This window comes from Halomonas sp. AOP27-A1-41, assembly GCF_052378605.1.
GTDB classification, from domain to species: Bacteria; Pseudomonadota; Gammaproteobacteria; order Pseudomonadales; family Halomonadaceae; genus Vreelandella; species Vreelandella citrativorans.
The window spans coordinates 56,650-114,320 of sequence record NZ_JBQSXT010000008.1 but is presented as its reverse complement, the minus strand read 5'-3'; the positions used below and the strand labels follow the sequence as shown (position 1 = coordinate 114,320).

Annotated in this window: 46 protein-coding genes (2 of these 46 only partly in view); 20 read left to right on the top strand and 26 right to left on the bottom strand. The window is 55.3% G+C overall.

The features are described 5' to 3' along the window. The 4 genes from ACT3TC_RS07620 to ACT3TC_RS07605 all read right to left on the bottom strand — a co-directional run. A protein-coding gene (locus tag ACT3TC_RS07620; protein ID WP_444639644.1) for an NAD-glutamate dehydrogenase crosses the window boundary here: on the bottom strand, positions 1–4,295 show its 5' portion. The gene continues 529 nt to the left of window position 1, outside the view; 4,295 of the gene's 4,824 nt are visible here — the first part of the coding sequence; it begins with the start codon at positions 4,293–4,295; its stop codon lies beyond the left edge, outside the window. A 139-nt stretch (positions 4,296–4,434) separates the two neighbouring features. Next, the gene (gene trmA, locus ACT3TC_RS07615; protein ID WP_444639643.1) at positions 4,435–5,550 is read right to left on the bottom strand and encodes a tRNA (uridine(54)-C5)-methyltransferase TrmA; all 1,116 of its coding nucleotides are present in this window, start codon (positions 5,548–5,550) and stop codon (positions 4,435–4,437) included. Positions 5,551–5,630: 80 nt separating this feature from the next. Beyond that, positions 5,631–6,419, bottom strand: a complete 789-nt coding sequence (murI, locus tag ACT3TC_RS07610) for a glutamate racemase (protein WP_444639654.1) — start codon at positions 6,417–6,419, stop codon at positions 5,631–5,633. Between the two features lie 113 nt (positions 6,420–6,532). Then, positions 6,533–7,078 (bottom strand): hemerythrin domain-containing protein, encoded by a 546-nt coding sequence (locus ACT3TC_RS07605; RefSeq protein ID WP_444621838.1) that lies wholly within the window; start codon positions 7,076–7,078, stop codon positions 6,533–6,535. A gap of 304 nt (positions 7,079–7,382) precedes the next feature. Between ACT3TC_RS07605 and ACT3TC_RS07600 the strand changes: the two genes are divergently transcribed. After that, positions 7,383–8,717 (top strand): replication-associated recombination protein A, encoded by a 1,335-nt coding sequence (locus tag ACT3TC_RS07600; protein WP_444639642.1) that lies wholly within the window; start codon positions 7,383–7,385, stop codon positions 8,715–8,717. Between the two features lie 35 nt (positions 8,718–8,752). On the opposite strand, the gene lolA is transcribed toward ACT3TC_RS07600, so the two are convergent. Next, positions 8,753–9,406 carry an outer membrane lipoprotein chaperone LolA gene (gene lolA, locus ACT3TC_RS07595; protein WP_172117176.1) on the bottom strand — a complete coding sequence of 218 codons (654 nt, stop codon included), beginning with the start codon at positions 9,404–9,406 and terminating at the stop codon, positions 8,753–8,755. Positions 9,407–9,645: 239 nt separating this feature from the next. After that, positions 9,646–12,843: a DNA translocase FtsK 4TM domain-containing protein gene (locus ACT3TC_RS07590; RefSeq protein WP_444639641.1), complete on the bottom strand. Its 3,198-nt coding sequence runs from the start codon at positions 12,841–12,843 to the stop codon at positions 9,646–9,648. Between the two features lie 118 nt (positions 12,844–12,961). On the opposite strand from ACT3TC_RS07590, the gene aat reads away from it, so the two are divergent. From aat to infA, 3 genes are all read left to right on the top strand, one after another. After that, entirely contained in the window at positions 12,962–13,702 is a 741-nt protein-coding gene (gene aat, locus ACT3TC_RS07585; RefSeq protein ID WP_193056734.1) for a leucyl/phenylalanyl-tRNA--protein transferase, read from the top strand. 39 nt (positions 13,703–13,741) lie between these two features. Continuing rightward, on the top strand, positions 13,742–14,476 hold the full coding sequence (locus ACT3TC_RS07580) for an arginyltransferase (RefSeq protein ID WP_444639640.1): 735 nt from the start codon (positions 13,742–13,744) through the stop codon (positions 14,474–14,476). A gap of 147 nt (positions 14,477–14,623) precedes the next feature. Next, the gene (infA, locus tag ACT3TC_RS07575; RefSeq protein ID WP_007111068.1) at positions 14,624–14,842 is read left to right on the top strand and encodes a translation initiation factor IF-1; all 219 of its coding nucleotides are present in this window, start codon (positions 14,624–14,626) and stop codon (positions 14,840–14,842) included. A 135-nt stretch (positions 14,843–14,977) separates the two neighbouring features. On the opposite strand, the gene clpA is transcribed toward infA, so the two are convergent. From clpA to ACT3TC_RS07560, 3 genes are all read right to left on the bottom strand, one after another. Then, positions 14,978–17,251 (bottom strand): ATP-dependent Clp protease ATP-binding subunit ClpA, encoded by a 2,274-nt coding sequence (gene clpA / locus ACT3TC_RS07570; protein WP_172117180.1) that lies wholly within the window; start codon positions 17,249–17,251, stop codon positions 14,978–14,980. A 139-nt stretch (positions 17,252–17,390) separates the two neighbouring features. Beyond that, positions 17,391–17,696, bottom strand: coding sequence for an ATP-dependent Clp protease adapter ClpS (gene clpS, locus ACT3TC_RS07565; RefSeq protein ID WP_087106453.1), 306 nt, complete (start codon positions 17,694–17,696; stop codon positions 17,391–17,393). 315 nt (positions 17,697–18,011) lie between these two features. Continuing rightward, the gene (locus ACT3TC_RS07560) at positions 18,012–20,246 is read right to left on the bottom strand and encodes an NADP-dependent isocitrate dehydrogenase (protein WP_172117181.1); all 2,235 of its coding nucleotides are present in this window, start codon (positions 20,244–20,246) and stop codon (positions 18,012–18,014) included. Positions 20,247–20,477: 231 nt separating this feature from the next. On the opposite strand from ACT3TC_RS07560, the gene ACT3TC_RS07555 reads away from it, so the two are divergent. The 8 genes from ACT3TC_RS07555 (at position 20,478) to ACT3TC_RS07520 (ending at position 28,721) form a co-directional block, all read left to right on the top strand. After that, positions 20,478–21,089, top strand: coding sequence for a pseudouridine synthase (locus ACT3TC_RS07555; protein ID WP_444628534.1), 612 nt, complete (start codon positions 20,478–20,480; stop codon positions 21,087–21,089). Next, positions 21,086–21,541: an NUDIX domain-containing protein gene (locus tag ACT3TC_RS07550; protein WP_193054836.1), complete on the top strand. Its 456-nt coding sequence runs from the start codon at positions 21,086–21,088 to the stop codon at positions 21,539–21,541. Before ACT3TC_RS07555 ends, ACT3TC_RS07550 begins: the two co-directional genes overlap by 4 nt. Positions 21,542–21,614: 73 nt before the next feature. Continuing rightward, positions 21,615–22,772, top strand: a complete 1,158-nt coding sequence (gene mnmA, locus ACT3TC_RS07545) for a tRNA 2-thiouridine(34) synthase MnmA (protein ID WP_444639639.1) — start codon at positions 21,615–21,617, stop codon at positions 22,770–22,772. After that, entirely contained in the window at positions 22,769–23,410 is a 642-nt protein-coding gene (hflD, locus tag ACT3TC_RS07540) for a high frequency lysogenization protein HflD (RefSeq protein ID WP_087106212.1), read from the top strand. Before mnmA ends, hflD begins: the two co-directional genes overlap by 4 nt. Before the next feature lie 77 nt (positions 23,411–23,487). Continuing rightward, positions 23,488–24,876 (top strand): adenylosuccinate lyase, encoded by a 1,389-nt coding sequence (gene purB, locus ACT3TC_RS07535; RefSeq protein WP_444639638.1) that lies wholly within the window; start codon positions 23,488–23,490, stop codon positions 24,874–24,876. 30 nt (positions 24,877–24,906) lie between these two features. Next, a complete protein-coding gene (locus ACT3TC_RS07530; RefSeq protein WP_444639637.1) occupies positions 24,907–26,088 on the top strand; it encodes a JmjC domain-containing protein in 1,182 nt (393 codons plus the stop codon). Positions 26,089–26,419: 331 nt separating this feature from the next. Next, a complete protein-coding gene (locus ACT3TC_RS07525; protein WP_444639636.1) occupies positions 26,420–28,018 on the top strand; it encodes an isocitrate lyase in 1,599 nt (532 codons plus the stop codon). 235 nt (positions 28,019–28,253) lie between these two features. Further along, positions 28,254–28,721 (top strand): outer membrane lipoprotein, encoded by a 468-nt coding sequence (locus tag ACT3TC_RS07520; RefSeq protein WP_087106221.1) that lies wholly within the window; start codon positions 28,254–28,256, stop codon positions 28,719–28,721. A gap of 173 nt (positions 28,722–28,894) precedes the next feature. Here ACT3TC_RS07520 and ACT3TC_RS07515 read toward each other — a convergent pair whose 3' ends face one another. Next, positions 28,895–29,173: a hypothetical protein gene (locus ACT3TC_RS07515; RefSeq protein WP_444639635.1), complete on the bottom strand. Its 279-nt coding sequence runs from the start codon at positions 29,171–29,173 to the stop codon at positions 28,895–28,897. 178 nt (positions 29,174–29,351) lie between these two features. Here ACT3TC_RS07515 and ACT3TC_RS07510 point away from each other — a divergent pair, with 178 nt between their 5' ends. After that, a complete protein-coding gene (locus tag ACT3TC_RS07510; RefSeq protein ID WP_172117189.1) occupies positions 29,352–29,834 on the top strand; it encodes an FKBP-type peptidyl-prolyl cis-trans isomerase in 483 nt (160 codons plus the stop codon). A 53-nt stretch (positions 29,835–29,887) separates the two neighbouring features. Here the strand turns inward: ACT3TC_RS07510 and ACT3TC_RS07505 are convergent, their stop codons facing one another. From ACT3TC_RS07505 to ACT3TC_RS07490, 4 genes are all read right to left on the bottom strand, one after another. Next, entirely contained in the window at positions 29,888–31,075 is a 1,188-nt protein-coding gene (locus ACT3TC_RS07505) for an MFS transporter (protein ID WP_444639634.1), read from the bottom strand. A gap of 64 nt (positions 31,076–31,139) precedes the next feature. Continuing rightward, a complete protein-coding gene (locus ACT3TC_RS07500; protein WP_444639633.1) occupies positions 31,140–31,775 on the bottom strand; it encodes a C40 family peptidase in 636 nt (211 codons plus the stop codon). Between the two features lie 85 nt (positions 31,776–31,860). After that, complete coding sequence (locus ACT3TC_RS07495; RefSeq protein ID WP_444639632.1) at positions 31,861–34,326, bottom strand: DUF1266 domain-containing protein; 2,466 nt, start codon at positions 34,324–34,326, stop codon at positions 31,861–31,863. A gap of 188 nt (positions 34,327–34,514) precedes the next feature. Beyond that, entirely contained in the window at positions 34,515–34,757 is a 243-nt protein-coding gene (locus ACT3TC_RS07490) for a GlsB/YeaQ/YmgE family stress response membrane protein (protein WP_192527808.1), read from the bottom strand. A 150-nt stretch (positions 34,758–34,907) separates the two neighbouring features. Here ACT3TC_RS07490 and ACT3TC_RS07485 point away from each other — a divergent pair, with 150 nt between their 5' ends. From ACT3TC_RS07485 to ACT3TC_RS07475, 3 genes are all read left to right on the top strand, one after another. Beyond that, positions 34,908–35,777 (top strand): D-hexose-6-phosphate mutarotase, encoded by an 870-nt coding sequence (locus ACT3TC_RS07485; RefSeq protein ID WP_444639631.1) that lies wholly within the window; start codon positions 34,908–34,910, stop codon positions 35,775–35,777. A 164-nt stretch (positions 35,778–35,941) separates the two neighbouring features. Then, the gene (locus tag ACT3TC_RS07480; protein ID WP_444639630.1) at positions 35,942–37,330 is read left to right on the top strand and encodes a YcjX family protein; all 1,389 of its coding nucleotides are present in this window, start codon (positions 35,942–35,944) and stop codon (positions 37,328–37,330) included. Continuing rightward, positions 37,327–38,373: a YcjF family protein gene (locus ACT3TC_RS07475; RefSeq protein WP_441679558.1), complete on the top strand. Its 1,047-nt coding sequence runs from the start codon at positions 37,327–37,329 to the stop codon at positions 38,371–38,373. Before ACT3TC_RS07480 ends, ACT3TC_RS07475 begins: the two co-directional genes overlap by 4 nt. A 7-nt stretch (positions 38,374–38,380) precedes the next feature. Here the strand turns inward: ACT3TC_RS07475 and ACT3TC_RS07470 are convergent, their stop codons facing one another. The 7 genes from ACT3TC_RS07470 to ACT3TC_RS07440 form a co-directional block, all read right to left on the bottom strand. Beyond that, positions 38,381–39,502: an ABC transporter ATP-binding protein gene (locus ACT3TC_RS07470; RefSeq protein WP_444639629.1), complete on the bottom strand. Its 1,122-nt coding sequence runs from the start codon at positions 39,500–39,502 to the stop codon at positions 38,381–38,383. A 38-nt stretch (positions 39,503–39,540) separates the two neighbouring features. Beyond that, positions 39,541–40,419: a carbohydrate ABC transporter permease gene (locus ACT3TC_RS07465; protein ID WP_441679560.1), complete on the bottom strand. Its 879-nt coding sequence runs from the start codon at positions 40,417–40,419 to the stop codon at positions 39,541–39,543. After that, positions 40,412–41,338 carry a carbohydrate ABC transporter permease gene (locus tag ACT3TC_RS07460; protein ID WP_172117198.1) on the bottom strand — a complete coding sequence of 309 codons (927 nt, stop codon included), beginning with the start codon at positions 41,336–41,338 and terminating at the stop codon, positions 40,412–40,414. Before ACT3TC_RS07460 ends, ACT3TC_RS07465 begins: the two co-directional genes overlap by 8 nt. 139 nt (positions 41,339–41,477) lie before the next feature. Then, the gene (locus tag ACT3TC_RS07455) at positions 41,478–42,737 is read right to left on the bottom strand and encodes an ABC transporter substrate-binding protein (protein WP_193054827.1); all 1,260 of its coding nucleotides are present in this window, start codon (positions 42,735–42,737) and stop codon (positions 41,478–41,480) included. 111 nt (positions 42,738–42,848) lie between these two features. Beyond that, entirely contained in the window at positions 42,849–44,264 is a 1,416-nt protein-coding gene (locus ACT3TC_RS07450) for an ATP-binding protein (protein ID WP_444639653.1), read from the bottom strand. Between the two features lie 80 nt (positions 44,265–44,344). Next, positions 44,345–45,070, bottom strand: a complete 726-nt coding sequence (locus ACT3TC_RS07445) for a response regulator (protein WP_193054826.1) — start codon at positions 45,068–45,070, stop codon at positions 44,345–44,347. A 129-nt stretch (positions 45,071–45,199) separates the two neighbouring features. Continuing rightward, positions 45,200–45,997 (bottom strand): HAD family hydrolase, encoded by a 798-nt coding sequence (locus ACT3TC_RS07440; protein ID WP_444639628.1) that lies wholly within the window; start codon positions 45,995–45,997, stop codon positions 45,200–45,202. A 174-nt stretch (positions 45,998–46,171) separates the two neighbouring features. Between ACT3TC_RS07440 and ACT3TC_RS07435 the strand changes: the two genes are divergently transcribed. The 4 genes from ACT3TC_RS07435 (at position 46,172) to ACT3TC_RS07420 (ending at position 51,276) form a co-directional block, all read left to right on the top strand. Continuing rightward, entirely contained in the window at positions 46,172–48,109 is a 1,938-nt protein-coding gene (locus ACT3TC_RS07435) for an exoribonuclease II (RefSeq protein WP_444639652.1), read from the top strand. A gap of 183 nt (positions 48,110–48,292) precedes the next feature. Then, a complete protein-coding gene (locus ACT3TC_RS07430) occupies positions 48,293–49,435 on the top strand; it encodes a glycosyltransferase family 4 protein (protein ID WP_444639627.1) in 1,143 nt (380 codons plus the stop codon). Continuing rightward, positions 49,428–50,261: a DUF2334 domain-containing protein gene (locus ACT3TC_RS07425; protein WP_444639626.1), complete on the top strand. Its 834-nt coding sequence runs from the start codon at positions 49,428–49,430 to the stop codon at positions 50,259–50,261. Before ACT3TC_RS07430 ends, ACT3TC_RS07425 begins: the two co-directional genes overlap by 8 nt. Before the next feature lie 4 nt (positions 50,262–50,265). Continuing rightward, positions 50,266–51,276, top strand: a complete 1,011-nt coding sequence (locus ACT3TC_RS07420; protein WP_444639625.1) for a lysylphosphatidylglycerol synthase transmembrane domain-containing protein — start codon at positions 50,266–50,268, stop codon at positions 51,274–51,276. 77 nt (positions 51,277–51,353) lie between these two features. On the opposite strand, the gene sucD is transcribed toward ACT3TC_RS07420, so the two are convergent. From sucD to ACT3TC_RS07395, 5 genes are all read right to left on the bottom strand, one after another. Then, positions 51,354–52,226, bottom strand: a complete 873-nt coding sequence (sucD, locus tag ACT3TC_RS07415; RefSeq protein WP_172117205.1) for a succinate--CoA ligase subunit alpha — start codon at positions 52,224–52,226, stop codon at positions 51,354–51,356. Next, positions 52,226–53,392, bottom strand: coding sequence for an ADP-forming succinate--CoA ligase subunit beta (sucC, locus tag ACT3TC_RS07410; RefSeq protein ID WP_193054822.1), 1,167 nt, complete (start codon positions 53,390–53,392; stop codon positions 52,226–52,228). The genes sucD and sucC overlap by 1 nt, the downstream gene beginning before the upstream one ends. A gap of 142 nt (positions 53,393–53,534) precedes the next feature. Continuing rightward, positions 53,535–54,974 (bottom strand): dihydrolipoyl dehydrogenase, encoded by a 1,440-nt coding sequence (gene lpdA / locus ACT3TC_RS07405; protein ID WP_172117206.1) that lies wholly within the window; start codon positions 54,972–54,974, stop codon positions 53,535–53,537. 127 nt (positions 54,975–55,101) lie between these two features. Next, positions 55,102–56,682, bottom strand: a complete 1,581-nt coding sequence (gene odhB, locus ACT3TC_RS07400) for a 2-oxoglutarate dehydrogenase complex dihydrolipoyllysine-residue succinyltransferase (protein WP_444639624.1) — start codon at positions 56,680–56,682, stop codon at positions 55,102–55,104. A 40-nt stretch (positions 56,683–56,722) separates the two neighbouring features. After that, positions 56,723–57,671, bottom strand: partial view of a 2-oxoglutarate dehydrogenase E1 component gene (locus tag ACT3TC_RS07395; RefSeq protein WP_172117208.1) — the end only. Its footprint extends 1,886 nt past the window's final position; only the last 949 of its 2,835 coding nucleotides appear in the window; its start codon lies off the right edge, out of view — the gene reads right to left on this strand; its stop codon occupies positions 56,723–56,725.

Below are 57,671 nucleotides of genomic sequence, written 5' to 3'. Positions count from 1 at the left end.
TCTTGCAGTTGCGCCAACCGAGGCGCGAAGTACTCAATGGCATCCTGAGTCGAAAGCCCCATGTGCTGGCGCAGGAACCAGCGTGTCGAGCGGCGGATCAGGCGCATCAGGTCCAGCATCATGGAGTGCTGCACGTCGCTGGGGATCTGGTTATCCAGGTCTTCAATCTGTGCCCAAAGTGACAGCAGGTTGAAGCTATCCCGCGCAATGACATAGTTACGCGCAATATCTGCCCGACCAGCGCCAGTGGAGTCGCGTAGCCGACGGACAAACACGACCCCCATGTGATCAACCAGATCATTTGCAACTTGCGTTGCCACAATTTCACGCTTCAGGCGGTGTTCATACATCTCGGTCTGGTAGCGCTCTGTCAGCACAGACGGGAACAGCCGCTCAAGATGGCGGTGGATATATGTATCATCGGGCACATCGGAGGTGATCAGGTCGTCTTTTAGCGTGCTCTTGGCGTAGGAAATCAGTACCGAAAGCTCCGGCAAGCGCATGCCCTGCTGATTGGCGGCACGCTCTTTTAAGGTCTCATCGGTGGGCAGGAACTCAAGCTCACGATCAATCTGCCCGGCAGACTCCAGCTCGCTGATAAAGCGGCGATACGGCCCGATACCTTGGCATGACAGTATCTCGGAGAGGTCCAGCGCCTGAGCCTGACGGTAGTTATCAAGAATCACCAGGTCGGCAACTTCATCGGTCATTTCTGCCAGCAGGTCGTTGCGCTGCTTGTCGGTCATGTCGCCGCGCTTCACCACATCATCGATCAATATTTTGATATTGACCTCATGGTCAGAGCAGTTAACGCCACCTGCGTTATCAATAAAGTCAGTGTAAACGCGCACACCTTTGGCGGCGGCTTCCATTCGGCCACGTTGAGTCATCCCCAGGTTGCCGCCTTCGCCCACTACGCGGCAGTTAAGGTCTTCGCCATTAATGCGCAGCGCATCGTTAGCTTTATCGCCGACATCGGCATCGGTTTCATCCGAGCCTTTCACGTAGGTGCCGATACCGCCGTTCCAGACCAGGTCGACCTTTGACTGGAGCATGGCGCGAATCAATTCATTCGGCGACAGGTGCTCTTCCTGAATACCAAAGACCTGCTGCATTTCCGGGGTAATCGCGATGGACTTGGCGCTGCGGTTAAAGACACCTCCGCCCTGCGAAATCAGCTCAGCACTGTAATCCTCCCAACTGGAGCGCGGCAGGTTAAATAGCCTTGTACGCTCGGCAAAGGCCGCATCAGCCTCAGGGTTGGGGTCGACAAAGATATGCAGATGGTTGAACGCCCCCACCAACTGAATCTTGTCGGAAAGCAGCATGCCGTTACCAAATACGTCGCCCGCCATATCACCAATACCAACGACGCTAAACAGGTCCCGCTGGGTATCTACGCCGAGGTTTTTAAAGTGACGTTTAACCGACTGCCAGGCACCACGCGCGGTAATGCCCATTTTCTTATGGTCATATCCGTTCGCCCCGCCGGAGGCAAACGCATCCCCTAGCCAGTGGCCATACTCGATAGAGATTTCGTTGGCGATATCCGAGAATGTTGCCGTTCCTTTATCGGCGGCAACCACCATGTAGACATCGTCTTCGTCGTGGCGCACCACGTTTTTAGGCGGAACAACGTCGCTGCCATCCAGATTATCGGTCACATCTAACAGCGCACGGATAAAGGTTTTATAGCAAGCAATGCCTTCGTTCTGCTTCGTTTCGCGGTCAGCATTTTCAGGCATGCGCTTACATACAAAACCACCCTTGGCGCCTACCGGCACGATCACCGCGTTTTTGACCTGCTGCGCTTTTACCAGCCCCAGCACTTCGGTACGGAAATCTTCATGGCGGTCAGACCAGCGCAAACCACCGCGGGCTACTTTGCCACCGCGCAGGTGGACACCTTCCACGCGTGGCGAGCAGACAAAAATCTCGAACATCGGCCGTGGCTTGGGCATTCCGGTGACTTTGGAAGGCTCAAGCTTAAAGGCGATGTAGTCTTTAAAGCGGCCGTCTTCAGCACGCTGGTAGTAGTTGGTGCGCAGTGTTGCCTGAATAAGCTCCATAAAACGACGTAACAGTTGGTCATCGTTTAGGCTGGCAACGGCTTCCAACTGCTCATTAAGCCGCGTGATGCACTCGTCGGTATCGTGTGAGTCCAGCGCAGGATCAAAGCGCAGACGGAACATTTCTACCAGTAACTGAGTAATGGCCGGGTAGTTGGCCAAGGTCGCGGCAATGTAGTTTTGAGACATGCCAAAGCGGATTTGCTTGAGATAACGTGCGTATCCACGCAGCATGGCGACTTCGCGCCAGTCCAGCCCTGCCGCAATAATCAGCCGGTTAAAGGCGTCGTTATCCGCTTCGCCCGCCCAAATACGTTTAAACGCTTCACTGAAGGTTTCGCGCATTTCACCCAGGCTGACATCTTTATTACCGTGCTCAAGCTCAAAGTCGTGAATCCAGTAATGCTGCTGCGGCGCACTAATGTCGTAGGGGCGTTCACTAATAACCCGAAGCCCCAGGTTCTCCATCATGGGCAACACATCAGACAGCGGGATCGGCGAACCACGATGGAAAAGCTTCAGGTTTACGCCACTGCCCTGCTCTTCCAGCGGCCGATAAAGCGACAGCGACAGCGCCTCACCGTTATCCAGTGCCAGCAAGTGCTGTATATCGAATACTGCGGTGCGCGCATTGAAGTCTTCGCGATAGCTTGCCGAGAAGGCGCTTTGGAACTGCTCCATCTGATGATTGGCGCGCTCTTCTCCAAAACCCTCAATCATCGCGGCCATCAGCTCGTCGCGCCAGCTGCGAGCCAAGCGGGCAACCTTGCTTTCCAGGCGTTTAAGGTCGTACTGGCTGGGTGCATCGCCGTTAAAGCGCAGAATCAGTTGAATACGCGCCAGAACCGACTCTGACAAGTAGGTATTAAAATCGCCAAAGTGCGCGTCAAGCTCGTCACACAACAGGTTTTGAATGCGTTGACGCAAATCGGTTGAAAACACATCGCGAGGCACAAACACCAGGCACGAGTAGAACTTGCCGCTAACATCGGCACGGATAAACAGGCGTACCTGGCGGCGTTCCCGAATATCAAGAATGCCCAGCGCGGTATGCGCTAGTGAATCCGTACTGATCTGGAACAGGTCATCGCGGGGATAAACTTCAAGCACCTGTAGAAGCTGCTTACCGTTATGCCCTTGGGGGTTAAACCCGGCGATATCCGAGACAGCTTTTAGTTTACGGCGCAGCAGCGGAATATTGCGCGGCGACTCGTTGTACACCGTAGAGGTGAACAAACCAAAGAAGCGACGCTCGCCAATCACATTGCCGTCGTCGTCGTAGCGGTCAACGGTGATGTAGTCTGGGTAGGTCGGGCGGTGTACCCGCGAGTGGTGGGCACTTTTGGCAAACGAGAGTAATTGGGGCACCAATTCATAGTTGCCGTGCTCGTCAATGCCCTCTTCGGCACGAATGCGCTCATCGTAGCGTGGATCATCCAGGCGGAAGACCCCGAGCACGCTATTCGGGTCGCGCTGCAGCTCATCGCCTTCCAACAGGTATTCGTCATACCCCAGGAAAGTGAAATTATCCTTAACCAGCCACTCTAAAAAGGCGATGGCCTCTTCATGGTCGTCCGGGTCGATTTGCGGGGGGCAGTTCTTTTCAAGCTCTTGGATTGCGGCGGTGATCTGACGGGTAATCGCGTCGTAGTCATCAACCGCAGTACGTACATCACGCAGTACTTGATAGAGCTTTTTCTCGATATTCGACAGCGCGTCAGGGTCCGTATGACGATCAACCTCGATAACGATGAGCGACTCACGCGCCTCTGGGGCATTGGCATCACGAGGTGAGGTCAGCGTTTGCAGCTGATTCTGCTCATTGCGGGCCACGGCAAATACGGAATTTTGAATCGCATGGACGGTAAGCCCTTGGCGATTCAGTTCAATGCGTATCGAGTCGACCAAAAAAGGCATGTCTTCATGCAGTACCGCCACAAAGGTATGCGTCGACTGCCAACCATGCTCTTCAAAGTCAGGGTTGAAAACGCGCACTTTAGGGCGCTTCGCATCGTGGTGCTGTAGAAACTGCCAAATGGATAATGTGGCGCCGTAAAGATCGTCCAAGCGGCGATCAACAAGATCCTCTAACGGCACGCTCGCGTAAAAACGTCGTGCAAACGCCTCTATCGCCGTTGCTCGCTCCGGTTCCAGCCGCGCTTCCAAGCGCTCAAATAGCTGCTTCAAAAGGTCTTGCCGACTCTCTTCACTCGCAACGTATTGCATCCATCACCTCGACTGCCGGAAAAAACGTGGGACGATAGGCCTTTAGGCCAATATAACGACTAGCTTACGCCACCCTGGATCATCACTCTATCCATCTGGCATGTTCTTCATGGTATATACCTCTTTCGCATTATGCGCCCTATTGACCATCCTCGCGCCGCGTGAGCCATACGCCACATTCACAATGGTCGGTGAATGGAAACTGGTCAAATAGTGCAAAGCGTTCTATCTGGTGCGTTTTAGTGAGCAGCGCCAGGTTTTCGGCAAGTGTTGCTGGGTTACATGAAATATAGACGATCTGGTCGTATTCACTGATTTGCTGGCAGCTCTGCGCGTCCAGCCCAGCGCGGGGCGGGTCAACCAGCACCGTGGAGAAGCGATATTCGTCCAATGCCATTTCAGCCACGCGCCGCCCGCCTTTTTCGCCTTTAAGCGCCAGCGCAAACTCTTCGGCTGACATACGGGCTACATGAGCATTGGTGATCTTGTTGGCTTCAAGGTTGACGTTAGCGCTGGCGACCGACGTGCGCGAAATTTCAGTGGCCAGGACGCGCCGAAAATTATCGGCCAGGGCGATGGTGAAATTGCCGTTGCCACAGTAAAGCTCGACGAGGTCTTCATCCTGACGTCCGGCCGTCACTTCACGCGCCCAGCTCAGCATCGTTTGGCAGATATGCGCATTGGGCTGGGTAAAGCTGTTTTCGACCTGCTGATAGTCAAGCGAGCGCCCATCAACCGTTAAACGCTCCCACACGTGGTCACGGGTAAGCACCAGGCGCTGCTTGCGTGAGCGGCCAATGATCATAATGCCAAGCTCGGCTTCCAGGGCGCGTGCTTCTTGCTCCCAAGCGTCACCTAGCGGACGGTGGTAAATCAGCGTGACCAGCACCTCGCCTGACAGCGTAGTAAGAAACTCCACCTGAAACAGGCGCCGACGCAGTTCGTCACTGGCCAGAAAAGCCTCGCGCAGACGCGGCATTAGCACATTGATGGACTCGCTTGCAACGTCAAACTGGTCAAGCCGCACGACCTGCTTGTTTTTAGGGTCGGCTGGGTCGACCTCAAACATGGCGTAGTAAAGATCATCGCCTTCATGCCAGATACGAAACTCACAGCGCTGGCGATAGTGGCTGGGCGGTGAGGCAAAGACCTCAAGTGCGGGCGGATTAAACACCGCAAAAGTGCTTTCCAGGTAAGCACGCTTCTCGGCAAGCTGCTCGTCATAACGTTCGGGTTGTATCACGGGGATAGCCAAGTCGGCGCCTCTTTTTTCATAAACGGTATTAATATCAATGCTAATAACAGTCGTGTCGGCTCAGGCTGAAAATACGCGCCCTAAGCGCTTAACGCCAACCGGCCAGGAACAGAAAATCCAAACTGCGCAAAGCCTGGGCTTAGCGCATCGGCAGAAGCCGTGGTAAAAAATCGGCCATCTTGCCCTTTTTTTAACGGCGGCGCGATTTGACCTACACGCCGAGCGATCGCATCGCCGGAGTCAATCCAATTCACGGGTGTGGGGGCGAGTGCTTCAAGCCAGGGTTTTAACAGGGGGAAATGCGTACAGCCCAGCACTACGGTATCCACTGGTGGCTGAGTGTTCGACGTTTGCCAAAGCGGCGCCAGGGCTTGCTGAAGCCGTTGGCGGTCTGGCTGGCCGCCGCCAAGTAGCGCCTCGGCTTCCAGCACCAGCGCATCGGCGGCTACCCGGGTGATGAGGCAGTCGCTGGCAAAGTTTTCAATCAACTTTTGCGTATAGGGCCTACCCACAGTAGCGCGAGTAGCCAGTAGGCCAATATGGCGTGTTTGGCTAATGGCGGCGGCGGGTTTAATGGCGGGTACCGTGCCGACCACAGGGATCGTCAGGGCGCTGCGCAAACCATCCAGCGCGAGTGTGCTGGCCGTATTGCAGGCAACGACCAGCACGCTTGGCTGGCAGGCCTGAACGGCGGCCTGGCAAACCGACACGATACGCGCTGAAAGCGTTACGTCATCACGCAGCCCATAAGGCATCCACGCGTTATCGCAGGCGTAGCACATCGCCGTATCAGGATAATACTGACGCAGTGAGCGGGCGACCGAAAGCCCACCCACGCCGGAGTCAAAAATCAGCACGGGGCCAGCCATTACTGCCCCTTTGCCGTTTGCTTTGATAAGCACACCTGCTTCTCCATCAGCCGCTCATTCACGGGGCGCTAGTTTAACACGCCCCGCTGGCAGCCAAAGGAACGCTCTGCTGATTAGATCGCGGGTATGTCCGCGCCGCGTAGTTCAGCGTAAAGCTCTGGGTAATCCTGTTGCAGGCGCTCAAGCTCCTGCTCAGCGCCTTCTGGCAGCGCGTGCAGCAGCTCTTGCATATCTTCCTCACTAAAATATTGATCAATAAGAGGGAAAAGACCTTCACGCTCCTGGCGTAGATACGCCCTATGCGCCTCAAGGTAAGCTTTTAAATCCTCGGCAAAACGATCCATCGGCAAGATGTTGTCCATCAGGATCGTATCGATGTTGTCGGACAGCAATTGAAGGCGTGGCTTGAGCTCAAGATAATCGCTGGTCATTTTCTCCATTAATTCCAGATGCTCGGGCGCTTGGGTTTCCAAACGATCAACGCATATACGCTCTAACGGGGCCGCGAAACCTTCCATGTAAGACAAAATGTAATCCACGACTTCACGCATCAGCTGAAAATTGGGCCGCTCACCCTGAGCCAGGGTCTTTTGTTTAAGCTGCAAGACATGAAGCATTCGTGCCATGTTGGCATGATCTAGACGCAGTTGGTTTAACATCGTGCCGTCTCCTGTGTGGTGTCATGCCTGCCGCCTTAACTCTGAAGTGGCGTTGGGCACGCAATCATAAGCGGGTATTACTACACTACGCCTATGGGCGATGGCTAAGCGCTATCGTCATGTAGGTACCGCTACGTATTATGGTTAGATGTCACCATGCGCTTAAGGCGCCACCCTGACAAGCATATCGTTTGTATCAGTTTTTATGGAAGCTATGCAAAAGGTAGTCGGGCAATACGCCATTTGCCATACGCTCTTATGATTACCTCATTACTCAACATCTCGATTTACAACGGAAGTTTACATGGATCTTTTCGACTCTCAGCGTGCAACACCCAGCGATGACGCGCCGTTGGCGTATCGGATGCGCCCGCAGACGCTTGATGACTACGTCGGCCAGCAAGCGTTGGTGGGTCAAGACAAGCCGCTTCGTCGCATGGCCGAAGCAGGCTTGGTACGCTCAATGATTTTGTGGGGGCCGCCAGGCGTTGGCAAAACAACCCTGGCTGAGCTACTCGCGCGCGCATCCAGCGCACATCTGGAGCATTTAAGCGCGGTGATGGCAGGCGTCAAGGAGATACGCGCCGTGGTTGAGCGCGCCCAGCAGCATACCTCACCGGTCATTCTGTTTCTGGATGAGATCCATCGTTTAAACAAGAGCCAGCAGGATGCCTTGCTGCCTCATGTAGAGTCGGGACTGCTAACCCTGATTGGCGCCACCACGGAGAACCCCTCCTTCGAGGTCAACTCTGCCCTGCTATCTCGCGCTCGAGTTTACGTTTTGAAGGCACTCTCGCAAGAGGAGCTGATAGCCGTCATGCGCCAAGCGCTGACTGACGAGCAGCGCGGCCTTGGCAAACGTGCGATTGTTGTGGAGGACGATGTGCTTGCTGCCCTGGCGCACGCAAGTGCGGGCGATGCCCGGCGCGCGTTGGGACTTTTAGAAACCGCTTGTGACTTTACCCAGCCAGAGAGTGGCCAGGAGGTGCTTCACATGTCGGTATTGGCAGATGTTATTGGCCATCAGGCAAGCGCATTTGATAAGCAGGGCGACGCTTATTACGACCTGCTCTCAGCGATTCATAAATCCATACGCTCTTCACGCCCTGACGCAGCGTTACTTTATATGGCGCGCTTTATTCAGGGCGGCGGTGATCCTTTGGATGTGGTTCGCAGGCTTAGCGCCATTGCGTCAGAAGATGTTGGTAATGCCGACCCACGTGCGCTTCCGTTGGTGATAGCGGCTTGGGACGCCTACCTTCGCTTGGGAGACTACGAAGGCCAGCGTGCCATTGCCCATGCAGCCATCCATTTGGCCGTGGCGCCCAAAAGCAACCGAATTGACCGCGCCTGGAGCGCTGCAAAACAGTACGCGCGTCAGCAGCCTCAAATAGAGGTACCCACTTATTTACGCAATGCGCCCACCAGGCTTATGGAGCAGCTAGGCCATGGCGAAGGCTACCGCTACGCGCATAACGAGCCTGATGGCTATCCCGCGGGTAGTGCTCACGACTGCTGGCCAGAGGATTTGCCCAAAGCGCGCTTTTTTGAGCCTAGCCAGTTTGGCCAGGAGAAGCGCTTCGGCGAGATAATGGCCTGGCGGGAAAATCGTGACCAGGAAGCAGATCAGGCGCCCTAAGGCGTCTGATCATTCACGGGTAAACCGCCGACGTTTTAGAGCTCTTCACGAATAACGTCGGTGCCTTCCGGAATTTCGAAGTTAAACAGGCCACGGTCAATAGACCCGTTCTGGGTGATATCGCTAAACCGAATAAGCGTTTTTTGACCAGTGCTGTCCATCATCCAAAGCTCAGTGAGCGTGTCATTGTCAAATACCATGCTCAACTCTTCAAACAGCGTGTCTGCCGAGTTTGGGATCAGCGTGAACACATCTTCACCGCTCTCCTGCTCATACACCACATCATAACTTGCCGTCAGGTCATTGATACTGCCAGAGAGCAGAAGCGCAGGCGTGTGCGTTACGCGGTCATCCATCGGCTGCACCGTTACCTGTTCAAGGTCCGGATCGTAGAGATACACATCGTTGCCATCGGACACGACGACCTGCGTATAAGGCGCTTCGACTTCCCAACGCAACATGCCTGGGCGTGAGAGCCACATTTCGCCACGCGCACTTTGCAAACGCTGGCCACTACCATCAAGAATCTGCTGCTCAAAGGTCGCCTGATAGCTTTCCAGGGGCTCCAGGCGCTCGGTTAAACGCTCAGCGGCATCATTGGCCCATGCAGCGGGGGTAGCAAACGTCAATCCAAGAGCGGCCGCGGCCAATGACAAGGGTGAAGAAAGCAGAGTTTGCGTGTCGCGCATAGTGTTCTCCCTGGGCATACGTTGTCGAGTTGAATAGACCTACGCTGCCGGATTGAAGCTGATAAAAGTAGTACAGATGAACCAGTACTGATAAACCAATGCTGAGGACTTTCAACAACGTCCATGTGATTCTTCAGACGCGAAACGCGCCACGGGGTTTCATCCGCGGCGCGATTTTCACGCTTCTTGCATGATTACTAAATGCACGATTACTAAATGCAGAATTACTAATTGCGGCATTAATGCCCCACCGGCGGTGGCGCTAATACTTCGCGGGCGCCGTTGCTGCCCATGGCAGAAACGATCTGTGCCGCCTCCATGGCATCGACCAGGCGCGCGGCTCGGTTGTAACCAATCTTAAAGCGCCGCTGTACCGCAGAAATCGAGGCTTTTTTGGTTTCGGTCACAAACTGAACCGCTTCATCATACAGTGCGTCCTGTTCAGCATCGTCGCCATCACTGCCTTCTGCCTCAAGCCCTGTTAGCGCATCCGCCGAGACGCCGCCCGACAAAATTTCCTCAATGTATTCAGGGGTACCGCGGCGCTTCCAATCCTCAACCACACGGTGCACTTCGTCATCATCAACAAACGCGCCATGCACTCGATTAGGCGGACCAGAGCCCGCAGGCAAATACAGCATGTCGCCATGACCCAGCAGGCTTTCAGCGCCGCCCTGGTCCAAAATCGTACGAGAATCGATCCGTGAAGAGACCTGGAATGCCATGCGCGAAGGAATATTCGCCTTGATCAAGCCCGTTACCACGTCCACCGAGGGGCGCTGGGTGGCTAGGATCAGGTGAATACCGGCTGCCCGCGCTTTTTGCGCCAGGCGGGCAATCAGCTCTTCCACCTTTTTGCCGACGATCATAAACATGTCGGCAAATTCATCGATGACCACCACGATATAGGGCAGTTTCTCAAGCACTGGGGGCGTTTGGTGCATTTCCCAGGGTTGCGGCTCCCAAAGCGGGTCGGCTACCTGAGCACCTGCGCGCTCGGCTTCATCCAACCGGCCGTTAAAGCCGGCAATATTACGCACACCCATGGCCGCCATCAGCTTATAGCGGCGCTCCATTTCAGCGACACACCAACGTAGGCTATTGGCGGCCTCTTTCATATCGGTCACGACCGGCGCCAGCAGGTGCGGGATACCGTCGTAGACCGAAAGCTCCAGCATCTTAGGGTCCACCATGATGAGCTTAAGCTCATCTGGCGTGGCTTTCAGCAGCATCGAAATCAGCATTGCGTTAACGCCCACCGATTTACCTGAACCGGTGGTGCCCGCCACCAGCAGGTGGGGCATCTTGCCGAGGTTGGCAATCACAGGCCCACCACCGATATCCTGGCCAAGCGCCATGGTTAGCGGTGAGGTTTCCTGCTGGTAGCGCTCGGAGTCGATGACTTCACGCAGACGAATCATTGCCCGATGCGGGTTAGGAATTTCGATCCCAACGGTAGGCCGCCCAGGAATCACCTCAACCACGCGCACGCTTTTTACCATTAGCGAGCGGGCCAGGTCTTTGGAAAGATTGCTGATTTTGGACGCTTTCACCCCTGCCGCTGGCCTGATTTCAAATCGCGTGATGACGGGGCCAGGCCATGTATCGACTACTTCTGCTTTTACGCCATATTCACGCAGCCGCACTTCCAGCAGCTCTGCCATATCGGCCAGCTGTTCGTCTGTGTAGTTCGGCTGATGCGGCTCAGCGGGCGTTAGCAGTTGGAGGCTGGGCACATCGCCTTCCGGTTCTGGCAATGTCTCAAAAGCAGGCCGCTGATTTTGCAGGTGCTCAACCGTCCAGAGCGTCGGCCCGCTGTCGGCTTCATTGACCACGTTATCCGCAGAGAAGGTCGGCTCATGGCGTGCAGTGTTGGCGGGCAAAGGCGTAGGGCTAAGCAAAGGCTCATCGTCATCCTCTTCCCATACCGGCTCAGGAACGACTTCAGGCACCCGCTCACGGCGGGGCTCAGTATATGAAGGCGTAGCGGCAAGTGAAGGCTCACCTTGAGGCGCCGCCTCAGGCTGATCAAACGCGCTTAGCCTGGGCTCAGGGCGCAGAGGCGTGTCTTCCTGAACCGCCTGCTCTTGCTCATCCCAGCCATCGTGCTGCCACTCCTCCGTTTTCAAGCCCTGCTCATCGTCTTGCGCTTCCTCGGCGTCCTCTTCTTGACGGAAGAAGTGCGAGACAGCGGGCACCGCAGCATCGTCTTCACGAGAAGCGCGTAACGACATCGGCTCTTCAGACGTTGATGATTCAGCGGCTGGCGCAGCGTCGCTGTCAGGCGTGGGCTCTGGGATGACCTCAGGTTGACGCGCTTTGGGTGGCTCTGAATTGAGCTCTGAAGTGCGATCAGCGTTGATCGATACTGGCTCATCACTCTGCGCTGCTGCGGGGCTCTCTGCCTCAGGCGCTGGCGCTTGCGCGGGTTCTGGTGCTGCATCTGGCTGCGGTACAGCGTCAGGCTCAGTGGCCGTTACCACCGCAGGCTTGGTCTGTGTTTCGGCAGCCGTCGTTGCCGCTGAAAAAGCGCTCGCTGCCCAAGGAATCGACGTATCGTTTGTGGTCGCCGCAGGCGTTTCTTGCGCGGCAGACGGTGCCGAGAACTCGGGCTCGCGACGTTCACGATGTGTATCGCGGCTGGTTTTGGCTTTAGGTGCTCGTGGAGGCTCTTCCGCTTTTGGCGCAGGCTTTAAAGAGGCGCGCAGCGCAGCCCGCTCGCGGCGTTTCTCACGACTTTTTTCCCGGCGGGCACTCAACCAGCCACCAACACGGCATAAGCGGCGACCTACTTCATCCGCCACCCGCAGCCAGGACGTACCGCTAAACAGCGGGAAGCCAATCAGTATCAAGGCCGCAGCAATTAGCCCCACACCACCACTGCCGACCAGTGGTTTGAGGGTATTGACCAACCCCTCCCCCAAAATACCGCCGGAGGCATAGGGTAAAATGCTGTTAGGGTGATAAAAGTGCAGCGCACCCAGCATGGTCGTGCCAAACATCAACAGCACCAGACCGCCAGCATGTACGGCAACCGCCACGGGGTCGAACTCAAAGCGCACCTGGCGCGAGCGCATTAGCCACCATGCGGTAAAGCCAAACATACCCGGCCACCACAAAGCACTAGCCCCCAACAGCGAATACAGGACATCCGCAAGCCAAGCGCCGACCGGTCCCATCCAGTTGCGAACGTCCGTTTCAGGCCCCTGATAAGACCAACCTGGATCTTCCGGATGATAACTAAACAGTGCTAATAATAAAAAAACGCACAGCGCCAGCAGTACCACTACTACGCCTTCACGCACCGAGCCTTGCAAGCGCAGACCGAACCGGCGAGCTTTATCTTTCGCGGCTTTAACCCGCGCAGAAGAGGCCGAAGATGGTGCTTGACGCGAATTACGCTGCGTTCGCTTGTCTACCGCCTTATTCACTTTCAAGCGATTCTCCCTTTACACCTCAATGGTGTCTTTAATCCACTTGCGAGTTTGCATCATACCGAGCATCCTTGCGCCGTCACAGAGCTTCTCATCAAGTGCTCAGTAACAGGAGCAAATAATGCTACCTTGGCTTTCTTCGCCATACCCTACCTTTCCGCCTACCCGCATTGCCATGGACTCGCCCAATGGGCTGCTGGCAGCAGGTGGCGAGCTTTCTCCGCGCTGGCTGGTGGAAGCGTACCGGCGCGGTATTTTCCCATGGTACAGCGATGACGACCCCATTTTATGGTGGAGTCCCGATCCGCGCATGGTACTACGCCCTGAGCAGTTCAAGCTGCGGCGTAGCTTAGCAAAACGACTGCGCAATGGGGGCTTTAACATCACCGTTAATCAACAGTTTGAACACGTCATTAATGCCTGTGCTGCGCCACGCGATGAAGACGCAGGCACCTGGATCACCGTTGATATGTACAATGCCTACGTAGCGCTTCACCGTCTAGGGATTGCACACAGTATCGAGGTCCATCACGCCGGCCAATTGGTAGGTGGCCTTTATGGTTTAGCGATGGGACCGGTATTTTTCGGCGAATCGATGTTTTCGAACATCGCCGATGCCTCTAAAGTGGCCCTTGCTCACTTGGCGGGCGCTATGCAGGCACATGGCGGCAAGTTGATTGATTGCCAAATGCACACACCGCACCTTGCAAGCATGGGTGCGACAACAGTCGCCCGAGAGACGTTCATCAACTATCTTGAACAGTGGTTGCCCGAAGCGGCGTTTAATGTGTCATCACATGAGGCATTGTCAGTGCCTGCATCCCCCTGGCTAGAAGCGGTATCGCGCTATAACACCCCGTGATGCTGGCTGGGTTGGGTTAATTTATCAAGGAGGCAAGCTTTGAGTAGTAATACTCCGCGTCGGCCGGTGCGGGATCTGCGCTTCTTCCTTACCGTGCCTCATGCCTGCAGCTATTTACCCGGCAAAGAAGCGACAACGCTTTTTCTTGACCCGCAAGAGTCTCCCGTTCGGGGCGTATATGACTCGCTGGCGCTACTCGGGTTTCGGCGCAGTGGTCGGCATCTCTACCGGCCCCACTGTGAAAACTGTAATGCCTGCCAGTCCGTGCGTATTCCTGTTGAGCCCTTTGCGCCCAACCGCTCCCAGCGCAAGGTGTGGCGCCGGAACGCAGATATCACCACTCGCGTCGTTCCTGCACGCTATGAGGCGCGACACTATGAGCTCTATGCAGACTATATTCGCCATCGCCATGCCGATGGTGACATGTACCCACCCAATCGTGAACAGTACCGCACGTTTTTAACCCTGGGGGAGCCGTATGCCTACTTGCTGGAGATGTATGCAGGCTCGGAGCTGGTGGCCGTATCGGCATTTGACCAGCTAGAGCACGGCCTTTCGGCCATTTACACGTTTTTTGGCGTTGGCGATGCCCTAGACAGGCGCTCTTTAGGCACCCTTGCTATCCTTCAGCTCATTGCGCTGACGCGTGAAAAAGGCCTATCCCACCTGTATTTAGGGTACTGGATCGAAGAGTGTCGTAAAATGCGCTACAAGCAGGATTTTTCTCCCATTGAAGTGCTGGATGGGCGTTATTGGCGGCCCTTAATTCGCTAAAGCCAGCAAATTAAGCCAGCTTTTTTGCCTTGACGACGGGCTTACGGCACAATATAGCGCTGTTTCTTAAGTGTCAGCCTTCTGGCCCTTAAAACCTGAAACGGTTTTGGTTTGCTAACTACGTTAAATAAGTGAGGATCTGCCTATATGGCACGCGAAGATCATATTGAAATGGAAGGTGTTATCGTTGATACCCTTCCCAACACCATGTTCCGTGTTGAGCTTGAGAACGGTCACGTTGTAACCGCTCATATCTCCGGCAAAATGCGTAAAAACTATATCCGCATTCTGACGGGCGATAAAGTGAAAGTGGAACTAACGCCGTACGATCTTTCCAAAGGCCGCATTGTCTACCGTTCGCGCTAAGCCTTTATAACGCCTTTTCAGCCAGCACGCAGTACGGCGCCGTTACCTGTATACGACAACGCCCCGTCGAAGACAGGGCGCTGTGCATTACGGTATGATTAGGCGCTACGCATTAAGGCGATCTTAGCGCCCTTTTCAGGGCGCATCCGCCATCTCAGTCTCGGTGGAGAGATGCAGCTCCCCCTCCTCCAGACTGACATGCACAATACCGCCATTATCGGCCAACTCGCCAAACAGAATCATTTCAGCAAGCGGCTTTTTCAGCTTCTCTTGAATCAAGCGCGCCATGGGGCGAGCACCCATATCCGGATCGTAACCTTTCTCGGCTAACCAGTCCCGGGCCGCATCATCAACCTCGAGCTGTACACGCTTCTCGTCCAGCTGCGCCTGCAGTTCAATCAAGAACTTGTCGACCACGTTACGCACAACAGACGTCGGTAACGCATGGAACTGAATGATACCGTCCAAGCGGTTACGGAACTCCGGCGAGAACGTACGGCGGATAACTTCCATCGCATCGGTTGAGTGATCCTGGCTTTGGAAACCGATAGAGCGACGCGAGGCCTGCTCGGCACCTGCGTTAGAGGTCATGATGACAATAACATGGCGGAAGTCAGCTTCACGTCCGTTGTTATCGGTCAGGCGGCCATGGTCCATTACCTGCAGCAGCAGGTTAAAGACTTCCGGGTGCGCTTTCTCAATCTCATCCAACAACAGTACGCAGTGCGGCTGCTTGGTCACTGCTTCGGTTAACAGCCCGCCCTGGTCATACCCGACATAGCCGGGAGGCGCACCGATCAAGCGCGATACGGTGTGACGCTCCATGTATTCCGACATATCAAAGCGCACAAGCTCGATACCCATGATATGGGCAAGCTGCTTGGCTACTTCGGTTTTACCTACCCCCGTCGGCCCAGCAAACAGGAAGCTACCTACCGGCTTATCGGGCGATTTAAGCCCTGCCCGCGAAAGCTTGATAGCGGCAGAGAGCGTATCAATGGCTTCGTCCTGCCCGAACACCAGCATTTTCAGGTCACGATCGAGCTTCTCAAGCAGCTTGCGGTCCGAGCTTGAAACGCTCTTCGGCGGAATGCGTGCAATAGAGGCCACTATAGCTTCCACCTGCTCTACATCAATGGTGTTTTTGCGCACCTCAGGGGGCAATAGCCGCTGGTGAGCGCCCGCCTCGTCAATGACGTCAATGGCCTTATCCGGCAAATGACGATCATTGATGTAACGATCGGCCAAACGTGCTGCGCTTTCCAGCGCACCATCGGTGTACTTAAGCTCGTGGTGCTCTTCAAAGCGAGAGCGCAATCCTTTAAGAATCTTGATCGTATCGTCAACCGAGGGCGCGAGTACGTCGACTTTCTGGAAGCGACGCGCCAATGCACGATCTTTTTCAAAAATACCGCGAAATTCCTGGAACGTCGTGGAGCCAATACAGCGCAGCTCGCCCGAGGAGAGCAGCGGTTTCAGCAGGTTAGAGGCATCCATTACGCCACCAGAGGCAGCACCCGCACCGATAATCGTATGAATCTCATCGATAAACAGCACGGCATTGGGCTGCTTGCGTAGCTCGCTCAGCAGGCTTTTTAGACGTTTTTCAAAATCGCCACGGTATTTGGTTCCGGCAAGCAGCGCGCCCATATCCAGCGAATAAACTACGGCGTCTGCAATAACGTCCGGAACGTCTTCTTCAACGATACGCTTGGCAAGGCCTTCAGCCACAGCGGTCTTGCCTACGCCAGCCTCGCCGACTAGCAGCGGGTTGTTTTTACGCCGACGCGCCAGAATCTGCACAACGCGCTCAAGTTCGTGGTCACGGCCAATCAACGGGTCAATTTTGCCCAGGCGGGCCTGCTCGTTCAGGTTAGTGGCATACCCGGTCAACGGATGTGCACCACCTTCACTTGCGCCCTCTTCGACCTCCTCACCCTCTTGCGATGATGACGGCGCCTCGCCATGGCCTGCTACTTTGGAAATACCGTGGGCGATGTAGTTAACCGCATCGACACGAGCAACGCTTTGCTGCTTGAGGAAATAGACCGCCTGGCTTTCCTGCTCAGAAAAAATGGCCACCAATACATTGGCGCCGGTAACTTCGCTTTTGCCTGACGACTGAACATGGAAAACCGCCCGCTGTAGCACACGCTGAAAACCAAGCGTCGGCTGCGTTTCACGGTCCCCATGGCCTTCGGGAATAAGCGGTGTGGTTGAATTAATAAAATCCTGCAGATCGGACCGCAGCTTGTCGAGGTTTGCCCCACACGCTTTTAAGACATCAACTGCTGAGGCATTGTCCAGCAACGCTAACAGTAGGTGCTCAACGGTCATGAACTCGTGGCGCTTTGAACGGGCCACGGTAAAAGCCGTGTTCAGGGTCAGTTCAAGTTCTTTGCTCAGCATGGCAGTCCCCTTTTCGCTACTACCTAGGGCATTTCGCCACCTAGGACTTGCGTCGGATCAATTTAGTCGACCGGCACTTTCAACATCGGGTACAAATGGCAGGGTTGCAAGCCTCACCGACAAATTTTTATCAACCCTTTCAATTTGCGGCTTCAATATCACTCATTAACGGGTGTTCGCATTCACGTGCATACTCATTAACCTGATGGCATTTGGTCTCGGCAATGTCTCGTGTAAAAACACCACAGGTCGCTTTTCCTTGGGTATGCACCGCCAGCATTGTTTGCACCGCTTTTTCGCTATCCATACTGAAAAATTCTTGCAGCACTTCAATAACAAAATCCATGGGCGTGTAGTCGTCGTTATGCAGCACGACTTTGTATAGAGGCGGTTGTGCTAAAGCGGGCTCAGCAGACTGAGTCGCTACATCCCCATCATCAGGCATTTCAGGCCGCGTCATGCCGGCCATCGCATATGACATTGCGGTTACATCAACCGTCGTCATACCGAACATTGTCATATCAAACATTGGAATAGACATAGATCGCACTGTTAGTTCTCTCAAGACGCATAAAACGACCTAGTCGAAACGACTCCACCTTTGCAGCCGCAAGGGTAACCCGTCAAAGACTATGACGCTTAAGTTCTACAAGGGTTCACGTGGCATCAAAAATATCATACTTCAAAAGTCAAAAACCCCCGTTCTTTATTGGAACGAGGGTTTCGCTTTCACGCCCCCATTAACGAGGGCATTTTGGCCTTAACCTTTTGCCACCACGGCTAACGCTTCGTTCAGCGTTTTGCTCGGGCGCATGGCCTGGCTTGCCAGCTCACCGTTCGGACGGAAATAGCCCTGAATATCAACGGCTTTTCCTTGAACATCGTTAAGTTCTGCAACGATGGTTTGCTCATTGGCTTCCAGCTTCTCGGCCAACTGAGCAAACAGTGCTTTCAGCTCAGCATCGTCATTCTGAGCGGCCAGCGCCTCTGCCCAATAAAGTGCCAGGTAGAAGTGGCTACCACGGTTATCAAGCTCACCGACCTTACGTGAAGGCGACTTGTTGCTATCCAGGAACTTGCCGTTGGCTTCATCAAGCGTCTTCGCCAGTACGGTGGCACGTGCGTTGCCGAAGGTGCTGCCCAGGTGCTCAAGCGACGCCGCCAGCGCGAGGAATTCGCCCAGCGAGTCCCAACGCAGGTGGTTCTCTTCCAGGAACTGCTGAACGTGCTTGGGAGCACTACCGCCCGCGCCAGTTTCAAACAGGCCACCGCCATTCATCAGCGGAACGATAGACAGCATCTTCGCGCTGGTGCCCAGCTCCATGATCGGGAACAGGTCGGTCAGGTAGTCGCGCAGCACGTTGCCGGTGACAGAAATGGTGTCTTCGCCTTTGCGGATACGCTCAAGCGATACCGCCATGGCATCAACCGGCGCCAGGATACGGATATCCAGGCCGTTGGTATCGTGATCGTTAAGGTACGCTTCTACCTTCTTGATCAGTTGCGCATCATGAGCGCGGTTAGCATCCAGCCAGAAAATAGCCGGAACGCCGCTTTCGCGCGCACGCGTAACAGCAAGCTTCACCCAGTCCTGAATCGGCGCATCTTTGGTTTGGCACATACGCCAGATATCGCCTGCTTCAACGTCATGGCTAAACAGCGTGTTGCCATTTTCGTCCGTCACCACCACGGTGCCATCGGCAGCGATCTGGAAGGTTTTATCGTGGGAGCCGTACTCTTCGGCTTTTTGCGCCATCAGGCCCACGTTAGGCACGCTACCCATGGTGGTCGGGTCAAACGCACCGTGCTTTTTGCAATCTTCGATCACCGCTTGATAGATAGTCGCGTAGCAACGATCCGGAATAACCGCTTTGGTGTCGTGCAATTGGTCATCGGCACCCCACATTTTACCGGAGTCACGAATCATTGCTGGCATAGAGGCATCGATGATCACATCAGAAGGCACGTGAAGGTTGGTAATACCCTTGTGAGAGTTCACCATCGCCATCGGCGGGCGCTCTTGGTAAAGCGCTTCGATATCACCTTTGATAGCGTCTTGCTGGTCGCTTGGCAGCGACTCAATGGCACTGTAGAGATCGCCAATACCGCTATTAGGGTTAAATCCAGCTGACTTCAGCGCATCGGCGTGCTTTTCAAGTGCGGCTTTGTAGAACTCTTCAACCACGATGCCGAACATGATCGGGTCGGAAACCTTCATCATGGTGGCTTTCAGGTGGAGCGAGAACAGTACGTTGCGCGCCTTGGCATCGCTGATTTCGCTGTCGATAAAGCTGCGCAGGCGGCGGCTGCTCATGCAGGCTGCATCAATCACTTCGCCTTCAAGAACGGCCAGGCCTTCTTTTAGGACAGTTGTGGAGCCATCTTTTTGCTGCAGTTCAATCTTGAGCTTGCCGGCTTTTTCCATAACGGCGGATTGCTCGCTGCCGTAGAAGTCGCCTTCGCTCATGTGAGCCACGTGAGACTGAGAGTCGCTGCTCCACTCGCCCATGCGATGCGGGTACTTGCGCGCGTAGTTCTTGACCGACTTCGGCGCACGGCGGTCAGAGTTACCTTCACGCAGCACCGGGTTTACCGCACTACCCTTGGCCTTATCGTAAGCCGCTTTGATAGCTTTTTCTGCGTCGTTTTTAGGCTCTTCCGGGTACTCCGGCAGCGGGTAGCCTTGGCCTTGAAGCTCTTTGATCGTGGCTTTCAGCTGCGGGCCAGAGGCGCTGATATTGGGCAGCTTAATAATATTGGCTTCAGGCGTAGTCGCTAACTTGCCAAGCTCTGCCAGGTCATCACTAACGCGCTGCTCGTCGTTAAGCAGGTCAGGGAACTGGGCCAGCACACGTGCCGCCAATGAAATGTCGCGTGTCTCGACTTCAATCCCGGCCGGGTCTGTAAAAGCATCGATAATCGGTAACAGGGAATATGTCGCGAGCGCAGGGGCTTCGTCGGTGAGCGTATAAATGATCTTCGGCGTTTGGGACATTTTTGCGTTAACCTCTTTTCTCTGTCGCTTTAGTTATAAAATACTAAGCTACGCGGCTCATTCGACGATAGACCGTGCCGCGAAGCGCGCTAAGCAGCTCAATCTGGCTGCCTTGATATCACTTCGGTGGTGTTGACGACGACTCCAGCGGTCACGCAGGAGTATACCAGCGCTGCACTTTAACCGCATGAGAGATTGTCGACAAATCCGGCGCAAGATGTAAGAGACGTTATGAGCAGCCTATATTTACTCCACAAACCCTACCGCATGCTCTCCCAATTTACCGATAACGAAGGGCGAGCTACCCTTGCCGATGTTATTAAGGTGCCCGGTGTTTATGCGGCTGGACGACTTGATTATGACTCTGAAGGTCTCCTGTTACTTAGTGATGACGGCGCGCTCATCCACCGAATTGCGCACCCTCGCCACAAGCAACCCAAAACCTATTGGGTACAGCTTGAAGGCCAGGTCGACGACACCGCGCTTAATGCGTTGCGGGCCGGGATTACCTTGAAGGACGGCCCTACCCGCCCTGCCAAAGCTCGACTAATAGCGCCACCGGCACTTGCTCCCCGCGAACCGGCCATCGACCCCAAGCGCCACCCCTCCACTAGCTGGCTGGAACTGACCATTAGCGAGGGCCGCAACCGCCAGGTACGCCGGATGACCGCCCACGTCGGGTTTCCCACGCTACGCTTGATTCGTGCCTCGATAGGCGCCTGGCAGTTGGGTGATTTACAGCCTGGTGAATGGCGCAAGGAAACCCTGCATGCCCCAAGGAAGGCGCCAGGTTCCCAGCGCTCGGGCAAATCGCCTGCCTCGCGCCAGCGAAAGCCCTCATGAGCGCTACTCGAAGCAGTGCCATTCACAGTACAGCCGCCTGTGTTATTCAACGTCACGACCGCTTTTTACTGGTTGAAGAAGCCAAGGGCGGCCCAACTACCGTTTTTAACCAACCGGCGGGGCATATAGAGTTGGGCGAAGGCCCCATGGCGGCAATCGTACGGGAAGTGCAAGAAGAGACGGCCTGGCAGGTGACGCTTACGGGCTATTTAGGTCTGTATGTTTTTCACGCAAAGAGTGGCCAAACCTTTCACAGCCACGGGTTTCTTGCCGAGCCGCTTAAGCAGCTAGACACCCCACTGGACCGTGACATTGTGGCGACCCACTGGCTAACGCTTGACGAAATTCGCGCCTTAAAAGACGCAAACCGCTTAAGAAGCCCCTTGGTACTCAAACGCATTGAGGACGCTATCTGCGAACGCTGCTATCCATTAAGCGTCATTCAAGAGTGAAGCACTCGAAGCACCAACCCCCCATCGTGTATAATCACCGCCCAATTGCATACCACTTCAACCGAGGATGCCAATGACATCCACCAATGGCTCGCCCATTACCGAGGCGCCCGCCGCAGGCAAAGTAATTGTCGGCATGTCGGGTGGCGTCGATTCGTCTGTCTCCGCTCTTATCCTGCAGCAGCAGGGTTACGAGGTGGAAGGCCTGTTCATGAAGAACTGGGACGAAGACGACGGCACTGAATACTGCACGGCAAAGGAAGACCTTGCCGACGCCGAAGCAGTATGTGCCAAGCTGGGCATCAAGCTGCATACGGCCAACTTTGCCGCCGAGTACTGGGATAACGTGTTTGAGCACTTCCTGGAAGAGTACAAGGCCGGGCGTACACCCAACCCCGACATCCTGTGCAACCGGGAAATCAAGTTCAAGGTGTTTCTTGAGTACGCCGAAATGCTGGGCGCCGAGAAGATCGCCACCGGCCACTATGTGCGTGAAGGACGCGTTCGCCAAGGCACCAGTGGTGTTCGCCCGCGCCTGCTTAAAGGGCTGGACGGTAACAAGGATCAGAGTTACTTCCTGCACGCGGTGCCCGAAGCGGCTATCGCCCGCACGCTGTTCCCGGTGGGTGAGCTGGAAAAACCCGCCGTTCGTGCGCTTGCCGAAGAACACGACCTGATCACCGCCAAAAAGAAAGATTCCACGGGTATCTGCTTTATCGGCGAACGGCGCTTCCGTGACTTTTTACAGCAGTATCTACCCGCGCAACCCGGCAAGATTGAGACACCTGAAGGCGATGTAATTGGCGACCACATGGGGCTGATGTACTACACCCTGGGGCAGCGCCAAGGGCTGGGGATTGGCGGGCTGGCCAACTACTCCGAAGACCCATGGTACGTAGCGACAAAAGATTTAGAGCGCAACGTACTGGTCGTGGTACAAGGCAAGCATCATCCGCTGCTTTTTTCGGATACGTTGGCCACCGAGGCCATGGACTGGGTCGCAGGCGAACCACCCGCAGCGTCAGGCCGGTTTACCGCCAAAACTCGCTACCGGCAGAGCGACTGCCCCTGCGAAATGCGCACGTTGCCCGATGGCGGCGTTGAAGTGACGTTCGATGACCCGCAGTGGGCGGTGACGCCCGGCCAATCGTTGGTACTTTACGATGGCGATATCTGTTTGGGCGGCGGCGTTATTCGCGCGACATGGAATGCCACGGAGACTGCCGCATGAGCACCCCCACTCCCATTCACCGGGCACCTGACTCACCTGCTATACGCCAGGCACTTGCCTTGGCCGGAGTGTTTCAAGCAGCCAGCCTGGTGGATGAGCTAGCGCGCACCGGCCAAGTGGATACCCGCTCCTGGGACACGCTGATTGAAGCGACCGTGGATACCAACCCGGAAAGCTTTGAAGCGATCTATGGCGGCCACCCCAACAACCTGCGCCGTGGCCTTGAAACGCTTGAGGCGCTGGTAGGCCGTAAGCAGGCCAACCCGGTAGTGCTGCGCTACGGTTTTACGATTTTACTGGTCATGAATAAGCTGCGCACCAACAACGACATGATGGATTCTCTGGGCCAGCACCTTACCCGTATTCAGGGTCAGGCCGAACACTTTAGCGCTACCCATGAAAACGTCATCTCAAGCCTCGGCGAAGCTTACAAGGAGACGGTTTCCACGTTTAAAACGCGCATTGTAGTGCAGGGTGACCCCTCGTTACTGCAAAGCCGTATGATGCCGGAACGCGTGCGTGCCTGCTTATTGTCAGGCATTCGGTTTGGGCTCTTATGGCATCAGCAGGGTGGACGCCGCTGGAAGTTGATTTTTCAGCGCAAAGCTCTGCGCCGTGCGCTGGATAGCCTCGGTTAACGCTTTTAAATGGCGGATATTGCGCCTCTTTACTTTTTCCCGACTCACCTGTTCTTGAACTACTTGGAAACGATGCCATGCAACTCTCCGCTTTGACTGCTCTCTCTCCTGTTGACGGTCGCTACAGCGCCAAAGCGTCCGCGCTGCGCGAACACTTCAGTGAATTTGGTCTGATACGCGCCCGCGTAATTGTGGAAGTACGCTGGTTGCAGCGCATGGCGGAGCACCATCAAATCATTGAAGTGCCGCCTCTCTCCGCCGAGGCGACCGCCTTTCTTGAGCAGTTAGTGGGTGAGTTTTCGATTGCTGATGCCGAACGTATCAAAGAGATTGAGCGGACGACCAATCATGACGTGAAAGCCGTCGAGTACTTCCTGAAAGAGAAAATTGCTGGCAACGCCGAATTGAACGCAGTGACCGAGTTCATTCACTTTGCGTGCACCTCGGAAGACATCAACAACCTTTCTTACGGTGTAATGCTGGCCGATGGCCTTAAAGCACTGTTGCCTACCATGCACGAAGTAGCCGATGAAGTGGCTAAGCTCGCGATTACCCACGCTGCTCAGCCAATGCTCTCGCGCACCCACGGCCAAACGGCAAGCCCCACCACGCTTGGCAAAGAAATGGCTAACGTGGCCTACCGCTTAAAGCGCCAGCTCAAGCAGGTCGAACGCGTTGAAATTTTGGGTAAAATCAACGGCGCCGTTGGCAACTACAATGCTCACTTGACCACCTACCCCGACATCGATTGGGAAGCCAATGCGCGCACCTTCGTCGAAGGGCTGGGACTAAGCTTCAACCCCTACACGACACAAATTGAGCCGCACGACTACATTGCCGAGCTGTTCGATGCGGTATGCCGTTTCAACACCATTTTGATCGACTTTGATCGTGACGTTTGGGGTTATATTTCGCTGGGTTACTTCAAGCAGCGCACGGTTGAAGGCGAAATCGGCTCGTCTACGATGCCGCACAAGGTTAACCCTATCGACTTTGAAAACTCGGAAGGCAACCTCGGCCTGGCGAACGCCGTGCTTGCTCACCTGGCGCAAAAACTGCCCATTTCCCGCTGGCAACGCGACTTGACCGACTCCACCGTGCTGCGCAATTTAGGTGTAGGTTTGGCGTATGGCCTGATTGGCTATCACGCCAGCTTAAAAGGCATCAGCAAACTGGAAGCCAACCCTGAGCGCCTGGCCGCCGACCTGGATAACAGCTGGGAAGTGCTGGCCGAGCCGATTCAAACCGTTATGCGCCGCTACGGTATTGAAAAACCCTACGAAAAACTTAAAGAGCTGACACGTGGCAAGCGTATTGATCAGGCAGGCTTTGCCGCCTTCATTGATACCCTTGAACTGCCAGACGACGTTAAAGCAGCGCTTAAAGAGCTCTCCCCGGCAAGCTATATTGGTAATGCACAAGCGCAAGCTGAAGCACTTACTCAACGCCTGGGCAGCTTGTCATAAGCGCTGCGGCCACTCAATTAGGATACCGCCATGAGCCAACACGATAAGCCACTTACCCTGCTGGGCGATTTAACGCCCGAGGACTTCCTGGCCCACTACTGGCAACAGAAACCGCTGCTGATTCGTGGCGCTATACCTGACTTTCTAAGCCCGATTGATCCTGATGAACTGGCGGGCCTTGCTTGTGAACCGGGTGTAGAAGCGCGCCTGGTAGAAGAGAAAGGCCCCGACAGGGCCTGGCAGGTTTCTCATGGCCCGCTTGATGAAGCTACGTTTGAGCGCCTGCCTGAAGGCCACTGGAGCCTGTTAGTGCAGGCGGTTGACCACTATGTACCGGCGGTTGCTGCGCTGATGGATGAATTCGACTTTCTGCCACGCTGGCGGTTAGACGATATTATGATCAGCTATGCACCGCCAGGTGGAAACGTCGGCCCGCATATCGACCAGTACGATGTCTTTTTACTACAAGCCAGCGGTCACCGCCGTTGGCAGCTGGGGGGTAAGCAGTCCGATGACGCCCCGATTATTCAGGGCATTGACCTGCGTATCCTGGAAACCTTTGAGGTTGAACCAGACTCAGACTGGACATTGGCACCAGGCGATATGCTGTATCTTCCGCCGGGTTGGGCACATCACGGCGTCAGCCAGACCGATGACTGCATGACGATTTCGGTAGGCTTTCGCGCACCCTCTGCCGATGAGTCCATTACCTCTTACGCGGATTACCTGGGCGAGCAGTTGCCCGCGTCAAAACGCTACAGCGATGCGGGCATGGCGCCCGCAAGCCAAGCCGGTGAGCTGGATGATGCGGCTATCGAGCGCATGCGCCAGTTTATGCTGTCAACGCTGGACAACCCTGAGCAAATGGCGCAGTGGTTTGGCCGTGTGATGACGCAACCCAAGTACATGGATCAGGTCGCTCCGCTGGAGTCGCCGTTGGATGAAGCAGCGCTGGTCGCGCACCTGCAAGCGGGTGAACCGCTTTTTGCAATGCCCGGGTCACGCTTTGCCTGGCGTAGCGATTCGCGCGGCACCACGCTGTTTGTCGATGGCGATGGTCATTCCTGCTCTGAAGCACTTGCCAAGCACCTGTCAGAATCGGCTCCCTTCTATGAAGACGTTCTTGAGCTTGATGGTGCGGCGGCGTTACTTACCCAGCTGGTTAACACTGGCAGCATGGGCTTTATGGATGAAGAAGAGGACGAAGAGTAGATCCAGCACCTACCCAACGTCTCTCAATATTGAGCACCAAACGCCATCTTCGGATGGCGTTTTTTATGGGCCGGTGACGCGCCTGACGAAAAACGACTACACAAACACGCCATTTTGTTAACCCTCTGTCGTCAAGTTACAACCCCGTCTGCCTCCAAGTGTCAATTGTTGAATCCCTCCTTGTCGTCAATAGTTATTGCACTGCAGCGCTACCAGGTATCTCTGCCTAGACAGAAACCACGCCTTACGGCCGGTAGACGCTGATAACGTTTTCGCAAGCGCAGCACAAACACAACCTTGCGAAGTGCTGTTTACCCTGGAGGAATTGCTCATGTCTGGACTACTCAACGATATTAAAGCCATCGCTCAATTACGTGAGGCCCAAAGCGGCAAGTGGGAGGCAATTAAGCCTGAACATGCAGCGCGGATGCGTGCTCAAAACCGTTTCCATACAGGGCTCGATATTGCGCGCTATACCGCCAAGATAATGCGCAATGACATGGCTGCCTACGATGCCGATACGGCACAGTACACGCAGTCGCTAGGCTGCTGGCACGGTTTTATTGGTCAGCAGAAGATGATCTCCATCAAAAAGCATTTCGGCACCACCAAGCGCCGCTACCTCTACCTTTCGGGTTGGATGGTCGCTGCCTTACGTTCCGAGTTTGGCCCCCTGCCCGACCAGTCCATGCATGAGAAAACCTCGGTCGCCAACCTGATTGAGGAGCTTTACACCTTCTTGAAGCAGGCCGATGCCTGGGAGCTTAATCACCTTTTCCGCGCGCTGGATGACGCAAAATCCAGCGGTGACAGCGCCAAAGAGCAGGAAGTCATTAGCAAAATCGACAATTATGATACTCATATCGTGCCTATTATTGCCGACATTGATGCCGGTTTTGGTAATGCGGAAGCCACCTATCTGCTAGCGAAGAAGTTTATTCAAGCCGGCGCATGCTGCATTCAGCTCGAAAACCAGGTGTCCGACGAGAAACAGTGCGGCCACCAGGATGGCAAGGTCACGGTTCCGCACGAGGATTTTCTAGCCAAAATTAACGCTGTCCGGTACGCGTTTCTTGAGCTCGGCGTGGAAGATGGCGTTATCGTTGCTCGTACGGACTCGTTGGGCGCTGGGCTGACCCAGAAGATTGCTGTAACCCATGAGCCAGGCGACCTCGGCGATCAGTACAACAGCTTTCTGGATGGTGACGTTATCGAGAATGCTGCCGATATCAATAATGGCGATGTGGTTATCAAGCAATACGGCAAGCTGGTCAAGCCCAAGCGTTTGGCATCAGGCCTTTATCAGTTTAAAGCTGGATCGGGTGAAGACCGCGTCATTCTTGACTGTATTACCAGCCTGCAAAATGGCGCCGACTTGCTGTGGATCGAAACGGAAAAGCCCCACGTTGGGCAAATTGCCAGCATGGTCAACCGTATCCGCGAAGTGGTGCCCGATGCCAAATTGGTTTACAACAACTCGCCCTCTTTCAACTGGACGCTCAATTTCCGCCAGCAGGTGTTCGATGCCTGGCAAGCCGAGGGTAAGGATGTGTCCGCCTATCAGCGTGACAAGCTAATGAGTGTCGAGTACGACACTACCGAGCTTGGCCAGTTGGCGGATGAATGGACGCGCAATTTCCAGCGTGACTCATCCCGTGAAGCGGGCATTTTTCACCATCTTATTACGCTGCCCACCTACCACACTGCGGCGCTTTCAACCGACAACTTGGCCAAGGGCTACTTTGGTGAAGAGGGTATGCTGGCCTACGTACAAGGTGTTCAGCGAGAAGAGATTCGCCAAGGAATTGCCACGGTAAAACATCAAGACATGGCAGGCTCTAATATTGGCGATGACCATAAGGAGTTCTTCCACGGCGACGCAGCGCTTAAAGCGGGCGGCAAAGATAATACAATGAACCAGTTTGGCTAATGTAGCCGTACCCGCACTCCACGACGAAGTATCTTTATCTTAGGAGGCTTTTTAGCCTCCTTTTTTTATTGTTAGATATGCACACTGTTTTCTTATTCTCTGTCTACACTGGGATTTACGGCCTTTTGATATTCTCTGGTCTTAATTAGTCAATTCAGTTACTTTTTATAAACATTGCACTACCCTTGAAGCACCTGACTACTACTTTTTTAAGCTGCATACCTTGGAGGTTTTAATGAAACGTTTACTACCTGTTGCTGCGTTAAGCATCCTGACCCTGGCCGGGTGTGCCAACACTGCCCCCTACTCAGGTGATGTGTATCGCGGCAACCAAGCTAAAACCAGCCAAAGCGTTACCTATGGAACCATCGTCGCGGTAAGGCCCGTACAAATTCAGGCAGATAGCCGTGCGGGAGGCTTGCTGGGTAGTGGCGGCGGCGCCATTATTGGTGGCCTGTTGGGTAGCCAAGTGGGTGGCGGTTCAGGTCGTCAGTTGGCAACTGTTGCCGGCGCTCTGGGTGGCACGATTGCGGGCACCGCTGCTGAAGACCGCGCCAACCGCATCAGCGCACTGGAAATGGAAATCCGCCTTGATGATGGCAGCGACGTGGTGGTGGTACAAGGAGCTGATCACGCCTACCAGGCAGGCCAGCGTGTTCGCCTGATCGGTAGTGGCTCAAACGTAAGCGTCGCTCCGTATTAATAGCGCTTCGCCGATAGGCTCGGGTTGATAGGTCTCGGGCTTGTCGCTAGGTAAGATGAACATTTACCACGTTAAGTAAGCTATTCGTTTTAACGCAAAAAAATGCCCGGCTATCTTTAGCCGGGCATTTTTATGTTCATAGCGGCAATCACATTCGCCGCTTGATAGCTTAATTAGTGCGACATATTGCTCGCCCAACCGGCCAGTTTCACAATGGCCCAACCAACCAACGCCAGCAAAATAGTCACAAGCAAAATATCCACCGGACGAACCAGCGTTGTTGCGCCTAATACAGCCAGCGTCGTTACCCACAAGTAGCGGTTATCGCCGTGGCTTTTCATCACGCCAGGCAAAAGCCGGTCCAGGCCTTGGCTGAGGCCATTATTCCACTTCTGATTGGCAAAGTAGGCAATCAGGACAAATGCAATAAGCCAAATAAAGAAGATTGTCATGCAAGCTCCAGTGAATGTGATCTTAAAAAGGGAAAAGTTGTTGGCTTAGAGTATCCCCGGTGACTGCAAGGCGCAACACCACTATTAACGATCAGGCGTAAAAACCCGGTTTACCCCCTGACAAGCCACGCCTCACGCGTTACCATATTGGGACATGCACTCACCGAAAGGTTATCCAATGCAAATTGCGCAAAACTCGGTTGTCGCGTTCCACTATACCCTGACCAACGATGAAGGTGAGGTGCTCGACAGTTCCGAAGGCCGTGAGCCGCTCACGTATCTTCATGGCGCTGGCAACATCATCCCGGGCCTGGAGAAAGAGCTGGAAGGCCGCGCAGCGGGCGACAAGCTGAACGTTAAAGTATCCCCCGAAGAGGGCTACGGCGAAGTCCAAGAGCAGCTGGTACAAGAAGTACCGCGTGATGCTTTTCAGGGCGTTGAAAACATTGAGCCGGGCATGCAGTTCCAAGCCCAGACTCAAGGTGGCCCACTGATGGTGACCGTTAAGAACATCGAAGGCGATACCGTCATCGTTGACGGCAATCACCCGCTGGCAGGCCAGCAACTTAACTTTGACGTTGAGATTGCAACCGTACGTGAAGCAAGCCAGGAAGAAACCGAGCACGGCCATGTGCACGGTGAAGGTGGCGTTGAGCACTAAGTGCCCACGTTTGCTAAAAAGGCAGCCTGCGGGCTGCCTTTTTTATGCCTTCATTAAAGGCAGCAACGGCGCTCGAAACAGCGCATTCCTAGCGTGATGGTTAACGTAACCGTTAACAGAATCCACGAAGCCCAAGCCACACCAAGCCAGCCAGCTCCTTGCCAGAAAGGCTCCAGCCAGAAGCCACCGAGACTTGCGCCTACGTAATAAAACACCAGGTAAAGGGCTGACGCGCTGCCACGCGCGCCTTGGGCATAACGCCCCACCCAGCTGGACGCCAGTGAGTGCGTTAAGAAAAAACCAAACGCATTAATCGTTAGACCGACAATAATTAGCACCAGCGAATCATGCAGAGTAACGGCGGTACCTGTCATCAGAATCGCCACGCCTGCCATCATGCAAGTAGCCGGAGACGTGCGCTCGGCCAGTCGGCCAGAAATAGCCGATGCAAAAGTGCCGCCCAAATAGGTCAGGAAAATCAGCCCCAGCCCGCTCGCTGCCAGCGCATAAGGTGTAGCGGCCAAGCGAAAGGTGATATAGCTATATTGATTGATAAAGATAAGAAAATTGATGCCGCCCAGGCAGTAGGCTGCAAGCAGCACCGGGTTGCGCAAATGCCCGGCCAGGTCTACCAGCGCGCGGCGAAGCTGAAAACGCTTGGGCTCAAACGCATGGCTATTAGGCAATAAGCGCCAAAATACTGCGCAGCCAACCAGGGTCATCGCCCCAACCACAATAAAGGAAGCGGAGGGCCCACCTATCTCCGCGACGGCCCCCCCTACGACCCGACCGCTAATACCGCCCAGCGTATTGGCACCAATATAGAGCCCTACGGCGCTTAGCAGCGCAGACTTTTCAAAGGCATCGCCCATCCAGGCAATGGCAACGGCGGGTAGGCCGCCTAATACAAATCCCTGAACCAAGCGAAGCAGTAGCAGGCTTTCAAAGTTCGGAGCAAATGCCAGCGCCAGCGAACAGCCCCCCGCCAGCAGTAGCGTGATACGCATAATGCCTTCACGGCCTATCGCATCGGAAAGCGGTCCAAAGACCAACAGGGACAAGGCAAGCGACAGCGTAGCAACCGACATCAGCAGGCTGACGCCTATGGTAGACACCTCGTAAGCCGTTTTAAGCTCGGGCAGTAACGGTTGAGGAACATACAGATTAATAAATACCAGAAATGACCCTAAACACAGGGCCACTGTTGCTCGCCACCAAGCGCGTGTTTTGGCTTCAATCATGCCATTCCCAGGAGTAGACAACTTGCGGCGGGGCTGGAAGCGAAACGCCAACAGCCCTGCCCCTTCACGGCGTGAAGTTACTGCCTAAATAAGCAAGGTTGGTGGGTTCCAGCGCTCGACGTGACTGCCAGTAATAACGCTGCCAGTAGCTGTTATCCAAACTGGAAATGATGACGCCTTGTGAAGTAGAGGCATGTAAAAAGTAGCCATCTCCGACATAGATGCCCACATGGTTATAACGCCCTGGCGGACGGAAGAAAACCAGATCGCCCGCCTGCAGCTCTTGGCGGTCGATCGAGCGTCCCTCATGTACCTGGCTCGAAGTGGAACGGGGTAATTCCAAATTAAACGTATCGCGATAAACATTACGCACCAGCGCCGAACAGTCGATGCCTCGTTCTGACGTCCCGCCGATGCGGTAAGGCGTCCCCGACCATCGCTGGTGCTGTTCCAGTAGTGCCTGACGTACCAAGGTCGGTGGCGGTGTCTGAAAACTACGTAACTGGTCTAACGAATTACTGACGGGTGACATCTGAGGACTAAAGCCTTTCGCCATTCCTGGCAGCGTCATCGAGAAATAGTCCTCGGGCGGCTCGATGGATTGATGCGAAGAGCCTGCACAGCCAGTCAGAAAAGCAAAGACAACACAAACACTTACAACACGGACAGCGGTCACAGCGGGGTGTGGCAACGCAACCATGCGATTAACCTCGTACTATTATTGGGAAGGTGGGGTAATTAACACGCGTTAAACTATAAGCTAGACAATGCATGGTTGGCGAGTCTCAATGTAATGTTCTTGAATCACCGGGTAAGGTGTCGATATGCAGCGGCGCAAAATGGCGCGGTTTATTACCTGGAAAATCGAGGCTTGCCCAAGGGCCCGCAAGGATCGGTGCACCGCACACCCAAGCCACCATGGCTTGACGAAACCCGGCTAAAAAGCTGTCACGTTCGGGTGTTTCACCCATAAAAAACGAGAATCCAGCATACATTCCCGCAGCATACTCTTGCCAGCCAGCATAGTGATCAGCCGCCAATTGGTATGCACGGTCCAGCACCTCGGCAAATGCCTGGCTTTCCAGCCAACCCAACTGCCGGGCAGCGATAGCCAAATCGACAAGCTGAGCAATATCCCATGCGGCCATGTCAACATCATTACAGCTATCTTCATTGCCCTGCACACGCCGTAGGCGAAGCAGATGGTGGCGGTCTTCTTCTGCGCAGTCACCCGACTCCAGAATCGCGATTTCCGCCTCTAGACGTTCCGGGTTCAGCGTATAGGGCGCATAGTTGATCTGATACTCCTGGCGGTCGCCAGCCTCCAACATAAAGGTTAGAAACTCTTGCATATCGGCGGCACTACTCAAGTGATAGTGACTCTCCACCCACTCTTTAATGTCCGCGCACTCGCGCACGCTTTCTGGCTGAGGCTCACTCCATACGGCACTATTAAGCGGCCCAACCAGTGACATGGCCGTAAAATGGGTAAGCGTTGGCCGCCCGCCTGGCTCGCACCAAGCATCGGGGCGCCAATCCAGCCAGTAAAAAAGGCTCCCTGGATCTTCCAGGTGCCAAGCTATCTCGTTAATTAGCGAGGTATGCTCAGGCTCCGGCAAGCAGCTTTCCCAAGCAAACCAGGCTTCCAGCAACCGCTTGGGGTTAGGGTAAAAACGGCACAAGCAGCTACGCAGTTCACGGGCATAAGTAAGCAGCGGCTCACGCTCGAATAAACCGCTATCCAGCGACATGTGCAAATAGAAGGCAAACTTTTCCGCCATATGGATCGTTGCCGCATGACGGCTGACACCCTTCACCGCGTTACGCTGCTTCAACTCGTCTGACGTAGGCTGACCAAACAGCGTTTGTGATGGCGGCAACACGCCGTGCACCGCATCGGCCGCTAACTGATTAAGATGATGCGCCTGGGCAGGCAACCAGTAACGGGCTAGAATAGCGGGGCCCTCATCCGCATGCAGGCCAAGCGACTCTTGAAGATAAAGCGCGGCATCTGCTCGGCGCTGCTCGGCAATGGGTGCGCCGGGGTTTAGCTGGCGCAGCATGACATCGGGTTCACGTACGCCAGCTAACGCCAGCAGCCAGTGATGGGTCGTATTGCGCCACGCTTTGACACGCTGTTGTGATGCTTGGCGACTCGCCTCATTCAACAGCGTAGAGGGCGGGCAGGCCCATGGGCTATGCGCGGCGTTAAGCAGTAAGACGTGATGAGGATTAGGCGTCATATCGCGTCGGTCGACACCCTCAAAAAGGCTCTGACCGCGCATATAGGCTTTTAGAATAGCGCGCCAGTCGTGGTAGCGATGATTCATCAGATCCGCAGCGTGGCATGCAAGATCATCTGCTTCTGCCTGGCTTAACCAACCACAGCAAGCACCGGCCCAGGCAATCTCCACCAGCCGCAGCCAGTCCCACGCGGCCCATTCAAGCGGCTCGCCTTGGCTTACAAACGCGTTGAGGACACCCGCGGAGGGCGAGTCTTCTATTTCATCCTGCTGCCAAGCAAGCCGTTGGGCGTTATCCATCCCCAGCAGCTCACGGGCTTCAATATCCCAGCGCTGGCGCTCTCCCTGAGCACTCAGCCATAGCGCCACTTCGAGTAGCTGCTCGCGGTCATTGATCTGCCAAATGCGTTCAAGCCATTGGTCGGCTTCCGGCCAATCGGCTCGGCTTGCGGGGTAGCTAATAACGGGGCGAAACAGCGCACATAAACGCCACACCTGTGCTTCTGCAGCCTGGGGCCATAACGGCGCCGGTGCGGGCAACTGTGCCAGCGTATGTTCAAGCCTTTGCCAGGTAATCCCTTCGTCTTCACTTTCCAGTGCTGAGAGTGCCTGGCAAGCGTCAATAAAACGATCATCCGCGCCGGTTTCCCAGCCCTTGGCGCCCAGCACCCGGCGCAGCTCTGAAAGCCAGCCGCGTAAATCGCTGTAGTCAGTGGTAATACGGCGGATAACATGGTGCGCCCATGCATGAGCCTGATCGGCATTTAACCACCCTGCTGCCCCGGCCAACGCCGACCACTCAAGCGCGCCCAATAAGCGGTCCGCTTCTCCTGTCGAAGCGCCTAACGCATGAAAAAGCTGTTCGGCCAGCTCGTTACGGCTGGTAATACCCAGTTGCAGCAAACGCTGCTCAGCAGCTTGCGTATCCACCGAGAGCGGATGCGGGGTAAATGCCCAATCACACAGCACCAGCTGTTGGGCCCACCAAGCGTTTAACGCGTCGACCAAGAGACACCTCGAAACAAAAAATCTACCAGCAGTGCGCTAGAGCAAAGCGCCTTAGTGTAACGGAAAGTGGTGGCAAGACCGATAGCTAAACTGACCGATTGGTGCAAAACGACACTGCCCGACACAAGGCCGGGCAGCAAATGATATCGAACCAGTGCGCCGCTTAAGCACGGCGTCTTTATTTAACGCTACGCGCTTCGCACTTTACTAATAACCCACAGCAGTACAACAGCCCCTACCGTAGCGGTCACTAGCGAGCCAATAAAGCCGCCCGCCTGCAAGCCTAGCAAACTAAACAAAAAGCCACCTAACACGGCCCCAACGATACCCACACCGATATTGCCCAGGATGCCGAAACCGCCGCCGCGCATGATATTGCCAGCGATCCAGCCAGCCAAACCACCAATAATTAACCACGCAATAAAGCCCATAGTGCCTCCTTGATATCCACTTTTCAGGGTTTTACCTATGTCTCTTACCTGCCAACCTAGGCGTTTTACCTACTCATTATGCTTGTCCTACCATAGCACACAGCGCGACAATCCTGCCTGATTTGATACACACCCTTTTAAGGAACGCTGATGACCCCTGATTCACTCGTAACTCTTATGGCTAGCGTAGACGGCCAGCAAATAGCGACGTGGGAAGGACGCAATGTCGCTCTTTTCAATATGCCCTGGGGCGAACTTGCCATTAGCCTACAAGGCGCTCAAGTGCTTCACTTCAAACCTGCCAATGATACCGGCTGGCTTTGGGTAACACCGACACCGCCCGCAACGCCCGACGTTATACGCGGCGGTATCCCATTATGCTGGCCCTGGTTTGCAGACGAGCGCTACGCCGACGAAAGTCCTGAACGCGACGGCCCATTCCACGGTTTGGCTCGCCAAGCCAGTTGGCGGCTGGACGCCGTTGATGAGCACGCAGAGGGAATTGAGGTGCACCTTTCTCCCGAGCACCCTCTGCACAACCAACTCACCGCACGCGTGGTGGTTCAGGCCAACGCGCAGCGCTTAAATGTTGAGCTTATCAGTGAAAATATCGGCGATACGCCGGTTAAAACCAGCGGTGCGCTGCACACCTATTTAGCCGTTGATGACGTGCATCAGTGTCGTGTGGAAGGTCTTGCGGGCGCCCGTTACCTGGACAAACTGCGTGATTTTGCGGAGTCCGAGCAACAAGGCACGCTGGCTATCCGTGGTGGCGTCGACCGAATTTATCACAGCAATGAAGCCGTGCTTCTAGATGATGGCGTGCGCCGCTTGCGCGTTGCCAAGCAGTCAAGTGATTCAACCGTGGTGTGGCACCCCGGTGCGAACCCTCCCGGCGACACTCCTGCTGACGCCGCGCGCCATTTTTTGTGCATTGAAGCCGCCAACACGCGCCTTGACCCGGTGTGGCTGGTACCAGGCGCCCAGCACCTGCTGGGGACAACGCTAAGTCGCGGTTAATGCACGGTTCATCAACCCTTGGCTATGCTATTCACTATGCTAGCAACCAAATTAGCCATTACGTTTGCAACGCCGCCAGCCACTAATGTTCGCTCACTACGTGAGCCACTTACGGCCACGGCCCCATGACTTCTGAATTCAGGATTAACAAAAGGAACGCCAGGATGCGCCAGCCGTTAAGCCGCGAACTGAGTAACTTACTGGAACGAGGCCGAGACCGTCAGCTGCGCTTAGCGGTAACGGGGCTATCACAAGCGGGCAAAACGGCGTTTTTAACCTCGTTGGTGAACCAGCTACGTCATGCGGGCGTCGAGGCAAGGCTGGATTTACTGCCCGCCGCCCGAGATGGCCGCTTACTGGGCGCTCAGCGGCTTAATCAACCCGATCTTGGCGTTCCCCGTTTCCCCTACGACCCAGGCATGGCGGCGCTGCGCGATACGCCGCCGCGCTGGCCCGAACCGACACGGGGCATCAGCGAATTACGCCTGCAGTTGCGCTATCGGCCTGCGCAAAGCGGCTGGCTGTCGCCGGATATCGCCCATTTAACGCTGGACCTGTTTGACTACCCAGGCGAATGGCTGCTCGATTTACCGCTGCTGCAGCACGATTTTTACAGTTGGTGCCAGGCCCAGCCCTTGTTGGAAGGCGAGCAGCGGCGCGCACTCTTCAGCGAGTGGTTAGACGCGGTGAAATCTTTAGACCCCGCCTCTGAAGCAGACGAAGCTCAACTGGCGCACTTGGCTGACGCCTATGCGCAAGGGCTTCGCCGTGCCAAGGCGGCGGGCTTTTCGGACCTTCAACCGGGGCGTTTTTTGCTTCCCGGTGAGCTGGCGGGCGCCCCGGTACTGCAGTTCTTCCCCCTGCCCCATCTTGATGCTTCCAGGGAAATGCTCAACAACCTGCCCCAAAGCAGCCTTTACGCCACGCTTGCTGCCCGTTTTCGCTACTACCAGCAACAGGTGGTGAAGCCCTTCTATCGTGATCATTTCAGGCGTTTTGATCGTCAGATTGTACTGGTCGATGTACTGGGTGCACTGAACGCCGGGCCAGAACGGTTTGAGGACCTTTCCCGTGCGCTGCGTCAATTAATGCAAAGCTTCGACTACGGCAAACGCAGCCTGCTATCGCGGCTGTTCGCACCCAAAATTGACCGCTTGGCCATCGCCGCCACCAAAGCGGATCACGTAACGCCAGACCAGCACAGCCATGTTGTACAGTTACTGGAAGCGCTGCTAGCCGAACCGCTGAAGGATTTACGCTTTGCCAACGTGCCGGTAAAAGCGCTGTCGCTTGCTGCTATTCGGGCCACCGAGGCACGCGAAGTATTGCAAGATGGAAAACGCTCCTCGGCGCTACGCGGCACAACGCTTGAGGGCGAAGACGTGCTGGTTTACCCAGGCGATGTCCCGCCCCGCCTGCCCAATGCCAACTTCTGGCAGCACCAGGGCTTTGACTTCCCCAGCTTTCGACCCATGCCATCGACATCGGATGCACTGACACATATTCGAATGGACGCCGCCATTGATTGGCTGATTGGAGATAAACTCGCATGACCGACCCACAGCCACGGCGTAATTTTCGCCTGCACGATACGCCCGACACGGTTACCGAGCAGGAAACCCGCCTACGCCAGCAGCAGCGCTTTGAAGCAACCGACGATGACCAGCCCCTTATAACGGCGGCCGAGGAACAGGCGTTGCCCGCTACCAGCCTGGGCGCCCCACGCAAACGCCGCTGGGGGTTAATGTTTGCCTTGGCAGGTGGAGCCACGCTGGGCATCATCGAACTGGCCACCGGCATTCCCGATGCGCTTTCCCAGTCAGCGTGGATGAATTTGGCGTGGCAGCTGTTTGGCATCAGTCTGATTGGCTTAGGGGGCATGTCACTGATCAGAGAACTCGGCCGATTAAGGCGTCTGAAACGCCATGATCGACTGCGTAGCGATTTAGCTGAACTGCCCCAACGCTCGCCCCATCAGGCAAAGAAAATGGCCGAAGCGCTTCGCCAGCAATTAAAGCTTTCAGCGGACGATCCCCACTGGCAAGCGTTTGAGCGCGCCTGTGAGCCGCATCATAACGGAGAGGAAGTTCAGGCGCTGCTGCGCCACCACTTGTTGGCACCCCGCGATCGTGAGGCGCAGCGTCTGATAACCCGTATGTCGGGGGAAACCGCCATTATGGTGGCAATCAGCCCCCTTACGCTGGTGGATATGGCGCTGGTAGCCTGGCGCAGTCTCGCCATGGTCGACAGGTTATGCCGGCTTTACGGCCTGGAACTTGGTTACGCCAGCCGCTTACGTCTGTTTAGAAATGTGTTGCGCAACATGGCGTTTGCAGGCGTAAGCGAACTCGCCGCCGATGCCAGTATGGATATGCTCTCGCTGCACCTGGCTGGCCGAATTTCCACTCGCGCAAGCCAAGGCCTGGCCACCGGGCTGCTCAGCGCCCGTTTGGGGCTACGCGCCCAACGCCTCTGCCGCCCGGTAGCCTTTATACCCGAAGAGCAACCCAGAATGGCCGACCTGCGCCAGGACCTCTGGCGTCAGATCAAACGGTTGGATAAAGAGCCTGCCCCGGCCACACGGGCCAGGGAGTAGTCACTGGCTAAGCGATTCGCTGCTCGCTCACCGCATCAAACAGAATGGCTTGTTCCATATCAATACGCAGCGCCAGGCGCGTTCCGGCGACAACCGGGCATTTAGGACCAACGCGGGCAGTAACTTCCTGCTCGCCCAGCGGCAACCGCAGCAGGATATCCGCGCCGGTCGGCTCTACCACGCTGATATGTGCGTTCAGCAGCGTGCCCTCAGCATGCGCCGTTAGACGCACATCCTCTTCGCTAAAGTGTTCTGGGCGCAGGCCAAGAATGACCGGTTGATTAAGACGCTCATCCATACCGGGCGTCGCACGGCTTTCAGGCCAGGGAAGCAGCAGATCCATCTCACCTGGCGTTGTAATTCGCAGCTGGTAGCGGCCGTTCTCTTTTTCCAGCATCGCGCGAATAAAGTTCATGGAGGGCGACCCCATAAAGCCCGCCACGAACATATCGACCGGATTGTTATAAACCTCATCAGGGCTGCCAAGCTGCAGGATATTGCCATCACGCATGACGGCAATGCAGTCGGCCAGCGTCATTGCTTCTACCTGGTCATGAGTAACGTAAACAATCGTAGTGCCTAGGCGCTGGTGGAGCTTTTTGATTTCGGTGCGCATATCAACGCGCAGCTTGGCATCCAGGTTAGAAAGCGGCTCATCGAACAGATAGACCTTGGGCTCCCGCGCCAGCGCCCGCCCCATCGCCACCCGCTGGCGCTGCCCCCCGGAAAGCTGGGCAGGCTTGCGCTCCAGCAAGTGAGTGATTTGCAGTAAATCTGCCACGCGCTCTACCGAGGCTTCGCGTTCGGCTTTGGGCACTTTACGCATCTCTAACCCGAAGCTAATGTTCTGGCGCACGGTCATGCTGGGATAAAGCGCATAGGACTGAAACACCATGGCGATATCGCGCTCGGCAGGCGTGTTAAAGGTGACGTCTTCGCCATCAATCAAAATATGGCCGCTGGTCACCGGCTCAAGCCCGGCAATCGCGTTCATTAGCGTGGACTTGCCGCAGCCAGAAGGCCCGACCAGAATCAAAAAATCACCGGAATTAATCGAAATACTGACGTCTTTCAGCACTCGCTCGCTGCCAAACTCTTTACGAACGTTGCGAATTTCTAATGTCGACATAAAAAACACCCTGTTTTGTTATCAGGCTCTTCTCAGAACTAGCCTTTGACGGAACCGGCGGTTAACCCACGCACGAAGTATTTGCCTGCCAGTACGTACACCACCAGGGTGGGTAGCGCTGCGATCATCGCCGCTGCCATATCGACGTTATATTCACGTACGCCGGTGGAAGTGTTGACAAGATTATTAAGTGCCACGGTCACGGGCTGAGTGTTGTGGGCCGAAAAGGCCACGCCAAACAAAAAGTCATTCCAGATTTGAGTGAACTGCCAAATCACCGAGACGACGATGATCGGTGCAGAAACCGGCAGCAGGATTCGCCAGAAAATGCGGAAGAATCCGGCGCCGTCCAACTTCGCAGCCGACACAAGCTCGTTGGGAATACCCACATAAAAGTTACGGAAGAAGAGCGTGGTAAACGCAATCCCAAACACCACATGCACCAGTATCAAGCCAGCACGTGAGCTGGAAATGCCCAGCCAACCCAGGGTTTGCGCCATGGGCAGCAACACCACCTGAAAGGGAATGAAGCAGCCGAACAGCATTAACGCAAACACCAATTCGGACCCCTTAAAGCGCCATTTGGTGAGCGCGTAGCCGTTAAGGGCGCCGATGGTGGTTGAGATCAATACCGCGGGTATAACGATCGCAAAGGAGTTCCAGAAATAACCGCCGACGCCATCGCAACGCATGCCGGTACAGGCTTCTCCCCAGGCTTTTGTCCAGGGCGCGAGGGTCGGATTTTGTGGCCACGATAAAAGTGTCCCGGCGCTGATTTCACTAAGCGGCTTCACCGAGGTCATCAACATCACGATAAGCGGCAGGATATAAAACAGCGCAGCAAGAATCAGCACGCCATACAGCACACCCCGGCCCAAGCGTGCCGCGAAGGTTTGGCGACGAATGACATTATCCATGCTTACGGCTCCTTAATTCGGAGTAGAGATAAGGAATCAAAATCGCCAGCACACCGCCAAGCATGAGCATGGCACTCGCAGACCCCAAGCCAATCTGGGCGCGATTAAACGCGTGGGCATACATAAAGGTGGCCGGTAAGTCGGTCGCGTACCCAGGCCCGCCGCCAGTCAGGGCAATCACCAGGTCAAAACTTTTGATCGCAATATGCGCCAAAATCATTACGGCACTAAACACCACCGGGCGCAGGCAGGGCATCACCACACGCCAGTAAATGCGCGGCAGGCTTGCACCATCTAACTGAGCCGCTTTGACAATGCTGTCGTCGATGCCGCGCAGCCCGGCCAGAAACAGCGCCATGACAAACCCGGATGCCTGCCATACGGCCGCAATGACCAGCGTGTAGATCGCCATATCGGGGTCAATAATCCAGTCAAAGCGAAAGGACTCAAAACCCCAGCTCTGCACCATCGCTTGAATACCCAGCTGCGGGTTAAGCAACCACTTCCACACGACGCCAGTGACGATAAATGAAAGCGCCATGGGGTAGAGATAAATGGTGCGTAGCGCGCCTTCCTGGCGAATTTTTTGATCCAGCAAAATGGCTAAAAACGCACCGATTACCAGACAAATGGCCACAAAGAGCACGCCAAAAATCATCAGGTTGGTTGAGGCAACCCACCAGCGGTCATTCGCCATTAAACGGGCATATTGACCAAAGCCTACAAAATCGTAGCTAGGCAGCATGCGCGAGCTGGTCAACGAGAGCACGAAGGTCCACAGCATAAAGCCGTAAACAAAGAACAGCGAAATCGCTACCGACGGCGCCAACACCAGGCGCGGAAGCCACGCCTGCAGACCACCAGAAGATGTTGACCGCTTGGCACCAGGCGCTAGGCGCAGCGCAGAGGTATTTTTCATGGGGAGGTAACTCTTATAAAAGAAGTGGCTTACCCGTAAACTCAAGCGCCGCCGTTGCGGCGGCGCCCTACAGCATTTCCTGGCGGTATTGCCTGCTCCCTACCTGAGTCAGGCTAAACCAAGCCAAGCGAAAAGCGCGTTAGAACGAGGCCGCTTGCGCTGCGCTCACCATACGTTCAGCGGCTTCTTCAGCGGTCATATCAGCACTATTGAAGTAGTTAGTTACGACGTCAAAAATAGCCCCTTGTACATCCGCGCGAACGGCCATGCCGTGCGCCATACTGGGCACTAAACCGCCCTCTTCAGCGGTGCGCTGAAAGTCGGCCAGCGACTGCTGAGCACAGCTGTCGAATTCATTCATATCCAGGTCAGGACGCGCTGGAATTGAGCCTTTCGCCAGGTTGAAGGCTTCCTGGAAAGTAGGTTCAAGTACCAAACGTGCCAATGCCTGTTGCGCCTCACGCTCGCCGTCATCCGTCACCCGGAACATGGCCAGACTATCAATGTTGAAGGTAAATGCGTCTTCCGTGCCGGGTGCCGCTGCACACAGATACTCTTCACCGGCTGTCAGCCCCGCCGCGGTAAACTCACCTTTGGCCCAGTCACCCATCAACTGCATGCCTGCCACACCTTCAATCACCATCGCAGTGGCAATGTTCCAGTCACGCCCAGGCATACCTTCGTCCATTAGCTCACGCAGACGCTTGAAGTCTTCCAGCGACTCGATCATTTGATCGCCGCCCAGCGCTTCCGGATCTAAATCCACCAACGCCGCTTGGTAAAACTCACTGCCTTGACCACCTAATAACACGCTTTCAAATACCGTAGCGTCTTGCCAGGCTTGGCCACCGTGCGCCAGCGGCACAAAGCCCGCTTCGCGAATAGCCTCTCCCGCGACAAACAGCTCATCCAGGGTCGTTGGCATTTCAACCCCAGCGGCATCCAGTACTTCGGGGTTGGCCCATAGCCAGTTCACCCGGTGGACGTTAGCAGGTACCGCCACATACTGACCGTCATAGCGCATAATATTGGCGACAACCTCAGGTAGCAGTTCATTCCAGCCTTCGGCGTCTGCGACGTCATCAAGATTACCTAACAGACCCAGCTCGCCCCACTCCTGGATTTCAGGCCCCTTGATTTGAGCCGCTGAAGGAGGATTGCCAGACATGGCACGCGACTTGAGCACGGTCATCGCCGTTTCACCACCGCCCCCGGCGACAGCAAAATCCTGCCAGCCATAACCTTCCGCTTCCATCAGCTCTTTAAGCACGTTGGCAGCGCGGGCTTCACCGCCGGAGGTCCACCAGTGAAGTACTTCGACGTCATCGGCATGAGCTGTCGCGGCAAGTGTAGCCCCGGCTAAGGCGAGTGCGAGGGTGGTTTTCTTAAACATCGGCATTGCGTCGCTCCTGATATTGTTATTGTCCTCTCGGACGTTCGGCCTTTAGAAGGTTACTCCAGGAAAAGCAGCAACGTGAGTTACCGAGTGCTGCATAGTGTTGGAGGTTTATTACAAACCCGTAATAGTTTCCTGACGCGGTAGCGTAAGGGTCACGATTAGGCCTTGTTCGGCATGGTTGGCAAGCTGAATATTGCCACCGTGTGCCCGGGCGATATGCTTGGCAATGCCTAACCCCAGGCCGCTACCGCCGGTATGGCGGCTGCGAGAAGGTTCCAGCCTTACAAAGGGCGAAAACACGCGTTCTAACTGCTTTTCAGGAATGCCCGGGCCGTAATCGCGTATCTGTAAGGTGACGCTTGCCTCCTCATCAAACAGATAGATATCCGCCTGCTTACCGTAAAAAATCGCGTTCTCAAGCAAATTGGCCAGGCAACGCTTTAGCGCTAGAGGCTTGGCAACAATCGGCGCGATGTTGACGGCACTCTGGCGCTCAATCTTGACCTCCCCCCCTTGCAAGCTAAGCGCCTCGGCCAGCTCTTCAAGCAGTTGCTCCAGGGACACAGGCACCGGTTCTTCGTGCAGATCCAGCCCTTTTACCGATGCCAGCGCGCCTTTTACCAAACTATCCAACTCGTCCAGAGAGGCACAAAAACGCTCGCGCTGGAGCGTGTCATCCAGCATCTCGGCACGCAGGCGCATACGGGTGATCGGTGTTTTTAGGTCATGAGAAATAGCGGAGAACAGCCGCTCGCGCTCCTCAATCTGCTCACGTATGCGTCGCTGCATTCGATTAAATGCAATGGCAGTGGCCGCCACCTCTTTGGGGCCGCTCTCCTTTAAGGGGGGAATATCAAGGTCATCTCCCAACTGCCTGGCCGCGCGTGAAAGCCGTGCCAGCGGCCGGGTCACGCTGGTAATGCCCAGTAACGAAAGCGCCAACACGCTCAGCAGTACCAAAAGCCCTACCAGCAAACGCTCTTCAGAAAGCCAGCGATAGCCGCTAAAAATATCGGGCACGCCCAGGAGCGTGGCAACGTAAAGCCAGGTGCCGGGTGAAAGCTCTAACTGTACGACTAAAATGGGCGGCGATAGCGGCTCCATCATCAGGCTGTGCTGCCCCCAACGGGGCGGCAGGTCATAAAGAAGCACCTCGTTATTGAGTACGCGCAGATTTTCCGGACGCGAAAATTCGACGACGACATCGTCAATATTAAGCTCGCGAGTGAGCACCGAACGTACGTTGTTAACGACAACTTCTTTTTCCAGCCCCGAGCCAATATCGTTGACCATGAGTCGGCGCTCGTTAACGCTCACAAAAAACCGCGTTCCGCCCATATTGCGTAACTGATCCAGCACAATATGGCGGTATTCAACGGGTAGCGAGCGGAAGAACCGCATGGTGGAGGCGATGCTAAAGGCCATGTTGGTGGACAGCTCATCAAGCTGAGCCAAATGGCTGGATCGTACTTGAGAACTCCAAAGCGCATAGCTGGCGCCTTGAGCCACCAGCACCCCAGCGATCATGATAATGACAAAACGCCCACGCAGAGAAGCAGGCAGCCAGCGGGCCAGCCTACGTCTAATGCCTCTCCATCCTGTCGCTTTCACGTTAATGCATCTACCTGGGCGGTTAACACATAGCCCGCCCCTCGCACCGTGCGGATCAGTTGCGAATGCTGAGCATCTTCGCCCAACCGTTGGCGAAGCCGACAAACGTGAACATCAATGGAGCGATCAAACGGCGGCGCGTCTCTCCCCCGGGTCAGCGCATAGAGATCATCCCGCGAGAGCACCGTGGCAGGGTGTTCCAGAAACACTTGGAGTAGTTGAAAATCGGCCCCTGAGAGCGAGGTACGCTCACCCTTCTCGTCAATCAGCTCTCGTGTCATGCGATCGAGCTGCCACTGACCAAACCCCACCCAACGCGCTTGCCCTGTGGGAATAGGCGCCGCATCACTGCGCGTACGCCGCAATACCGCTTTAATGCGCGCTAACAGCTCGCGGGGGTTAAATGGCTTGCTCAGGTAGTCATCAGCACCTAACTCCAGGCCGAGAATTCGATCAGTCTCATCAGCACTGGCCGTAAGCATAATAATCGGCACATCGCTATGTTTTCTCACATCACGGCAGATGGTAAACCCGTCATCGCCGGGCAACATTAAATCGACAATCAGCAAGTCGGGAGAGCGCTCCAAGCGCAGAGCATGCAGCGCCTCGGCGCCATCGGCGGTGAAAACACGATAACCGTGGCGACCCAGATAATCAGCAAGCAGCTCACGAATTTCCGGATCGTCATCGACCACAATCAAGGTAGCAGCGGGTGTCGTCATTGCAGCGGCTTTGGCCCTACGTTGTTGTCGTTCTGGGGCCATGATGATGGTCGAGGGGACCGGGTATCTCAAGCCCCCTTCGACTAATGATGGGACTGACGCTAACGAATCTTCTTTTTAATGCCGCTTTCAGAGTGCAAATCGCTCGCGTAACAGCACAGCGACGGCCGCCTCGCCGTGGTGGCCTATCTGCCGCGCGGCGTTTAGCCTGCCGGCCATTTCTGGGTGTGAGTTAATCATGAAGTGCGGCTCTCCCACCAAGCTTAGCATCTCAACGTCGTTGAGGTTGTCGCCAAAAGCAAGGCAGTCTTCAGATGCAACCGAGAGGCGCTTGAGCAGCGCCGACAGCGCTACTCCCTTATTGACGCCTCCCGCCATAATCTCTAACGAATCGCTGGTTGAATAGGTCACGTGAAGCGAGCCATCATTAATTTCGCGGATCGCGGTTTCGATCTTTAACAGCGCATCCGGGCGCCCACCGTAAAGCACCTTGCCGATCCCCTCGGTAGGCATCTTCTCCGGCGGCACCACTTGGTAGACAAATCCCGTGGCTGCATGCATTTCCAAATGGCTGGGCGACTCAGCATCTATGTACCAGGCATCGTCCAGGTAAAGGCTTAACCGTACACCGTCCGGGCGCGGCAATTTAATCAACGCGGCAGCCTGAGGGGACCCGACATGGTAGGCCGCCAGCAATTGATCGTTAGGGTCGTGTGTATAGGCACCGTTACTGCTGATTAAATGGATGGGAACATTGAGCTGATCTCTAAAAACACGCATATCGGCGTAGTGGCGTCCTGATGCAAGCACCAAAAGATGCCCCTGGTTGACCAACGTTCTTAAGACCTCAATGGTATCTTCGTGCAAGCGATGGTCGCGCCCCAATAGGGTGCCATCAAGATCAGAAACAATCAGCCGTGGTGTCATAACGTGCGCTCTCCATTAATGAAACATCAGCTTAACCGATCCTCCTCGGGCTATGTCACACCTTGATACTATCTAAGATACTATCTAACTAACATCAACTTCCACGGCGGATAATTGGCGCAGCCCCTGGGAATCCGTATAGTGGCAAGCTACTCTCGCCAACTGATTGATCTCATGCTTCAGAATAATTCTATGCTTGCTCAGCTCAAGCAACAAATTCGTGATACCACCCCGCGCGCTGAAGGGGTGATTAAAGCCACCGAGAAAGGCTTTGGCTTTCTCGAAACCGATAACGGTGAATCCTACTTCGTGCCGCCTCCCGCGATGAAGCAGGTGATTCACGGTGACCGCGTAGAAGCGGTGATTCACGAAAACGGTGACAAGAAATCGGTTGAGCCTGAAAAACTGGTTGAAGCCGGTCTTGACCGCTTTGTGGCGCGTGTTCAAAAGCGCGAAGATCGTTTGGCCGTCGTCCCTGATCACCCCTCTATTCGTAATGTGATCAAGTCACGTATCAAAAACAGCCTGGATGAAGCCAGCATTGCCGATGGTGACTGGGTGGTTGCCCGCCTGGTTCGCCATCCGCTTAAAGAGAATGACCGCGGCTTTTTTGCCCAGATTGATGATCTGGTCGCCAAGTCGGACGACCCTGCGGTGCCATGGCGCGTCACACTTGCCCGTCACGCGCTGGAACAGGACTGCCCCGATGCGGGCACCGAATGGCCATTACACGAAGAAGGCCTGACCCGCGAAGACCTTACCGAGCAGCCCTTCTTCACTATCGACGGTGAAAAAACCCGCGATATGGATGATGCGCTACACGTCAGCAAACGCGCAGAGGGCGGCTGGCAGCTAAGCGTCGCGATTGCGGACCCCACTGCCTATGTAGAAGAGGGGCATGCCGCTGACCTGGAAGCACGTACCCGCGCCTTCACCGTGTACCTGCCGGGCCAAAACGTGACCATGCTGCCGGAACAGTTGGCCGATGACCTGTGTTCGCTACGGGAAGGCCAAGAGCGCCCGACACTCGCTTGCACGTTGGTTATCAATGCCGACGGCAGCCTGGGTGACTACCGCTTCTTCGCGGCGAACGTTAAATCGCATGCCAGGCTCGTGTATGACCGCGTTTCTGACTGGATTGACGGTCAAGGCGATTGGGCACCCGAAGATAACATCGCCGAGCAGCTTACTGCGCTGCAAGAACTCACCGAAGCACGTACCTCCTGGCGCAACGAGCACGCACTGGTCTTTAAAGATCGTCCCGATTACGTTTTTGAGCTGGACGCGGCAGGCAATGTGCTGGCGATCAATACCGAAGACCGGCGTATCGCCAACCGCATGATTGAAGAGTCGATGATTGCGGCCAACGCCTGCTGCGCGGACTTCCTGGCAAGCCACATCGGCCACGGTATCTTTAACGTGCATCGTGCCTTTGAGCCTGAAAAAGCCGAGGCGGCGCAAGAGTTCCTGGCAAGCCAGGAGATTACCGTTGAGCGTGAAGCGTTAACGGAACTGGATCACTACAAAGAGCTTAAGCGCGCGCTTGAGAGCCGCGATGACGCCTGGCTGGATGCTCGTCTGCGTCGTTTCCAGGGCTTTACCAGCATGTCTGCTCAGCCCGGCCCGCACTTTGGCCTTGGCCTAGCTGCTTACGCGACCTGGACATCACCGATTCGTAAGTATGGCGATATGGTCAATCACCGTTTGATCAAACGCGTACTGAAAAGCGAACAGGCCCCGGCAGAAGCAAGCCAGGCGTTAACCGAGCAGCTCACCGAGCGCCGCCGCCTAAACCGGATGGCCGAGCGTGATGTGAAAGACTGGCTCTACGTGCGCTTCTTAACGCCTGCGGCGCAGAACCAGGACACGTTTGAAGCTGACATTATGGCGATTAACCGTGGCGGTATGCGCGTACGCCTGATTGAGAATGGCGCTACCGCATTTGTTCCAGCTCCTTTGATGCATAGCGACCGCGACAAAGTGGCTATCGATGATAAAGAGGGACGCATTCAGATCGAGGGTGAAGAGCGCTATAAACTGGGCGATAGCCTACGTGTTGCGCTGGTAGAAGCGCGTGAAGAAACCCGTTCGCTGGTGGCACGCCCCGCCTAAAGTGTCTGCCCGCCCATATGGGCGGGCTTATGACCTCGGCAATGTGACAGGCAATAGTCTGTTGCCGCTTGCTTCAGCGGTCATCAAAATGACACATTATACAGGGGGGCGCCTGCAGCCCCCTGCGTTTGCAATCATAAGTCGCCCGCTCAACTATCAGTGGTTCGAGGAGGTATCGGCGTAGTGCATATTGCCGACATGACCATGTTTTATGCGCCCTCCAGTGGCGGCGTACGTACCTATCTTGATGCCAAGCGTCATCGCTTGAACGCCCTGGCCGATGCTCGCCATACCCTGCTGGTGCCTGGCGAGCGCCATGTGTATATAGCCCAAGATCACCGTGTTGATGTGCCCGCAACCCCACTGCCTTTCAGCAATGGCTATCGCTTCCCATTGACAAGGCGTCCCTGGCGGCGAGCGCTTAATGAGGTGCGTCCGGACCTGATCGAAGCCGGCGACCCGTATACCGTCGGCTGGGCGGCCATCGCAAGCGCCCGTGAGCTTGATATCCCGCTGATAGCTTTTTACCACTCCGACCTACCCACCATGATCAGCAATCGGCTAGGGGGCTGGTCACGTTCGTTGATCAATGGCTACATCTCGCGGCTTTATGATCACTATGATCGCGTCCTCGCTCCGAGCCGTGTGATGGCAGAGCGACTCGAAGGGCTAGGTATTAAGGAGGTTCGCGTTCAGCCGCTGGGCGTAGATCTCACAACCTTTCGTCCTGAACTTCGCGATGAGCAGGTCAGGGTCGAGCTGGGGCTTGATGACGACACACGCCTGCTGGTTTTTGCCGGGCGTGGCTCGCAGGAAAAAAACCTGTCGACCCTGCTGGAGACCATGCGCCGCCTGAAGAGCGGCACATCCACACAGCGCTATCATTTACTGATGATCGGCTCCTCAATGCCGACTCAGGTTCCCGACAACGTAACGGTCATCAATCATTTTTGCCCGACCGCCGAGATTGCACGTTATTTCGCCAGTAGCGATGCGTTGTTGCATGCGGGCACCCAGGAAACCTTCGGGCTGATTGTGCTGGAAGCCATGGCTTGTGGCATTCCGGTAGTGGCAGCCCGCGCCGGTGCGCTGACCGAAAACGTTCCCGAAGAGTGCGGAATGCTGTGTCGACCTCTGGACAGTGAAGATATGGCGCGCAGCATTCAGGCGCTTTTCGAAAACGATGCAAAAGCCATGGGCCGTCGCGCGCGCGCGCATGTAGAACGCCATCATGACTGGGATATCGTCGTGCAGGGGGTTATGCAGCACTATCGCGAACTTCTCGGCATTAGTCATACGGCAACGGTGAGCGCACAGCATGGCTAACAGGGAATTTGCACTGGTACTCCATGACATTGCCCCCATCACCTGGCCGGACTATCGCGCCTTTGTCGAGGAGGTCGATAGCATGGGAAAAATCCCCATGACTTGGCTTGTCGTGCCTGACTTTCATCATCGCAGTAACACCTTTAAAGACACCGACATGCTGCAGCTTCTGCATCAGCGCAGGGAGCGCGGAGACGAACTGGCGTTACATGGTTTCTATCACTGCGATGATGCGCCCGCCCCCCGCACGCCGCGCGACTACTTCATGCGACGGCTTTATACCTATGAAGGTGAGTTTTACCCGCTCAGCTACGCTGATGCGCTTGAACGTTTACAGCGTGGCGTCGAACTTTTTCGTGCTCAAGGCTGGCCACTGGAGGGATTCGTTGCGCCCGCTTGGCTTTTAGGCGAAGGCGCACGGCAGGCACTGAAAACCCAAGGGTTTACCTATACCAGCGACCCCGGCCAGCTGTACTTTCTGCCAGACTACACACCGATTAAGGCGCCCTCGCTAGTGTGGAGCGCACGCAGCCGCTGGCGGCGCGGTATGTCCTGGGTCGTTAATGAGCGGGCCAGGCGTCGTCATCGCCAAGCGCCACTGATTCGCCTGGGGTTACACCCCGTGGATATGCGCCATGCTATTTCAAGGCGCTACTGGCTGACGACGATTCGGCGCCTGTTAGAAGAAGGCTATCGGCCCACCACCAAGATCAGTTGGTTACAGCGCCATTGCAGTCAGCACGATCAGACTGGCACCTTATCATCACGTATGGGTACCCGCCTTGAAAACGCTCGCCCAGCGCCAAACCCACCCCTGAATAATTAAACGCATGCAAAGAACACTCTGGCTGCTGACCGCAGGTCTCATCGCTGTTATGGCCATCCCCCTATTATTGGGTGGCACTGACCTTATTCATTTACTTGCCGGGTTTCCACCAAGTCTGTTTGCGCTGATGCTGTGCATGATATTGGCCTGCTGGCTGCTTAACGGTGCCAAGCTGCGTGTTCTACTGGCGGGACGCGCCGGCAACATGGGCCTGATGCGTGCAACCGGTACGGTAATGGCCACTGAATTCGCCATTTGCGCCACGCCAGGGGGAAGCGGTGGGCCATTGACACTGATCGCCCTTCTCACGCAACGTGGCGTACGACCCGCGCAAACCACTGCCATTTTTGCTGTAGACCAGATCATTGACCTGCTGTTTTTTCTCTGTTCGATGATCGCGATGATGATTTATGTCATCACGCGCTCCATTGATGCCCGGCTAGGATGGATGCTAGTGGTACCCATGGCACTCTTGTGCCTGGCGCTGCTCGGCGTCATTCTCATAGGCCGCTATCATCGCCGCGTACTAATTGTGACCGGCCGCTTACTGTCTCGAATGCGTGTCAGTGCACGGCTCCAGCATGCCATGGTGCGCCGCATCCTGCTCTTCAAGCAGGCCTTTACCGAAACCCTTCAGTTGCCGCGCTCAGCGCTGGCTTTGGCCTTCGGATTCGGGATCGTGCACTGGATCGTGCGCTACAGCATTCTCTACGTCACGCTGTACGGCCTTGGACAACATCTGGATTGGGCATGGACCTTCCTGGTGCAGATGCTCTCCATGGCGGCTGGCCAACTGACCCTCCTGCCCGGCGGTGCCGGGGGTGCAGAGCTCTCCTCGTCGGCCCTGCTGGCCCCTATCGTGGGTCAAAGCAGCGCGGCAGCCGCCATCTTGATCTGGCGTGCTGTCACCTACTATTTTTATCTGATCGCCGGGGCGCCGGTATTTATGCTGATGGCAGGACGCCCGCTGCTCAGAAAAATTCTTGAAGGGCGCAAGCGTGAGGTCGAGGGTTAAAATGACGGCGGTGCAGCCAACTTGAAGATACAAAAAAGGGGTGCCAAACGGCACCCCTTTTTGATCCGCTTGCCAGCTTACCAGCCCGTCACTTCTTTCAGTGCGTCGCCGATTTCTGCCAAAGAACGAACGGTTTTAACACCGGCGTCTTCCAGAGCAGCAAACTTCTCGTCAGCCGTGCCTTTACCACCAGAAATGATGGCGCCAGCGTGGCCCATACGCTTGCCAGGAGGTGCAGTAACACCGGCAATGTAAGAAACCACTGGCTTGGAAACGTGATCCTTGATGTAGGCGGCTGCTTCTTCTTCAGCCGTACCACCGATTTCGCCGATCATAACGATCGCTTCGGTTTTCGGATCCTTCTCGAACATTTCCAAAATGTCGATGAAGTTGGAACCCGGAATCGGGTCGCCACCGATACCGACACAGGTAGACTGACCGAAACCGTGGTCAGTGGTCTGCTTAACGGCTTCGTAAGTCAGCGTACCAGAGCGGGAAACGATACCCACACGGCCCGGCTGGTGGATGTGACCCGGCATAATACCGATTTTGCACTCACCCGGCGTAATAACACCCGGGCAGTTCGGGCCAATCAGACGCACGCCCAGCTCGTCGCATTTTACTTTTGCGTCGAGCATATCAAGCGTAGCGATGCCTTCGGTGATGCAAACGATCAGCTTGATGCCAGCGTTAGCGGCTTCAAGGATTGAGTCTTTGCAGAACGGAGCCGGTACGTAGATAACGCTGGCTTCCGCGCCTGTTTTCTCTACCGCTTCTTTAACGGTGTTGAAAACTGGCAGGCCCAAATGCTCCTGGCCGCCTTTGCCCGGCGTAACACCACCGACCATTTGCGTACCATAGGCAATCGCCTGCTCGGAGTGGAACGTGCCCTGGCCACCAGTGAAACCCTGGCAGATGACCTTGGTGTTCTTATCGATCAGGATACTCATTACTTGCCCTCCGCCGCTTTAACAACCTGCTGAGCCGCATCGGTCAGACTGGTAGCAGCGATGATGTTCAGACCGCTGGACGCCAGTTTCTCAGCACCCAACTCGGCATTGTTACCTTCCAGGCGAACCACGACCGGCACGTTGACACCCACTTGCTCAACGGCACCGATAATGCCTTCAGCAATCATGTCGCAACGTACGATACCGCCGAAGATGTTAACCAGAACGGCTTTCACGTTGTCGTCAGACAGGATGATCTTGAACGCTTCTGCTACGCGCTCTTTGGTCGCGCCGCCGCCAACGTCCAGGAAGTTAGCCGGCTTGCCGCCACTCAGGTTAACGATGTCCATGGTGCCCATGGCCAGGCCTGCGCCGTTTACCATGCAACCAATGTTACCGTCGAGTGCGACGTAGTTCAGTTCCCACTTCGCTGCATCGGCTTCACGCTGATCTTCCTGGGAAGGATCGCGCATGGCCTGCAGGTCCGGGTGACGGTACAACGCATTGCTGTCGAGGCCCAGTTTGGCGTCGAGGCAGTGCAGGTTGCCTTCGTCAGTGATAACCAACGGGTTGATCTCTAAAAGCGCCAGATCCTTGTCGTGGAACAACTTGGATAGGCCCAAGAAGATCTTGGTGAACTGTTTGACCTGGTCGCCTTTCAGGCCCAGAGCAAAGGCCAACTCACGCGCCTGGTACGGCTGTGCGCCAACCAGCGGATCAATTTCGGCTTTAAGAATCTTTTCCGGCGTCTCTTCAGCAACCGTTTCGATTTCAACACCACCTTCAGTCGAGGCCATGAAGACCACGCGACGGGTAGTACGATCGACAACGGCACCGAGGTAAAGCTCATCGGCGATATCAGTGCAGGTCTCTACCAGAATCTTGGCAACCGGCTGACCTTGTTCGTCAGTCTGAAAGGTTACCAGGTTTTTGCCCAGCCACTGCTCGGCAAACGCCTTCGCTTCAGCCGGATCTTTGATCAACTTAACGCCACCCGCTTTACCACGGCCACCTGCGTGCACCTGGGCTTTAACTACCCACATGTCGCCGCCGATCTTTTTGCAGGCTTCTACTGCTTCTTCGGGAGTGTCCACGGCAAAGCCTTTAGACACTGGTAGACCATAATCAGCAAACAGCTGTTTGCCTTGATACTCGTGAAGGTTCATCGATTCATGCCATTGGTTGCATGTGACTCGAACGACAACCCGTTTTAAAAACGGGCTGTCCCCGTACTTTCGCGCGCTATTTTACAACATGCCCGAAAGTGATGCGCCACCTAATGGTGGCGCCTGGTAGTTACCGCTGAACTTATTTGCGCTTTTTACGATTAGCCATGTGGATTGCATGGCCTTCCACCGCGAGAGCCGCTTCATGAATAGCTTCAGAAGTGCTCGGGTGGGCATAGCAGGTCAACGCTAGATCTTCAGCGCTGGAACCAAATTCCATCGCGATAACGCCTTGGGCAATCAGCTCACCCGCGTGCTGACTGACGATGTGCATGCCCAGAATGCGGTCTGTTTCGGCATCGGCAATAATCTTGGCCATACCTTCAGGCGCATTGTTGGCAAGCGCACGACCGTTGGCAGAGAACGGGAAAGAGCCGGTTTTGACTTCGATGCCTTTCGCTTTGGCATCTTGCTCGGTTATACCTACCCACGCTACTTCAGGCGAGGTGTAGATAACGCTGGGGATGGCGTCGTAATTCATTTCAGCTTTATGGCCAGCGATAATGTCAGCGACCATAACGCCTTCTTCAGACGCTTTATGAGCAAGCATTGGACCACGTACACAGTCACCGATTGCATAAACGCTCGGGACATTAGTACGGCACTGGTCATCGACGAAGATAAAGCCACGCTCGTCAAGCTCAACGCCTACGCCGTCGGCAATCACGCCTTGCGTATAAGGACGACGACCCACACAAACAATCAGTTTGTCGAAGGTCATTTCCTGCTCGCCGTCACCGTCGGTGTACTTAACGACGACTTCGTTGTCCTTGACCTCAGAACCGGTCACGCGTGCGCCCAGTTTGATGTCCAGACCCTGTTTCTTGAGCAGCTTCTGGGTCTCTTTGGCAATCGCGCCGTCAACCATCGGCAAAAAGCTGTCCATGGCTTCAAGAACGGTCACGTCAGAACCTAAACGCTTCCAAACGCTGCCCAGCTCCAGGCCAATAACACCAGCACCGATCACACCCAAACGCTTGGGTACTTCGGTAAACTCAAGTGCGCCTGTAGACGTCACAATCAGGTCGTCGGTCAGCGGCGTCGGCGGAATTTCAACCGGCACGGAGCCTGCGGCGATAACGATGTTGTCAGCCGTGTAGGTCGTGGCATTGCCATCGTGGTCGGTTACTTCAACTTCTGTAGACGAAGTAACTTTACCTTTACCTTCCAGCGAAGTAACACCGTTGGCCTTGAACAGTGCGCTGATGCCGCCCACGTTTTTGTTAATGACCGAGTTTTTGAACTCGAGCATTTTGGCAATGTTAGCCTTCGGCGCGTCAATCTCGATGCCAACTTCAGCAAAGTGATCACGTGCTTCAACAAACTTATGTGAGGTTTCCAGCAGCGCTTTGGAAGGAATACAACCGACGTTCAGGCAGGTGCCGCCGTGAACAGTCTTGCCTTCCTTGTTAACCCATTTTTCAACACAGGCTGTTTTCAGGCCCATTTGCGCTGCACGGATAGCAGCTACGTAACCGCCAGGGCCGGCGCCGATAACGATCACATCAAACTTGTCAGCCATGTTGGCTCCTTTAGCTCGGTGCTCTTCTCTCGTCTTTACATTGCCGAGAGAAGAGCGGTGTGCGACTGCATAAGAAGGGTGGCGCGTATCGAAATATCAATGCGCAAGGATACGTGGTCTACGTACCTTAGACGTCCAGCAGCAAACGTGCCGGGTCTTCCAGCAATTCTTTAAGCGTAACCAGGAAACGTACGGCGTCTTTGCCATCAATCATACGGTGATCATATGACAGTGCCAGGTACATCATGGGGCGAATTTCAACCTTGCCATTAACAGCCATCGGACGATCCTGGATTTTGTGCATCCCCAGAATAGCCGTTTGCGGCGGGTTGATAATCGGCGTCGACATCAGAGAACCGAACGTACCACCATTGGTGATGGTGAAGGTGCCGCCGATCATGTCGTCCATGCCCAGCTTGCCGTCACGACCACGCTTACCGAAATCAACAATCGTTCTTTCGACATCAGCAATTTTCATGCTGTCGGTGTCGCGCAGTACAGGGACCACCAGACCACGGTCGGTGGATACCGCAACACCGATATCCTGGTAACCGTGATACACGATGTCGGTACCGTCGATAGAGGCATTAACATCCGGGAAGCGTTTGAGAGCTTCAGTTGCCGCTTTTACAAAGAAGCCCATAAAGCCCAGCTTGATATCGTGAGCTTTTAGGAAGGTGTCTTTGTACTGCGCACGCAGGGCCATGATCTCAGTCATGTCCACTTCGTTATACGTGGTCAGCATGGCAGCGGTTTGCTGAGCTTGTACCAGACGCTTGGCAATCGTTTGACGCAGGCGGGTCATCGGCACGCGTTTTTCAACACGCTCGCCTTCAACAGCCGCTGGGGTCGCTGCGGCGTTGCTCGGCGCAGAAGACTTGGCAGCACCTTTCTTGGCGGAGCCATCTTTAACGGCTTTTTGCACGTCTTCTTTCAGGACGCGACCGCCTTTGCCCGTACCTTCAATTTTGGCAACGTCAAGGTCGTGCTCGGCAACCAGCTTGCGCGCCGCCGGTGCGACGATCTTGTCGCCCATTTTCTCATCGCTGGCGCCATCGTCAGCAGAGGCGGCTGGCTCTTTATCAGCCGCTGTTGCTACGTTGCTACCGCCACCTTCGGTGAAGACCGCGAGAATTGCTTCGGACTCTACCTGGCTGCCCTCTTCGGCTTTGATTTCTGCCAGCGCACCGTCAGCAGGCGCAACCACTTCCAGTACGACTTTATCGGTTTCGATATCAGCCAGCACTTCATCGCGCTTAACCGCTTCACCGACCTTTTTGTGCCAAGTCGCCACGGTGCCTTCCTGGATAGACTCAGGGAAGCTCGGCGCTTTTACATCATGCTGCTTGCCGCCGCTGGCTTTCTTCTCTTCTGTTTTCTCTTCTTTCTTTTCGTCTTGCTGATCAGCTTTCTCGGCTTTCGGCTCATCAGAAGATGGCTCTTCTTTTTTACCGCTGTCGCCTGAAGCGCTGCCTTCACCGATTTTGCCAAGCACCTGCTCAGACGCGACGCTTTCGCCCTCTTCGGCCATTACGTCAGTCAGGGTGCCCGCTTCAGGTGCCACCACTTCCAGCACCACTTTGTCGGTTTCGATTTCAACAATCAGTTCGTCACGCTCGACGCTGTCACCCGGCTTTTTGTGCCACGTAGCCACAGTACCTTCGGCAACGGATTCCGGAAAGGTTGGCGCTTTGATCTCGGTAGCCATGTCGTTTCCCTTATGGTGTTCTCTAAATCCGGTGGGCGCTTTACAGATTGAAAGCGTCTTCCACCAGCTGGCGCTGCTGTTCAGTATGGACGGACATATAGCCCGCTGCCGGCGCGGCAGAGGCAGGACGTCCTGCAAATTTCAACTCGCGTCCGAGGCCATCTTTAAGCATATCGGCCACTGTACGCATGTGGTGCTGACTGGAGTACCAAGCGCCCTGGTTCAACGGCTCTTCCTGACACCAGACAATATCTTCCACATTGCCATACGCCTGGAGCGCTTCCAGAAGTTCTTCTTTCGGGAAGGGATACAGCTGCTCAAGACGAATGATCGCCGTATCGTTACGCTCATTTTCTGCACGCCAAGCGGCCAGATCATAGTAGACCTTGCCTGAGCACAGAATCGCGCGCGTTACGTTTTCAGCGGCCAGATCCGCTTGATCCGGCAACACCATTTGGAATTTACCGTGAGCAAGATCTTCAAGGCTCGATACCGCTTCCTTGTGACGCAGCAACGACTTGGGCGACATAACAATCAACGGCTTGCGCAGCGGACGAATCACCTGACGACGCAGCAAGTGATAAATCTGCGCAGGTGTCGTCGGCACACAGACCTGCATGTTGTGCTCAGCACACATTTGCAGGAAACGTTCCAGTCGCGCAGACGAGTGCTCTGGACCCTGGCCTTCATAGCCATGGGGTAGCAGCATCGTTAGGCCACATAAACGGCCCCACTTGCTCTCACCAGAAGAGATGAACTGATCAACGACCACCTGTGCACCGTTGAAGAAGTCACCAAACTGGGCTTCCCAAATAACCAGGTCATTCGGCGCAGTGGTGGAATAACCGTACTCAAACGCCAACACAGCTTCTTCTGATAGGAAGGAGTCGTGAATGGTGAAAACCGGCTGACCATCGGCCATGTTTTGCAGCGGCACGTAGGTAGAGCCATCTTTCTGGTTATGAACCACAGCGTGACGGTGCGAGAAC

Coding starts and splice junctions, on each gene's coding strand:
- murI (WP_444639654.1), bottom strand. CDS start 6,419: ATGGCTGGCCCCGTGCTGATTTTTGACTCCGGCGTGGGTGGGCTTTCG.
- ACT3TC_RS07605 (WP_444621838.1), bottom strand. CDS start 7,078: ATGTTAAACCAACTGCGTCTAGATCATGCCAACATGGCACGAATGCTT.
- ACT3TC_RS07600 (WP_444639642.1), top strand. CDS start 7,383: ATGGATCTTTTCGACTCTCAGCGTGCAACACCCAGCGATGACGCGCCG.
- lolA (WP_172117176.1), bottom strand. CDS start 9,406: ATGCGCGACACGCAAACTCTGCTTTCTTCACCCTTGTCATTGGCCGCG.
- aat (WP_193056734.1), top strand. CDS start 12,962: ATGCTACCTTGGCTTTCTTCGCCATACCCTACCTTTCCGCCTACCCGC.
- infA (WP_007111068.1), top strand. CDS start 14,624: ATGGCACGCGAAGATCATATTGAAATGGAAGGTGTTATCGTTGATACC.
- clpA (WP_172117180.1), bottom strand. CDS start 17,251: ATGCTGAGCAAAGAACTTGAACTGACCCTGAACACGGCTTTTACCGTG.
- clpS (WP_087106453.1), bottom strand. CDS start 17,696: ATGCCTGATGATGGGGATGTAGCGACTCAGTCTGCTGAGCCCGCTTTA.
- ACT3TC_RS07560 (WP_172117181.1), bottom strand. CDS start 20,246: ATGTCCCAAACGCCGAAGATCATTTATACGCTCACCGACGAAGCCCCT.
- ACT3TC_RS07555 (WP_444628534.1), top strand. CDS start 20,478: ATGAGCAGCCTATATTTACTCCACAAACCCTACCGCATGCTCTCCCAA.
- ACT3TC_RS07550 (WP_193054836.1), top strand. CDS start 21,086: ATGAGCGCTACTCGAAGCAGTGCCATTCACAGTACAGCCGCCTGTGTT.
- mnmA (WP_444639639.1), top strand. CDS start 21,615: ATGACATCCACCAATGGCTCGCCCATTACCGAGGCGCCCGCCGCAGGC.
- hflD (WP_087106212.1), top strand. CDS start 22,769: ATGAGCACCCCCACTCCCATTCACCGGGCACCTGACTCACCTGCTATA.
- purB (WP_444639638.1), top strand. CDS start 23,488: ATGCAACTCTCCGCTTTGACTGCTCTCTCTCCTGTTGACGGTCGCTAC.
- ACT3TC_RS07530 (WP_444639637.1), top strand. CDS start 24,907: ATGAGCCAACACGATAAGCCACTTACCCTGCTGGGCGATTTAACGCCC.
- ACT3TC_RS07525 (WP_444639636.1), top strand. CDS start 26,420: ATGTCTGGACTACTCAACGATATTAAAGCCATCGCTCAATTACGTGAG.
- ACT3TC_RS07520 (WP_087106221.1), top strand. CDS start 28,254: ATGAAACGTTTACTACCTGTTGCTGCGTTAAGCATCCTGACCCTGGCC.
- ACT3TC_RS07515 (WP_444639635.1), bottom strand. CDS start 29,173: ATGACAATCTTCTTTATTTGGCTTATTGCATTTGTCCTGATTGCCTAC.
- ACT3TC_RS07510 (WP_172117189.1), top strand. CDS start 29,352: ATGCAAATTGCGCAAAACTCGGTTGTCGCGTTCCACTATACCCTGACC.
- ACT3TC_RS07505 (WP_444639634.1), bottom strand. CDS start 31,075: ATGATTGAAGCCAAAACACGCGCTTGGTGGCGAGCAACAGTGGCCCTG.
- ACT3TC_RS07500 (WP_444639633.1), bottom strand. CDS start 31,775: ATGGTTGCGTTGCCACACCCCGCTGTGACCGCTGTCCGTGTTGTAAGT.
- ACT3TC_RS07490 (WP_192527808.1), bottom strand. CDS start 34,757: ATGGGCTTTATTGCGTGGTTAATTATTGGTGGTTTGGCTGGCTGGATC.
- ACT3TC_RS07485 (WP_444639631.1), top strand. CDS start 34,908: ATGACCCCTGATTCACTCGTAACTCTTATGGCTAGCGTAGACGGCCAG.
- ACT3TC_RS07480 (WP_444639630.1), top strand. CDS start 35,942: ATGCGCCAGCCGTTAAGCCGCGAACTGAGTAACTTACTGGAACGAGGC.
- ACT3TC_RS07475 (WP_441679558.1), top strand. CDS start 37,327: ATGACCGACCCACAGCCACGGCGTAATTTTCGCCTGCACGATACGCCC.
- ACT3TC_RS07470 (WP_444639629.1), bottom strand. CDS start 39,502: ATGTCGACATTAGAAATTCGCAACGTTCGTAAAGAGTTTGGCAGCGAG.
- ACT3TC_RS07465 (WP_441679560.1), bottom strand. CDS start 40,419: ATGGATAATGTCATTCGTCGCCAAACCTTCGCGGCACGCTTGGGCCGG.
- ACT3TC_RS07460 (WP_172117198.1), bottom strand. CDS start 41,338: ATGAAAAATACCTCTGCGCTGCGCCTAGCGCCTGGTGCCAAGCGGTCA.
- ACT3TC_RS07455 (WP_193054827.1), bottom strand. CDS start 42,737: ATGCCGATGTTTAAGAAAACCACCCTCGCACTCGCCTTAGCCGGGGCT.
- ACT3TC_RS07450 (WP_444639653.1), bottom strand. CDS start 44,264: ATGATCGCTGGGGTGCTGGTGGCTCAAGGCGCCAGCTATGCGCTTTGG.
- ACT3TC_RS07445 (WP_193054826.1), bottom strand. CDS start 45,070: ATGACGACACCCGCTGCTACCTTGATTGTGGTCGATGACGATCCGGAA.
- ACT3TC_RS07440 (WP_444639628.1), bottom strand. CDS start 45,997: ATGACACCACGGCTGATTGTTTCTGATCTTGATGGCACCCTATTGGGG.
- ACT3TC_RS07435 (WP_444639652.1), top strand. CDS start 46,172: ATGCTTCAGAATAATTCTATGCTTGCTCAGCTCAAGCAACAAATTCGT.
- ACT3TC_RS07425 (WP_444639626.1), top strand. CDS start 49,428: ATGGCTAACAGGGAATTTGCACTGGTACTCCATGACATTGCCCCCATC.
- ACT3TC_RS07420 (WP_444639625.1), top strand. CDS start 50,266: ATGCAAAGAACACTCTGGCTGCTGACCGCAGGTCTCATCGCTGTTATG.
- sucD (WP_172117205.1), bottom strand. CDS start 52,226: ATGAGTATCCTGATCGATAAGAACACCAAGGTCATCTGCCAGGGTTTC.
- sucC (WP_193054822.1), bottom strand. CDS start 53,392: ATGAACCTTCACGAGTATCAAGGCAAACAGCTGTTTGCTGATTATGGT.
- lpdA (WP_172117206.1), bottom strand. CDS start 54,974: ATGGCTGACAAGTTTGATGTGATCGTTATCGGCGCCGGCCCTGGCGGT.
- odhB (WP_444639624.1), bottom strand. CDS start 56,682: ATGGCTACCGAGATCAAAGCGCCAACCTTTCCGGAATCCGTTGCCGAA.